Here is a 45,919-nt window from a genome sequence, read left to right on the forward strand (position 1 = left end):
CCCCCGCGCATCCCGCCCCCCCAAGGCCGAGATCGACCGCCGCGTGATGAAACTGCTGGACCTGATCCAGCTGCCCCAGATCGCCACCCGCTATCCCACCCAGCTGTCGGGCGGCCAGCGCCAGCGCGTGGCCCTGGCCCGCGCCCTAGCCATCGAGCCGCGCATGCTGCTGCTGGACGAGCCCTTCGGCGCCCTGGACGCAAAGGTCCGCAAGGAACTGCGCCAAGGCCTGCGCGACATCCATGACGAGACCGGCCTCACCTCCGTCTTCGTCACCCACGATCAGGACGAGGCGATGGAGCTGGCCGATCTGGTCGTCGTCATGTCCATGGGCCGCATCGAACAGATCGGAAAACCCGCCGACATACGCGCCAAACCCGCAACGGAATTCGTCCGGGAATTCATCGGGGCGTGACGGGGCAACCCGTTGGGGATTGGTTGGGGATTTGCGTGGCAGACTGCCCGCCGACGCATCCGGGCGAACGGGTGGCACGCCCCTTCGCCCCAAGCAAGGATGCCAGATGACGGAGCAAGGCCCATGACGATCGCAGACAGCCCCGCGCGCTATGGCGCCCTTTCGCGGTTCTTTCACTGGGCCATCGCGGCGCTGCTGGTCTGGCAATTCGGCGGCATTTGCAGCGAGGCCATTCTGGGCGAGGACCATCCCCTTGCGGCCCGTCTGTCCGCCAATCATACGCAGGTCGGCACGATCCTGTTCGTGCTGATCGTCTGCCGGGTGGTCTGGGCGATCCTGAACCGGGGCCGCCGCCCGGATCATGGGCCGGGATTGCTGGGCTATGCGGCAAGGCTGGGGCATTTCAGCCTCTACGCGCTGATGCTGGCGGTGCCGACAGCGGCCCTGCTGCGGGCCTGGGGCAATGAGCGTGCCTTTGCCCCGTTCGGATTCCCGATCTTTGCGCCGCGCAGCCCCGATCAGGTGGTTCAGACCGCCACCGCGATCGGCAGCAATTTTCATGGCGAGATGGCCTGGATCATGGGCGTGCTGATTCTGGGCCATGTTGCGATGGCGATCCTGCATCAGGTCGCATGGCGTGACGGCACCCTGAAACGGATGACCTGAACCGGGCGGGACACGGCAGAAAAAACCCCGCCATGCTGGGCATGGCGGGGCAAGGTGGTTCCGGCCCCGCGACGGGCGCAGGGGCGGAACTGGCGAAAGGAATGGGGGTCAGTTGGGCCGGGGAACCTCGCCCTCCAGCTCGGCGCGGATCTGCTGGCGCAGGATGTCCAGCGGGATCATCTTGCCCTCGCGCCGGAAATGCCAATAGGTCCAGCCGTTGCAGCTGGGCGCGCCTTCCAGTGCGGCGCCCACCTGATGGATGCTGCCCTTGACGTCATTGCCGATCAGGCTGCCATCGGCACGCACCTTGGCCTTGTGGCGGTTGCCAAGGGAAAACAGCTCTTCCCCCGGGCGCAGCATGCCGCGTTCGATCACCTGACCGAACGGGATGCGCACCTCGGCGCGCTTGGCGCGGGTGGTGGCGATGGCGTCGCTGTCAAAGCGGCGGACGCGGGACAGGCGGCGGGTGGCGACCTCGCGATAGGCCTCCTCGCGTTCGATGCCGATGTAATCGCGGCCCAGCATCTTGGCGACGGCGCCGGTCGTGCCGGTGCCAAAGAACGGATCAAGGACCACGTCGCCGGGATTGGTCGTGCCGACGATCACCCGGTGCAGCAGCGATTCGGGTTTCTGGGTCGGATGGGCCTTGTCGCCCGCCGCATCCTTCAGCCGCTCGCCGCCATTGCAGATCGGCAGCACCCAGTCGCTGCGCATCTGAATGCCCTCGTTCAGGGATTTCAGCGCCTCATAATTGAACGTGTATTTCGAGGCTTCGGATTTGGCCGCCCAGATCAGCGTCTCATGCGCATTGGTCAGCCGCTTGCCGCGGAAATTCGGCATCGGGTTCGATTTGCGCCAGATCACATCATTCATGATCCAGAAATTCTGGTTCTGCAGCTCGGCGCCGACGCGGAAGATGTTGTGATAGCTGCCGATCACCCAGATCGCCCCGCTGGGTTTCAGCAACCGCCGCGCGGCGGCCAGCCAGTCGCGGGTAAAGGCGTCATAGACGGCAAAGCTGGAAAACTGGTCCCAGTGATCGTCGACCGCATCGACCTTGGAATTGTCGGGCCGGTGCAGATCACCCTTGAGCTGCAGGTTATAGGGCGGATCGGCAAAGATCAGATCGACGCTGCCTGCGGGCAGGCTGTTCATGATCTCGATACAATCCCCGCCAAGGATCTGGTTCAGCGGTAACGGGCGCACGGAATCCGTGCGCTGGTCCTTGGTTTTCGTCATTGCTCTGCCTCTGGGGAATGCCGGCTTGTGCCGGTCTGATCTGCCCCCAAAGATGATTCAAAGTCGATTCGCCGTCAATTTCTTTTTCGAATCAGTGCCTTAACAATCAGGCTTTACACAAGATATTGTGGACGGGCTTGAAGCTGCGCCTATGATGTGGGGTGACCCCCAGATCTAGCAGGGCGCGTTTATGGGCAGGGGTGGGATATCCGGCATTCACATCCCAGCCATATCCGGGATGCTGTTGCGCCAAATCCACCATGATGCGATCGCGCAACACCTTGGCGATGACCGAAGCGGCGGCAATGGTCAGGCAGCGCGCGTCGCCCTTGACCACGGCCTGGGCGGGCAGATCCAGATCGCGGGGCAGCATGTTGCCATCGACCAGCACATGACAGGGACGCTGGCGCAGGCCATCCAAGGCGCGGCACATGGCGACGTGGCTGGCGCGCAGGATGTTCAGGCTGTCGATCTCGTCCACGCCGACATGGGCGACGGACCAGTCGCAATGGGTCATCAGCCAGTCGGCCAGCGCCTCGCGCCGCCGGGCGGTCAGCTGCTTGCTGTCGTTCAGACCGGGGGGGATGGTCGCTGGATCAAGGATCACCGCCGCCGCCGTCACCGGCCCCGCCAAAGGTCCGCGCCCGGCCTCGTCCACGCCCGCCACCAGCCGCGCGCCGCTGGCAAGGGCGGCGGCCTCGAACGCATAATCGGGGCTCATGCGGTGATCCGCACCGGGGGGATGGCGACTTCTTCAAGGTTCAGGCCGTCGCCGTCGCGGTCGACGACCAGAAAATCGGCCGCCCGGTCCAGCGGCGTCAGCACCCCATGCCAAACGCCCGCGCGCAGGTTCACGCCCGTCCCTGCGGGGACCAGAAAGGCCAAGGGCGTGCCGGGCCGTCCGTCCAGATCGGGGGCCACCACCGACAGCCACGGGTCCGGCCCAAGCGGCATGAATGCTTGCGACCCAAGCGGATGGCGTTCCAGCAGCGTGCAGTCATAGGGCAGGCTGACCGGTTCGCTGCGAAAGATCGAGACGATCGCCTCGCCCCCCGCCCGCTGAACCGTGGCCAGCGCGTGGTGGCGTTCGCACCGGCCCGCATTGATCAGGCGGTCGGGCGCGGGTTTCGGGGCCAGCACATCGCCATAGGGGGCAAAGGCGGCGGCGGTCAGCGGGGTGATGCGGATCGTTGTCATGGCCCGGGTTCTAGCGCGCCTTTGCCAACCCGTCGAGGATCAGCTGCATCATCCGCACCCGCGCCGCCGGGTCGCGCAGATGCGCCGCCTCGGCCCGCGCCGCCTGCGACATGGCGCGGCATTCATCCGGATGGGCGCGCGCCCATGCCAGCTTGTCATGAATATCCGCAGCATGGCGGGCCACGGGGATGAAATGCACCCAAGGCCGGAAGCGGCCCGAATAGAACACCTGCCAGCCATCATCCTCGGCCAGCAGCACCCCGTTCTGATCCAGCCCCGAGATGAAGTTCGACCCGTGGTCATAGCCCGTCAGGCATAGCTGATAGCGAAAGCGCCGGAACTGCGCCGGGGCCATGCGCGGCCTGCAATAGGGCGCCAGCAGCGGGTCATCGGCGAAATGGCGAAAGGCTGGGGCCATGACGATGCCGATATCGACATCGGGATGGCCCTGCAGGCGACGGATAAAATCCATGCGGTTGGTGCGGCACAGCCCCTGCCACGCCTCGGCCCGCGCCTCGGGCGTCGGGGCATCGGCCAGGCGGGCCAGCCAGGTATGGCTGGCCGCCCCCGGCTTGACGCCGGGGCGCATTTCCGACCCCGAGATCATGCCGCGCCAGACCAGCCGATCCTCTTTGTCCTCAAAGGGGATGTCGTCGGGGGCGGCACCGGGGTCGAAACCGGGCAGACCGATGGCATGCTGGTCGGGCAGCGGCCACAGGACTGCGTTCACCGCGCCCGCGCGGCGGTTGTGGCACAAAACGGGCCGGTCCAACGCCGCGCCTTGGGGGCTGCCCAGCCAGCGGCTGTCCTCCATGTCGATCCAGACCGGATCGCGGCGGTTCAGGCGCAGGATGTCGTTGATCACCCCCTCGGCCCGGATCAGCTTGAAATGCCGCCCCTCTCGCGCCAAGGCCACGGGCGGATCGCCGGGGGCCGCGACAGCCGCGAACTGACGCAGCGCGCCGTTGGCCGAGGTCACCCGTTCGCCGTCCCAATGGCAGGCATGGGGCGACAGCCCATCGCCGCTGCCGGGGGCAAGGGGGTCCAGCCCGGCCAGACAGAAACGCGCCACATCCTCGGCCCAGCCCAAAGGGGCGGGCGCCGGATCGGGGCTGTCCAGCAGCACCATCAGCCCCTTGCCCGGCGCGGTATCCCGGCCCGGCCAGCGGGCGCGGGGCACCTGCGTCATGGGCAGCAGCGCGTTCAGCCGGGCGGCCAGATCAGCGGGGCTGTCGATGGCCAGATCGGCCTCGATCAGGCGCGGATCATCCCCGAACAGCGCCCGCATCCGGTCCAGATGATCGGCAAGCTGGTCCTGCCACAGGGCGGGCAGGGCGGCGGGTGGCAGGGGATCGGGTCGATGCGCCTGATCAAAGGCGTGACAGGCCAGCGCATCGGTCCCGGCGCGGGTCAGGGACCAGTCCTCGGGCGACGGGATGGTCAGCAGGAAATGCGCATGCGGCAGCGCCTTGCGCAGGAAAGCGGCGCAGCGCCAGGCCTCAAGCGGTGGGCGCCAATGCGGCTTGTGGCGAAACAGGCCCGCGAACAGCCGCGCCTGCGGCCAGTCGCGCAGCGGACGCTTGCCCTGCCCCATCGCATACAGGATGTCGGCGGCCAGACGCCCGCCCTCGTGATGGGCGACAGGGTGGCCATTGGCCTCAAACATCCGGGCCAGCACCCGGTCGGCGGGGCCGTCGGGGCCGATATGGATGATGACGGGCGCGGCCACCCCGGATCACACCGTCCGGCGCGGCAGCAGCACCGTCAGCAGCCCCAGCACCGGCAGGACCGAGCAGATCAGGAACACCGTCTCAATCCCCCGCGCATCGGCCAGAACCCCAAGCGCCGCCGCCGCGATCCCGCCCATCCCGAAGGAAAAGCCAAAGAACAGCCCCGCGATCATGCCGGTGCGGCCCGGCACAAGCTCTTGCGCAAAGACCACGATGGCCGGAAAGGCCGAGGCGAGGATCAGTCCGATCAGCACCGCCAGAATGCCCGTCGGCACCAGCCCCACATGCGGCAGGGCCAGCGTCAGCGGCAGCACGCCCAGAATCGACACCCAGATGACTGTCAGCGGCCCCACCCGGTCGCCGATCACCCCGCCCAGCATCACGCCCCCGGCCATGCCGACAAGAAACAGAAACAGCATGATCTGCGCGCCCTGCGTGGACAGGCCGAATTTCTCGATGGTGAAAAAGGTAAAATAGCTGGTCATCGAGGCGCTGTAGATGTTCTTCGTAAAGACCAGCACCGCCAGCACGGCAATCGCCCGGATCACCGTCTTGCGCGGCAGGCGCAGGGTCCGGTCGGTGCTGGCCGCGCTGGCGCGGCGGCGTTCCTCGGCCCAGGTGCCGACCTGCCACAGGATCGCGGCGCCAAGGGCTGCGGCCACGGCGAACCATGCCACGGCGGGACGACCAAGCGGCACTACGATAAAGGCTGCCAGCAGCGGCCCCATCGCCTGCCCGCCATTGCCGCCCAACTGGAACAGCGACTGCGCCGTGCCGAACCGCCCGCCCGAGGCCAGCCGCGCCACGCGCGAGCTTTCGGGATGAAACACCGCCGAGCCGATGCCGATCAGCATCGCCCCCGCCAGCAACATCTCGTACCTGTGCGCCAAAGCCAGCAGCACCACCCCCGTCAGGGTCGACACCATGCCGAAGGGCAGCGATCGCGGCTGCGGGTGGCGGTCGGTCGCCATCCCGATAAGCGGCTGCAACAGCGAGGCCGTGACCTGAAAGGCGAATGTCATGATCCCGATCTGGGTATAGCTCAGCTGGAACTCGACCTGCAGCAGCGGATAGATCGCCGCCAGCATCGACTGCATCACATCGTTGATCATGTGGCACAGGCTGATCGCCACCAGCACGCCCCATGAGGTCAACTGGGTCGCCGCGGCGCGCGGCGCGACCGGGCCCGAGGATTTGGGAAGGGATAAGCGCATCGGCCCGCCTTGGTATTTGCAGCATATGCATTTAGCAGAGATGCGTGAAAAGAAAAGCGCCCTGCTGCAGGGGTCGCGGGGACGCGTGGCGCACAGGTTTCAGGCATGCAGGCGCAGACTGGCCGGTTGGCGATTTGGACAGCTTTCGCTCCGATCATTTGTCCTGTCAAATACTGGTCCGGTATCCTTTAATGAGTAATGTATATGTCCGACTTGCATGCGGGTTCTTCGACCTTGATACGATCTTCGGGGCCTGATGGCGATCGTCGGCGTCTGAATACATGGCAGGCGGTCCGCGCCGATGTGCTGGACCGGATCCGGTCCGGCGAATGGCCTCCGGGCAGCCTGATCCCCACCGAACATGTCCTGTCGCGCGAAATGGGCTGCGCACGGGCTACCGTCAACCGCGCCCTGCGCGAACTGGCCGATAGCGGCATCGTGCAGCGCCGCCGCAAGGTGGGCACGCGCGTCACCGCGACCTCGTCGCGCCGCGCCACCCTGTCCTTGCCGGTGATCCGCGACGAGATCGAGGCGCTTGGCGCGATTTACGGCTATCAGATGACAGATTGTCTGGCCCGTCCGCCCAGCCCCGAGGCGATGCAGGCCCTGCAGGTCGATGCGGGCGACAGCATGATTCTGGTCAAATCGCGCCATATGGCCGATGACAGCCCGCATTGCTGCGAGGCGATCTGGCTGAACCCGCGCGTTCTGAACCTGCCGGATGCCCGCGTTTTCGGCACCATCCCGCCGCAGGAATGGCTGGCGCGCAACCTGCCCGTGGCGCAGGACCGCTATTCGATCCTGGCCGAGGCCGCCAGCGGATCATGCGCGGTCAACCTGCTGGTCGCCACCGGAACCCCGGTCATGACGATCGAGCGTGTGAACACGCTGGACGGCCTGCCGGTGTCCTTTTCGCGGCAGTTCTATCCGCCCCGTCACCGACTGGTTCTGAAGGGCTGATACCGCACTGCCGGGGGGATCGGCCTGCCGGGGCCTTTCCTGCCGGAGCCTTTCCTGACGGGGCCGCCGGGGCCCAAGACAGCCAAAGGGGCCAGCCCTCGGGCCCCGGCAACCCTTACCCCTCGCGCAGGCGGCGGAAGTCGGTGGGGCGCTTGGCCAGAAAGGCGGTGACGCCCTCGGCCGCTTCCGGGGCGGCCAGCGCAAGGGCCATGGCGTCACGCTCGGCGATCATCTGCGCCTCGAAGATCGCGGCGCGGGCGCCGGTCATCAGGCGCTTGATCGCGGCCTGCGCATCGGCCGGACCGCGCGCCAGATGATCGGCCAGCGCCATCGCGGCCATGATCGCCTCGCCCGGGTCGGTCAGTTCGTTGATCAGGCCAAGCGCGTGCAGCCGTTCGGCGCCCACCGGCTGGCCGGTCAGCGCCATCTGGGCGGCCAGCTGCGGCGGCAGACCCGCCGCCAGCGCCGCCGTCAGCCCGCCATCGGGCACCAGCCCCGCTGTTACATAGGCCGCCGTGAACCGCGCATCGCGGGCCGAGATCACCATGTCGCAGGCCAGCGCCAGCGACAGGCCCGCGCCCGCAGCACCACCCTCGACCACGGCGATCACCGGGCGGGGGCAATGGACCACGGCGCGGATCAGATCGTTCAGCTCGTCGATGCGGGCGCGGCGGCTGTCCTCGTCCATCGACTGCGCGGTGATCAGCATGCTCAGATCGCCGCCCGCGCAGAAGAAATCCCCCTCGCCCATCAACAGCACCGCGCCGATGCGGGGGCTGTCGGCGGCCAGCCGCAGGGCGTGGTGCAGACCGTCATAGAACTCGGGCGTCAGGGCGTTGCGGCGCGCGGCATTGCGGTTCTCCACGACCAGACGGTCGCCAAGATCGCTGATCTCGCAATGAGGGTTGGTCAGGTCGGTCATGCGGGCCCCTTCGGCGATTTGCGGAACACGCCGGTCGCGGTGGCGATCAGCGTGCCGTCCTCATGGCGCAACTGTCCCTCGATGAACAGAGTGCTGCGCCCGCCGCCGGTGACGCGGCCTGTCGCGGTGATCCGTCCGGGGCGGCCCGGCGCCAGATAGTTCATCGTCAGCGACAGCGTGGTAAAGGGATGACGCCCCGAGGCGTCCACCGTCAGGCTGCCCGCCGCCCCCATCGCGCTGTCCAGAAGCACCGCCGACAGCCCGCCATGCAGCATGCCCTGACGGTTCAGATGCCGGTCATCCAGATCCAGCACGCAGCGCGCGCAACCATCGCCCTGCCCCACATCCAGGCGATAGCCGATCATGCGCTGCGTCCCGGTCTCGTTCAGGATGGGTCCATCGCTCATCGGATCATCCCCGGAAGGGCCAGCGACAGGACCGGAAACAGCACCAGCAGGGCCAGCACCAGAATATCGACGGCCAGAAACCGCCCGACCCCTTCGAAGATGCGCCCGATCCCGACGCTTGGGGTGACCGTGCTGACGACAAAGACGTTCAGGCCCACGGGCGGGGTGATCAGCCCGATCTCCAGCAGCTTGACGACGATGACGCCGAACCAGATCAGGTTCAGATCATAGGCCTGCACCAGCGGCGCCACAAAGGGCAGGGTCAGGACCAGAATGCCCAACGGGTCCAGAACCATCCCCAGCAGCAGATAGACCACGACGACGCCCAGCATCAGCGCCGCGAACGGGATCTGCGCATCCGCGACCCAAGCCACCAGCGCCGCCGACAGGCCGGTCAGGGCGACAAAGCCCAGAAACACCTTGGCCGCGACGGCAATCAGCAGGATCGCCCCCGATTGCATGACGCTGTCCCGGATCGCATGCCACAGCACATCCGGCGTCAGCCGCCCTTGGGCGAACCCGATGCCGATCGCCAGCACGACCGCCACGGCAGCGGCTGCGGTGGCGCTGAACAGCCCCGACAGGATGCCGCCCACGATGACCGCAAACAGCAGCAAGGGCGGCCATGCGGCCCATGCGGCCTCGGCCCGGGTGGCGCCCTTCTGCCGGGGCTCTGGCCGGGGGGCGGCCTTTGGGTCATGACCGACCCACCAGACCACCACGGCCAGCATCCCCGCCAGCGACAGAAAGCCCGGCAGGATGCCCGCCAGAAACAGCTGCGCCACCGGGGTCTGGGTAAAGACGCCATACAGGATGAACAGCACCGATGGCGGGATCAGCGACCCCAACGTGCCGCCGACCGCGACCGAGCCCGCCGCCAGCCGGGGATCATAGCCCTGCCGGACCATCTCGGGGACGCAGATCCGCCCCATGGTCGAGGCGCAGGCGATGGACGATCCCGACAGGGCCGCGAACCCTCCGCAGCCCAGCAGCGAGGCCATCGCCATGCCGCCGCGCAGGGGATGCAGCCAGACGACGGCGGCGTCATAGATCCGCGTGGCGATCCCCGAACACAGCGCGATATTGCCAAGGGCGATCACCAGCGGCACCATCCACAGATCCGGCGCGCTCAGCAATTCGCGGACATCGGCTGCCAAAGCGACACCGGTCTGACCAAAGGCCGCGCCCGAGATCAGCGATCCGCCCTGCCCGGCAAAGATCAGGACACTGCCCGCCGAGGCGACGCCGGCCAGCGCCAGGGCGATGGGCACCCGCAGCGCGGCCATCAGCAGCAGCGTGACCATCGCGGCCAACCCGACCGTCACCGGCGCCATCAGCCGCGCCCTTTTGTCAGGGGGCAGCGCGGCGCCGGGCTGAATGCCGGCGCGGCCCTGAACGGGGTCGCCCGACCGGGCTGCACATCCTCAAGGGCCATGGCTCAGCCCTGCCGCGCAAGGCGGGCTGACCTTGCGGGTGCTGCCGGGACGGGCTGCCCCGGCATCCGGATCGGTGGTCTGGTCATGGCAAGGCGCCCTCTTTTGTTCCCCGTGGCAGGCTGCGCGCGCCGGTTGCGGAAGGCAACATCGAATTGACCGGAACGTGAACCTCGGTCTATCTGGCCTTTGCTCGCCAAATCCCCGATGCTGACCCCGACCGATCGGAGCCTCCCATGATGCCCCTTCCCGTATTTCGTCCGGCCATGCCCCTCCCGGCTGCGCTGGCCTTGTGTCTGGCGCTGGCTGGCCTTGTCGCGATGCCCGCAACGGCCCAGCAGACAGACCTGCCCTTTACCGCCGACCAGATCGAGGCCGCGCAATATGACGGCAGCGACCTGCCTTCAGGGCGTTCGGCGCTGACGGCCAAGGTGCAGCTGCTGCTGGACCGGTCGGGCACCTCTCCGGGCGTCATCGACGGGTTCAAGGGCGGGATGAGCCAAAGCGCGATCAAGGCCTTCGAACGGCGCACCGGCCTGCCGCAGGACGGGGTCATGGACCCGCATGTCTGGAACCTGCTGCAATCCTATGCTACCCGGCCCGTCACCCAGACCTATGTGATCACCCCCGAGGATGCGGCCGGGCTGGTCGCCTCGATCCCCACCGATTACGCCGAAAAGGCGCTGATGCCGGAAATGGCCTATACCAGCGTCGCCGAACGCTTGGGCGAGCGGTTTCACATGGACGAGAATTTCATCGCCTTTCTGAACCCCGGCACCCCCCTTGTGCCCGGCGCGACGATCCGGGTGATGGCGCCCAACCCGCCGCTGCGCGGAACGGTGGCGCGGATCATCATCGACAAGGACAACCGCCGTGTCGCAGGTTACGACGCGCGGGGACAGATGGTGGTGGATTATCCGGCAACCATCGGCTCGACCGCCACGCCCTCGCCCGCCGGGACGCATCAGGTGCGCAATGTCGCGATGAACCCGAATTATACCTATAACCCCGACGTGAATTTCCGGCAGGAAGGGAACGACCGTCCGCTGGTCATCCCGCCGGGGCCGAACGGCCCGGTCGGTTCGGTCTGGATCGGGCTGACCAAGCCGACCTATGGCATCCACGGCACCCCGACGCCGTCGCAGCTGTTTCGCAACGCCTCCAACGGCTGCGTGCGGCTGACCAACTGGGATGCCGAGGAACTGGCCCGCATGGTGTCCATCGGCGGGACCACGGTCGAGTTTCTGAACTCGGGCGTCACCATCGCCGATGTCACCGGCGCGGGTCAGGCCACCCAGCCCCCCGTCGCCGCCATCGCCATGCCCGAGGGCACCGCCACGGTGCCGGTCACCGACCCCCAGCAGCCGCTGGCGCTGCCCGATCCGACGCCGGGTGCCCCCGTCGCCACGCCTTCGGCGCCCAACGCGGCCACGGACCCGCTGACCGGCATTCTGGATCAGGCGATCGATGGCGCCAGTCCGGGCCAGCCCGGTGCCGTGTCCGATGGCACCGCCCCGACCGCGACCCAGCCCGCCGATCCTCTCAGCGACGCGCTGAGCGGTGCCCTGCCCGAGGGGTTCATCGTGCCGCCGCTGAACGAGGCGCAGCCCTGATGCCGTTCCGGCCCCTGCTGCTGGCTTGCGCGCTGGCGACAGCCCTGCCCGCAGGCGCACAGGACCGCCCGCCCGCAGGGACGGATGCCGCCCCTGCGGTGACCGGTGACGACCGCCCGCCAGAGCGGCCCGAGCCGTCGCCCGATGACGCCGCTGCGTCAGAGGCCGCACAGCCTGCCCCGACCGGAGACGATGCGGCCGGGGATGATGCGGCCACCGATCCACGCGGGTCCGGTTCTGCCGCGTCCCAGACCGATTTGCCCCAGACCGTGCCTCCCGAAACCGCGCCATCTGAAACCGCAACCGATGACGCCACCCCCGACACGACCCCAGAGACCACCACCGGGGCCCCGGCACGCGAGCCCTTTGGCCCGCCGCCGCCTCCGGTCTGGTTCACTCTGGCCGAAAGCGATGCCGATTTCACCGCCTGCCGCCTGACCCTGCAGATGCTGGGCACGCGGTTTACGCAGGAACCCCCCGTCGCCGATCCCGACCTGCGCGATTGCGGCATCGCCCGCCCCCTGCGCGTGACCGAGATCCTGCCCGGCATCGCCCTGACCGGAGAGCCGGTGATGCGCTGCACCACGGCGCGGTCGCTGGCGCTGTGGACCCAAGGGTTCCTGCGCCCGGCGGTGGCGCTGATGCCCGACGCGCCGCGCCTGACCGCCCTGCAGACCGGCCCGGCCTATAACTGCCGCGACCGGATAGGCACGGGTAAGGCCGATCCCAAACCGTCGGAACATGGCTATGGCAATGCAGTCGACGTGATGGGGTTCGTCTTCGAGGATGCCGAGCCGATGCCCGTTCAGCCGCGTCAGGGCGACGGGGATGCCGCCGAAAGCCTGCTGAAAGCCGCGCAAGGCAGCGCCTGCCTGCTGTTCACCACAGTGCTGGGACCGGGATCGAATGCCGCCCATGACGACCACCTGCATCTGGACATGGCAGCCCGGAACGGCGGCTGGCGGCTGTGCGAATAGCAGAGCGACCCTGAGGCGCGCTGTGCCTGTCGGGATCAGCGGCTTTGGCGTTCCATATCCAGATAGGTCGGATCGAACCGTGCCAGCACCGCCAGCCCCTTCCAGTCCAGCACCGTCACATCGGCGCCCGACCAGCGGATCAGCCCGCGGTCGCGCAGATCGCGCACCGCGCGGTTCACATGGATCGGCGAATAGCCCAGGATATCGGCCAGCTCGCGCTGCAGCAGCGGCAGCGAGAATTGATGATTGGCCGCTGCACCGACGGCGTTCAGCCGGGTATAGATCTCGCACAGAAGATGGGCCAGATGCGCGCTGGATCGCAGCGAGGCCGCCGCGACCAGCCATTGGCGGTGGACCGCCGCATCGATCAGCGTCGCCATCCACAAAAGCCGCGTCAGATGGGGGAAATTCTCGGTGATCTCGGTCAGTTCGTCATGATCGACGAATTCCACCTCGGCGTGACCGACGGCGATCACCGAATGCTCCAGCCCGGCCAGTACAAAGCCGTGCAGGTCGACGAAATCGCCCGGCACATGCAGGGCGGTGATCACGCGTTCCTCGGGGCGGCCGACCAGCTTGTGCGACCGCGCGGACAGGCCGCGCAGCATCATGCAACTGCGTTGCGCCAGCCTGTCGGCAGGCACGATCACCTCTCCGGGGGCAAAGGACACATGCTGGGTTCTCAATGCCCTCAGGCGCGCAAGATCGCGGTCTGGCAGACTGTCACGCCGTTGAAGAAAGCGGATAAAATATTCGGTGATCGCCATACCGCCCTTCTTTCTCTGGCCGCCGGACACTCGCAAATCAGGATTCCCGACGCAATGCCGGCAGGTCTCCTTATAACAATCATTAACTTGGCTAACGCGCCGGACCCGCGGCTGGTTTCATCCCGATGTCACGTCCGCATCCGCAAGGGCAGGCGCAACGCCGCCTCCAGTGCGGCAAAACTGTCAGCCACGGTCTTGCAGCGACGGGCCGTGAAATCCTCCAGTTGCGGATAAATTCGAACCGCTTCGTCCAGCTTAACATCCGATCCCGGTGCATAAAGCCCCGCCCGGATCATCAGCTCTGATTCGGCATAGGCACCAAGGGCGGCGCGGGCGCGGGCGATCAGGGCGTTTTCGACCGCACTGGCCGCCTCGGGCAGCGCACGAGAGACCGACCGGACCACATCCACCGCCGGATAGCGCCCGCGTTCGGCGATCGTGCGGTCCAGCACCACATGACCGTCCAGCGTGCCGCGCATGATATCGGCCACCGGTTCGTCCATATCGGACCCCGCCACCAGCACGCTGAAGATCCCGGTGATGTCGCCCGCCCCTTCGGGGCCCGGACCGGCGCGTTCCGCCAGCGCCATGATCAGGTTCGACACCGAGGGCGGAAAGCCGCGATAGCTGGGCGGTTCGCCCGCCGCCAACGCGATTTCGCGATGCGCCTCGGCAAAGCGGGTGATCGAATCGGCCAGAAACAGCACATGACGGCCCTGATCGCGGAAATGTTCGGCCAAGGCCATCGCAGCCCAGGCACAGCGCCGCCGGATCAGCGGTGACCGGTCCGAGGTCGCGGTCACGATCACCGCCCGCGCCATCCCCTCGGGGCCAAGCGTGCGTTCGACGAATTCGCGCAGCTCGCGGCCCCGTTCACCGATCATGGCGATGACCACCACATCGGCCTGCACACCCCGGGCCATCTGCGACAGCAGCGTCGATTTCCCCACCCCCGACCCGGCGAACAGGCCGATCCGCTGCCCCTCGACCAGAGGCAGCAGTGTGTCAAAGACCGCCAGCCCGGTGGCCAGCCGCGCGCCCAACCGCTTGCGCGACGCGGCGGGCGGAGCCTCGGCCCGGAAGCTGCGCCAGACGGCCCCCTGCGGCAGCGGGCGCCCGTCCAGCGGCTGACCAAGCGGGTCGATGATCCGCCCGATCCAGCCATCCGAGGGGGCGATTCGCGGCGCGAACACCAGCTCGACCCCGGCGCCGACCGACAGCCCTTCCAGCGTCCCCTCGGGCAGGATCTGGGCGCTGCGCGGGGTCAGGCCGACGATTTCGCCGCCCAGATCGCCCGCGCCCGACGTGATCATCACCCGGTCGCCGACAGCGGCATGGGTGTTCAGCCCTTCCGCGCTGATCAGGCCCGCGCGGATCGCCTGCACCCGGCCGTGATAACGGGCCAGCCGCAGCTGCGACAGGCGGCGCGCGATCGATTCAAGTTTATCCATCCTGTGGTCCTTTTCAGCCGTCCGGGGGCCGGTGCCTGAAACGGTTTCTAAACCTATTGGGGTTAAGACCGGGTTTAACGTCAGCCGAGGAGAAGCCTCATGTTCGAAAAGATCGAAATGATGCAGATGGCCCGCGCCATGGGTCTGCATGTTCAACAGCGCCACATCGAAACGGCGCGCAATATCGCCAATGCCGACACGCCCGGATACCGGGCGCGCGACCTGCCCGACTTCGCCGAAACCTATCGGCAGGAACGGGCGGCGGGGGTGCTGCGGGTCAGCCATGCCCGGCATATGGACAGCCCGCGATGGTCCCCCGCCGGTGCGCGGGTGACCGAGGCAGAGAGCCCCGTCTCGCCCAACGGCAACTCGGTCTCGCTGGAGGAGGAGATGGTGCGCGGGGCCGAGGTCAAGCGTCAGCATGACATGTCGCTGGCCATCTATCGCTCGGGGCTGGATCTGATCCGGTCCAGTCTGGGCCGCAGATAAGGGGGTATGGGCATGACCGATCCCATCACACCGCTGCGGCTGGCAGCCTCGGGCATGCGCGCGCAGACCGAACGCCTGCGCCACACGGCTGAAAACATCGCCAATGCCGACACGCCCGGCTATCGCCGCAAGCTGGTCAGTTTCGAAGAGGCCGTGCGCCTTGGCCGCCCCACCGGAGAGGTCGCGGCAGGCCGGATGCGTCTGGACCAGACCACCCCGCCCCGCATCCACGACCCCGCGCATCCTTTGGCCGATGCGGATGGATATTACGACGGCTCGAATGTCGATCTGGTGATCGAGCTGGCCGACTCGCGCGAGGCGGGCCGCAGCTACGAGGCCAATCTGCGCATGTTCGAACAGACCCGCCAGATGGGCGCGTCGCTTCTTGATCTTCTTCGCCGTTGAAAGGGCTTGCCATGATCACCGGACTGAATGCCGCCAATGCCTATTCCGCCGCCCGCAGCGCGGTCTCGCCCGATGCCGGATCGGCGCCGCGCATGCTGGAACGCGTCGGACAGGCCGCCGAGGATTTCGCAGCGCAGATGGCCCAGGTCGACGCGGTGTCGACCAGGGCCATGACCGGACAGCTGAGCACGCAGGAACTGGTCCAGACCATCGCCGAGGCCGAACTGACGCTGAACACCGTCGTCGCGATCCGCGACAAGGTGGTCGAGGCGTATCAGGATATCCTGCGGATGCCGGTCTGATGGGCGAGACGGTCCTGTTCGACATGCTGCGTCAGGCGCTGCTGATCTCGGTCCGCATCTCGGCCCCGATGCTGGGGGTGGCGCTGGTCGCGGGGGTCGTGATCGGCCTCTTTCAGGCGCTGACCTCGGTGCAGGAGATGACACTGACCTTCGTGCCCAAGGTGGGGCTGATGCTGGTCGTCTTCTGGGTCTCGATGAGCTTCATGACCACCGCCCTGTCGGATTTCTATCTTGGCGAGATCATCCCCCGGATCGCGGGCAGCTGACATGGACAACGCCATCTATGCCAGCCTGACCCGCCAATCCGGCCTGATGGCCGAAATGCGCGTCGTCGCCAACAACATCGCCAATGCCAGCACCACCGGATTCCGCCGCGAGGGGGTGATCTTTGCGGAACATCTGACCGCGCTGGACCGGCAGGGCGACACCCTGTCCATGGCCCATGCGCGCGGCCGGATGCTGGACCTGCGGCAGGGCGCAATGACGCAGACGAACAACAATCTGGATCTGGCCATCGAAGGCGCAGGGTTCTTTCTGGTCGAGGCGCCCGACGGGCTGCGCCTGACCCGCGCCGGCGCCTTCATGCCCTCCGCCGAGGGGGAACTGATGACCGCCGCCGGCCATCGCCTGCTGGACGAAGGGCAGGCCCCGGTGATCCTGCCCGCAGGCGCCGCTTCGGTCGCGGTGGGGGCGGATGGCACCTTGTCCTCGAACGGGCTGCCCTTTGGTCGGATCGGCCTCTTCACCGCGCCGGAAGGTGTCGATCTGACCCATCAGGGTGGCACCGGCTTTACGCTGGAAGGCGCGCCGGAAACGGTCGAAAACCCCCAGATCCGTCAGGGATTTCTGGAAGATTCGAATGTCGATCCGATCTTCGAGATCACCCGCATGATCGAGGTTCAGCGCGCCTACGAGCTGGGCCAGTCCTTTCTGGATCGCGAGGATCAGCGGATCCGCGGCGCGATCACCGCCATGACCCGATAAGGAACATCCCATGAGAGCCCTGCAGATCGCCGCCACCGGCATGAGCGCCCAGCAGACCCGCGTCGAGGTGATCTCGAACAACCTCGCGAACATGTCCACCACCGGCTATAATGCCCGGCGCGCCGAATTTGCCGACCTGCACTACCAACAGGCATCCCGCCCTGGCAGCGTGACCGCCGCCGATGGCACAGTCATTCCCGCCGGCGTGCAGCTGGGTCTGGGCGTGCGCCCCACCGCCGTCAGCATCAGCCTGCAGCAGGGCGCCCTGATCCAGACCGGCGGCGATCTGGATCTGGCGATCGAAGGCGACGGCTATCTGGAGGTGACGCTGCCTTCGGGAATCTCGGGTTATACGCGCGACGGCGGACTGAAACGATCGCCCGAGGGGCTGATCGTGACCTCGGACGGCTATCCGCTGGTGCCCGAAATCGCCATTCCCGACGATGCCCGCGCCATCACGATCAATGCCGATGGCGAGGTCTATGGCTATTTCAGCGACCGGATCGAACCGGAGCTGCTGGGCCAGATCACCTTGGCGGGCTTTGCCAATGAAAAGGGGCTGGAGGCAATCGGGTCGAACCTGTTCATCGAAACCGCCGCATCCGGCGGCGCGCAGGTCGTCGATCCCGGCCAGGACGGGCTGGGCACGCTGCGACAGGGATATCTTGAGGAAAGCTCGGTCGATGCGGTGCGCGAGATCACCGAACTGATCAAGGCACAGCGCGGTTACGAGCTGAATGCCAAGGTCATCACTGCCGCCGACCAGATGCTCAGCGCCACGGTGCAGGTGCGGTGATGCGGGCACTGGTTCTGGCCCTTGTGCTGTTGCCCGGTGCGGCCCTTGCGGGTGGGCTGGGCGCCGCGCGCACTCTGCCTGCGGGCAGCGTCATCGGCCCCGCCGACCTGCGCGTCATCGAGACCGACCGTCCGGGCCTGACCGACCCGTCGCAGGTTATCGGAATGCAGACCCGCATCACCGTCTATGAGGGGCGCCCCCTTCACGCAAACATGCTGCAGGCCCCGCGCCTGGTCGGACGCAACCAGATAGTGCGCCTGTCCTTTCAACGCGGTGCGCTGCGCATCGACACCGAGGGCCGCGCCCTGTCCGACGGCGCCGCCGGCGCGCTGATCCGCGTGATGAACATGGGATCGCGCAGCACGGTGACGGCGCAGGTGATGCCCGACGGTTCGCTGGCCGTGATCAAGTGAAAGGAAACGCGATGAAACCCGCCATGCTGCTCTGCCTGGCTCTGGCCGCCTCGGGCTGCTCGCGCGCCGCCGGTCTGGGCCGCCCGCCCGAGCTGTCCTCGCCGCAAGAGACCGAGGAATTTCTGGCGATGACCAACCCGCCGCTGAACCTGCCGCTGGATTCGGGCCGCCCCGAAGCAGCAGCCTCGCTGTGGGCAGGCTCGCAATCCTCGCTGATCAGCGATCGTCGGGCGGCCATCCGGGGTGACATTCTGACCGTGGTGATCGAAATCGACGACAGCGCGAATATTTCGAACAGTTCGGGCCGCAATCGCAGTTCCGGCGAAAGCCTGTCAATTCCGCAGATGGTCGGCATTCCGCAACGCCTGTCCGACAAACTGCCCGAGGGGGCCAGTTTCGACAATCTGGCCGATGCCTCGTCGACCTCCTCCTATCGCGGCAATGGCAATATCACCCGCCGCGACCAGCTGACCCTTCGGGTGGCGGCGACAGTGGTCGACACATTGCCCAACGGCACCCTGCAGATTGAGGGCACGCAAGAAGTGCGCGTCAATTTCGAGCTGCGCGAACTGACCGTCACCGGCTTTGTCCGTCCCGCCGACATCGCCCGCAGCAACGAGATCGCCTATGATCGGATCGCCGGCGCGCGAATCTCGTATGGCGGTCGCGGTCAGATCACCGACGTGCAGCAACCACGCTATGGCCAGCAGGCCGCCGACATCATCCTGCCTTATTGAGGTGCGCCCGTGATCCGTAAACTTGTGACCCTCTCCCTGCCGGTTGCGGCGCTTGTCGGCGGCGCATTTGCCGGCGACATGTTGCGCGGCCCGGCCGATACCAGTGCAGATCCCGCCGCCCCCGATCATGCCGCCGCAGACCACGCGGCGGTCGACCCTGTCGCAGACGATCACGCTGAACCTAAGCCCCCCGTTGCGGCTGACGATCACGGCGGCGATGCCTCTGCCGCCTTTGGCGAGGAAGGCTTTTTCACCTTTCCGTCGCAATTCTTCGTGCCACTGGTCCGGCAGGGCGATATGCGCGACATGATGATCCTGACGCTGACCCTGCAGACGAATGCGGCCAGCATCGATGCGCTTGGTCGCAAGGAACATGCCCTGCGCGACGCCCTGCTGCGCGCGCTGATGATCCATGCCAATACCGGCGGGTTTGATGGCAACTATACCGCCGACCGCAATCTGGTGTTGCTGCGCAAGAGCCTTATGACCGCAACAAAGACGGTGACCAAGCTACCGGTCAGCGCGGTCCTTATCGAGGATATCGCCCTGCAGCCTGGCTGAGATCTCTTGCCCTTGCGGCCCCAAGGGGCCAGAACCTGCACGACCCGGGGGCGCAATCGCCTTCGGGTCATGTCGTCAGAGGCAAAGGGACCGCCATGCCAACCTCTCATGTCGTGATCCTGCTGGCCAGCTTTCAGGGAGCGGCGCATCTGACCACCCAGTTGGACAGCCTTGCCGATCAAACCCATGAGGACTGGTCGCTGATCGTCTCGGATGATGGATCGACTGATGGAACACAAGACAGAGTGGCTGAATTTTCCGGTCGCTACGGACAGGGCCGGGTCACCCTGATCGACGGTCCCCGGGCCGGGGCCACGATGAATTTCCTGTCGCTGATCGATCATGTCCCGCGGGGCGCGATGGCCGCTTTTTGCGATCAGGACGACCTGTGGCTTCCCCATAAACTGGCCCGAGCGGTCGAGGTGCTGAACCCTCTGCCCGGTCCCGGCCATTATGCCGCGCGCACGATCATCACCGATGCCCGCCTGAAACCCATCGCGGAATCGCGCCGCTTCCGCCGACCCTTCGGCATCCGGAACGCACTGGTTCAGGCGTGTATGGCGGGCAATACATCGGTTTTCAATTCCAGCGCCGTCAGACTTTTGCAAAACGCAGCCCCCCATGCCCGGCAGGCGGGGATCATTGCCCATGACTGGTGGGCCTATCAGCTGATGGCGGCCCATCGGGCCCGGCTGATCCACGACCCTCGCCCGGCGCTGCTGTATCGCCAGCATCCCCGCAGCGAGGTCGGTCGCAACGACACCCTTCCCGCGCTGTCGGCCCGCCTGCGCCAGCTGATGGCGGGCGATTTCGGCGGCTGGCTGCGTGCCAATCACACCAGCCTGGCCTGCCTGGACCTGCCCCCGGACAGCCGTACGGCGCTGGACCATCTGGGGACCATGCTGACACGGCCCGGGCCCCAAGCACTGATGGCAATGTTGCAGGGGCGGTTTTATCGTCAGACAAGAGCCGGCACCGCCGCACTGGCCTTGTCGGCACTGACCGGTTCGCTGCGGGCCTGACCCTATTCGACAATCAGATCGGCATGCAGGGCCCCGGCGGAATGGATCGATTTCAGAATATCGATCATGTCGCGCGGACGCACGCCAAGCGCATTCAGGCCCTCCACGAGATCGCTGAGGTTGGTTTCGCCTGCGACCTCGACAAAGCCGATGCCGGGTTCCTGCCGCAGCTCGACATCCGTGCGTGGGACGGTGACCGTTTCGCCATTGGCAAAGGGATTGGGCTGCGCGACCAGCGGGGCCTCGGCCACCCGTAATGTCAGGTTACCTTGCGACACCGCAACACGCGAGATTCTGACCCGTTCGCCGACAACGATCGTGCCGGATTTATGGTCGATGACGACCTTGGCGCGGTCCTCGGGCTCGACCATCAGGTTTTCGATCCGGCCGACGACGCGGGCGGGATTGACCTCGCCCAGGCCGCGAAAGTTGACGACGACGGTTCCGCTGTCCAATGTCACGGCCAGCTGGCGGTTGAAATCCCGGTTGATCACATCCTCGACCCGGGTCGCCGTGGTGAAATCAGCATTGCGCAACGCGATGCGGATATTGTCGATACCGGCAAAGTCGAATTCGACCTCGCGTTCGACCCGGGCGCCGACGGGGATGGTGCCGGTGGTCGGTACGCCTTCGACCACACGCGCGGCATCGCCTTGGGCCGCCACGCCTCCCGCAATGATCGAGCCTTGCGCCACGGCATAGATATTACCGTCCGCAGCCTTCATGGGCGTCATCACCAATGTGCCGCCCAACAGGCTCTTTGCATCCCCGATGGCCGAGACATTGACATCGATCCGGCTGCCCGATCTGGCAAAGGGGGGAAGAGTGCCGGTCACGATCACCGCCGCCACGTTTCTGGATCGCAGGGCATCCTCGGTGACATTGACGCCCAGCCTTTCCAGCAAACCGGCCAGCATGTCCTCGGTGAACGGTGCGTTGCGCATCCCGTCGCCGGTTCCATCAAGGCCGACCACCAGACCATAGCCCACCAGATCGTTGCCCCGGACCCCGTCGAAATCGGCAAGATCCTTGATCCGCACCGGCACAGCCAGTGCCGACATCGCCAAAGCCAGCCACAGAATGACCGCGTGCAGAACCGCTTTCACCGCAGGAAATCCACCAGCCGGAGCTTTGAAAGCCGCGCGGTCACGGCATAGATCGTGTCCAGTTGGGCCTTCACCTCGGTCAGGGCCGCGGTCGTTTCCAAAGGATCGGCCCGCAACAGGTCGTTGCGCGCAAGATCAAGCGTGTTCAGCACCGCGCCATTCGTGGCCTGAGCGCGTTCGACCGACTGTTGGGCCACGCCGACCCGCCCCATCTCGCCCAGAACGGCGCTGTCGGCGGCCGTCAGCAGATCGCCGCTCAGCTTCATCAAGCGCCCGCGTTCCGCCTGATCTGCTCCGAGGACACCGCGCTGGACAATCGCCCCGGTGGCCAGACCCTTGAGAAGGTCGCGGACGGCAGGCGAGGCGGCGGTCGTCGTCATTTCGACTGCCATGCCGTCGCCCACAGAAATCTTCTGCGCGGGCCCAAGGCCCCCGGAATAGGCCACATCCAGAAATCCTCCGCCGCCGCTTGGCGCGTCGAACCAGTTCGAAATCGCCATCGCCACGTCATCCGCCGTGCTCATCCCCGCAGTGATGGCGACAAGCTGGTCCATGATCAACGAGGCGTCGATCAGTGGCACAGTTCCGCTGGCATCGCCCGACATCAGGTGCCGGTTGCTGTTCGTGCCGTTCAGCCGACGGATGGAAATGTCGAAAGCATCCACCGCCTGAGCCAGACCGGTCCCGATCAGCAGGCTGCCGTCGATGAAGATATCCGCCGAGAGGCTGATCCCCAGATCGCTTGTGCTGGCACGAATGCCTTCGAACATGTCCTGAACCGCGCGCAGCTGAACAGCGGCTTCACTGGCATTCTGGTTCAGCTGGCGGGTCAGGACCATCCGGCCCTCTATCTCGTTCAAGGCGCGGGTATTGCCGTCCAGCCGCTGGCCCAGATCGGCCACCATGCCCGAGGCCAGTTCTTCTGTCAGGGTCGCCAGGGTCGTCTTGGTCCGGTTCGTGGCAACCGTCAGCGCATAAGCGCGCGCCTGATCACCGATACTGTTCAAGGTCACGGGCTTACATCCTCAGGATCTGGTTGATCATGTCGTCCACGGCCATCAGGACGCGGGCATTGGCGGCATAGGATTGTTCATAGTGCAGCAGGCGCTGCATTTCCGCATCGCTGTCCACGCCATCTGACATCAGGCTGGACATGACCGTCGACTGGCGGGCGTTGCGGTTGGCCAGTTCGGACTGCGCATCCACCCTGCGGGAGGCGACCCGCGATTCGATGACGCCAAAGCGGGTCGCCAGACCCTCGGTGCCGGTAAAGCCGCTGCCCGCCGGGGCAGGCTGCGAGGAATCCAGCGCCTGCGCGAAAGCCAGCAGGATATCGGACTGCCCCACCGGCCCCCCGGGCAAGGCCTCAAGGCCCGATCGCAGACGCCACAATTGCCCGCCCTGAGACGGATCGACGGCTGTGTTCAAAGTGATCCGTCCGGCCAGCCCGACCGTACCGGCCGCATCGGCGCGCGCGCCGGCATCGGTGAAAAGGCCCGTCCCGGCAGGCGTCAGGGTCGGATCGACCAAAGGATCGGCCAGTCTCTGATGCAGATCAAAGGCCAGATCGTCCAGTTCGGATTGCATCTGCGGGGCCAGCACATCCCGGATCTGAAAGTTGGCCGACAGCGACCCGCCGCTGAACAACCGCATCTGTCCAGCCGTCAGGGCCGTGCCGTTCAGGGTCAGCAGCTGCAGCGGCGCGCCGACAAGCTGGCCGGCGGCGACATGATCAGCCCCGGCAAAGTCCAGCCGTGCGGGCAGGCTGCCGTCCAGCAGCACCGCGCCCTCGATCGTGAACAGGGCGACCTTGCCCTGTTCGCGCGTTACCTCCTGAATGGGCACGATGGGGGCAATCCGGTCGATCAGGCGCTGGCGCTCATCCATCAGCGGGGTGGCGTCACGCCCGTCGGAATCGAGGATGGCGATCCGGGTGTTCAGCGTGGCGACCCGCTCTAACGAGGTGTTCAGCTCTGCCACCTCGGACTGGATGGCACGCTGAGCCGTGCTGCGGGCCGACTGGACCGCGTCCGAGGCATCGTTCAACCGCCGGCCCAGAAGGTCTGCGGCACTGACCACCTGTGCCAGACGCAATTCATCATCCGGGCGCGTGGCGGCCGCGCTGAGGGCGGTCTGAAGATTGGTCAGCGCCGAGGACAGGGACGTGGCGCCCCCGGGAAGGCCGACCACAGCCTCCATCCTTTGGTGAAAGACCGTGCGGGTCGCCCCCTCACCGATCGAGGAGGCGGCCAGCCGCACCTCGGAGACCAACGTGGCGTTCACGATGCGGGCAATCCCGTCGATGCGCACACCACCGCCCAGAGTGTTGGCGCTGAGCGTGACCTGGCGTCGGGCATAGCCGGGCGTCATGACATTGGCGATGTTGCCTGCCACCGTTTCGGTGCCCCGCGCCGTCGCGCCCAGACCCGACATTGCGTTTGAGATCGCTGCGGCAATGCTCATATCCAGCCTCCTTCAGGCAGGCCCGTCAGGGCTGGGATCAGCGTTTGATGTTGCTGGTTTCCTGCAGCATCTCGTCGACGGTCTGGATGATCTTGGCGTTCGACGAATAGGCGCGCTGCGTGGTGATCAGGTTGGTCAGCTCTTGCGCGATGTCGGTGGTGGACGCCTCGCGGGCATAGGCCGCGATCCCGCCGGTGGGGCCGCTGCCGGCATCCCACAGGAAAAAGCTGCCCGATTCGCGCGAAGGCTTGAAGGCCTGACCGGCTGCGGCCTCCAACCCGTTGGGGTTCGACACGTCGATGACCGGAATGCGGTACAGCGTCTTGATGAAGCCGGTGTCATAGGTCGCATTCACCTTGCCCGCCGCATCGATCTCGACCTTGACCAGCTGTCCGGCCGGAGAGCCGTTGCGCCCGATATTGGACGGCGAGAAGGGCGAGGCCAGCTGCGTCAGCCCCGAGGCGCCGCCCGGCACACCAATGACCAGCTCGATCTCTCCTCCGCCGACATCCAGATCGATCGTGCCCGCCGCCGCATCATAGGCATTGCCAGTCAGCGCGGTGACATTGGCGATCCTGCCGCCCAAAGCCTGACTGCCGTCGAATTCGACCCGAAAGGTCGAAATCACCGCATTCGCCGAAGCCGTATCCCGAACCTCCACCAGCCAGCTGTTCGACAGCCCGCCGGGTGTGGTCAATTCGGGGGTAAAGGTCACGTTCAGTTTTTCGGAATTGCCCAGATTGCCGTAATATTCGACCTGAACCGGGATCGCATCGCCGGTGGCCGTGTCCGCGGTTTCGGTGGCGGGCAGATTGGCCCCGATGGTGATCCGCGAGGTCGGATCGCCCACGGGCCGGTTCGATTCGATCAGGATCGGCACCAGCGCCGCCGAGGAATCGCGCGGGACCAGCGGCATGGTGCCATCCGCCGCCGTCGGCCAGCCCATCAGGACCAGCCCGCCTTCGGTGCGCAAAAGTCCGTTGGCGTCGGGCCGGAACGATCCGGTTCGCGTCATCAACAAGGTCGGATCTTCACCGCTGTTCACATCGGCCAGCGTGGTCACCGGCAGCATCCCACGCCCGGTCATCGCCAGATCCAGCGGGTGCGAGGTGGTGACCGGCGCCCCGTCCTGGGTGATCACCCGCTGTGTGGAGGTGCGGACCCCCCCCGCCGTATAAAGCCCGCTGCCCTGCCCAACCACCATCGAGGCGAATTCCGTCTCAACCCGTTTATAGCCATAGGTCGAGGCATTCGCGATATTGTCCGAGATCGTTCCAAGGCGCGACGAGTTCGCCGCCAGTCCGGACACACCGGCATTCATCGCTGAGGAGATGGACATGGACAGACACCCTTGTGTTACGCTGTTGCCCATGACCCTGCCCGACAAGGTTTAAGATCGTCCTAACCGGCGATCCTATCTCAGTAAAATCAGCTCGATCCGGTTGTTCAGCGGGTCCATCGGATTGGACCGGCGGTTCTTGCGATCGGCATAGCCGGACACGCGCTGCACCCGGCCTTCATCGAAGCCGTTCGTTTTCAGAAGGTTGCGCAGGGTATGGGCCCGCGCATCCGACAGCGGCCAGACCGGCGAGGCGACCAGCGTTTCAGGATAGGCCCGCACATGCCCCGAGATGGCGACATCATTCGTGACCCGCCCCACGACGCGGGCGATGATGCCGGCCAGTTCGTTCAGCGCGGGCTGAGGCTGTGCGGTATCCTCGACGAACAGCGGCGCATCGGTCAGATCACCCAGTTCGATCACCAGCCCCTCGTCTGTCATGCGGGTGACGACATGCTGCAGCAGGTTTGTCAGCTGCGCCGATTCGGCCCCCGTTCCGGTCAGGCTGTCCTGAACCGCGCGGGCCACCTCTTCGAAATCTCCGGCGCTGTTGCTGTCGGGCAGGGGTGCCTCGACGGCGTGGCGCACGCCTTCGTCCTGACCGTCGCCCGAACCGGTCTTTTCAGACGAGGGCGTCTGGATCACCGAGGGTGCGAAGTAATCGGCAAGCCCGGTCTTTTGTTCCTCGGTCGTGACGCTCAGCAGCCACATCAGCAGAAAGAACGCCATCATCGCGGTGACGAAATCCGCATAGGCGACCTTCCACGCGCCGCCGTGATGACCGGATTCCGCCGCGGCCTCGACGCGTTTGATGATGATCGACGGTTTGTTCAAACCCTTTGCCGCAGCCATGATGACACCCTTTGTTTCGGTCCGATGTCACTGTCGCGGCTGGCAGGGTTACAAACAAGTTAACGGGTCAAATGCCATCTATTTGGTAACGCTTCCTTAATGTCTTACCCATAGCTGCGCCGGTCCTCGATGACCTTGCCGTCATTGGGCAGGCTGCCGGGCGCCACCAGTTCGACGGTGCCGCGCAGCTTCAGCGCCTCAAGGACCGAGGCCGCGTAATCGCCCCCCGGTGCGGCGGTTTCCAGCTGGACGGTCATCACGTCCATCTGCCCCTGCCGGTCGGCGATCACCCGGGCGCGGGCGACCTCGGGGTGGCGGGCGACAAGGGCCGCGACCTGTTCGGGGCGCACGAACATGCCCTTGATCTTGGTGGTCTGATCGGCGCGGCCCATCCACCCCTTGATACGCATGTTCGTACGACCGCAAGGGCTGGTGCCGGGAAGGACCGCCGACAGATCGCCGGTGGCAAAGCGGATCAGCGGGTAATCGGGGTTCAGCGTGGTCACCAGAACCTCGCCCACCTCGCCTTCGGGGACCGGATCGCCGGTGCCGGGGCGCACGATTTCCACGATCACGCCCTCATCCACGATCATCCCGTCCACCGCATCGGATTCATAGGCGATATTGCCAAGATCGGCGGTGGCATAGCATTGCCGCGTCACGATCCCCCGATCCGCATAAAGCTGGCGCAGCGACGGAAACAGCGCGCCCCCGCCCACCACGGCCCGGGTCAGCGACAGAACGGCGTTCATCTGATCGGCACGGTCCAGGATCACCTTGAGGAAATCGGGCGTGCCCGCATAGCAGGTCGTGCCGATATCGACCGCCGCCCGCACCTGCAGGTCGGTCTGGCCGGTCCCCGCGGGCAGCACGGCGGCATCGACGGCCCGCGCGCCCGATTCGAACATCATCCCGGCAGGCGTCAGGTGATAGCCGAAACAGTTCTGCACGATATCACCGCGCCCCACCCCCGAGGCATGCAGGAACCGCCCCAATCGCCACCAGTCACCCTCGCGCCGTCCCGGTTCATAGATCGGGCCGGGGCTTTGGAACACATGGTCGAATTCGGCGGCGCGCCGGGTGGTGAAGCCGCCAAAGGGCGGATGCTTGGCCTGCGCCTCGGACAGTTCCGCCTTGCGGATCACCGGCAGGCGGGCCAGCGCCGCGCGGTCGGTCACCCCGTCGGGGTCCACATCGCGCAACAGACGCGCCAGCGCGGGCGCCGTCCGGGCGCGGGCGATCGCCAGAGGCAGGGCTGCCGCCATCGCCTGATCGCGCGCCGCCGCATCGCGGGTTTCCAGATCGTCATAAAATGCCATGATCGTCCCCTGTCACGCCAGCCAGCGTTTGCGGCGGCGATAGCTGCGCACGTCGCGGAACGATTTGCGTCCCTCGTCCGACATGCCCAGATAGAATTCCTTGACATCGGGGTTCTCGCGCAGCTGCGCGGCCGGCCCCTCCATCACCACCCGGCCATTTTCCAGAATATAGCCCTGATGGGCAAAGCGCAGGGCGACGTTGGTGTTCTGCTCGGCCAGCAGGAAGGTCACGCCCTCGCCCTCGTTCACGGCCTTGACGATCTGAAAGATCTGCTCGACCAGCTGCGGCGCCAGCCCCATCGACGGCTCGTCCAGCAGGATCATCTGGGGGCGGCTCATCAGCGCGCGGCCCATCGCGGTCATCTGCTGTTCCCCGCCCGAGGTATAGCCCGCCTGACTTTTCCGCCGCTCGCGCAGACGCGGAAAGTATTCATAGACCATCTCAAGATCGCGCCTGATCGCGGCGGACCCGTCGCGCCGGGTATAGGCGCCGGTCAGCAGGTTCTCCTCGACCGTCAGGTGCTCAAAGCAATGGCGCCCCTCCATCACCTGAATGACGCCGCGCCGCACAAGGGCCGCCGGGTCCAGCGCGGTGATGTTCTGGCCCTCATAGGTGATCGCGCCCTTGGTCACCTCGCCCCGTTCGCTGGCCAGAAGGTTCGAGATCGCCTTCAGCGTCGTCGTCTTGCCCGCCCCGTTGCCGCCCAGAAGCGCGGTGATGCCGCCCTTGGGCACGGTCAGGCTGACGCCCTTCAGCACCAGAATGACGTGGTTGTAGATCACTTCGATATTATTGACGTCCAGCAGCGTCTCTCGATTTTCGGCGTCGAACATGGGCTGTCCCTTCCGGCAGATGATCCCCGGCGGCGGACGGCGCCGCCGGGGCAGGATGTCAGCAATCGCGCGGCGTGATCCCGGCCTCGGCGGCATAGGCGGCGCTGTCCTCTTCGATCAGCGGGCCCAGCACATCCTGATCGGGCTCGGTGAACTCGGTGATCAGGTTCCATTGGCCGGCGGTCGCGTCCCATTGCTGCAGACGGGCCATGCCGCTGCCGCCATGGTTCTCGCAGCTCATCGCGATCTCGGGGCCGAAATCGGGCAGACCCAGCTCGACCAGCCGTTCGGGCGTGATCACGAGGTTCTCGAATCCCTCGCGCAGCTGTTCGGGATCGATTTCAGGCGTACCTGCGATCTCCTGCGCGGTGCGGATCGCCTCGGCGATGACCACCGCCGCATACATGCCCCGCGAATAGACTGCAGATCCGACATGCTGGCCACCCTGACTGGCCTTGCCGGGATCGATCACATGGGTCTGCAGATCGTCATACAGGGGATAATCCATCCCCACCCCGTTGAAGGTCAGCGACTTATAGCCGTCCGCTGCGGCCCCGGCAGGCTGCACGTCGATTTCCGACCCGGCCCACCAGATGCCGATGAAATTCTCCATCGGAAAGCGGATATTGGCGGCCTCCTGGATGGCGACCTGGTTCATGACGCCCCAGCCATACATGATGACGTAATCGGGCCGGTCGCGGCGGATCTGCAGCCACTGGCTTTTCTGTTCCTGCCCCGGCGCCTCGACCGGCAGTTCGGTCAGGGTGAAGCCGTGCTTTTCACCCAGCTCCTGCAGGGTGCGGATCGGCTCCTTGCCATAGGCGCTGTTGTGATAGACCAGCGCGATCGTCTTGCCATCAAGGCTGCCGTCATTCTGATCCAGCAGATACTTGACCGCGACCGAGGCCCCGTCCCAGTAATTGGCGGGCGCGTTGAAGACCCATTCAAAGACCCGCCCGTTCTTGGCCGAGGTCCGGCCATACCCCGGCGTGTACAGCACCTTCTTGTCCACCGCGACCTTGGGGATCAGCTGATAGGTAATGCCGGTGGACAGCGGGTTATAGATCAGCGCCCCGGTGTCCTTGGTCGCCTCATAGCATTCGACGCCCTTTTCGGTGTTATAGGCCGTCTCGCATTCGGGAACCTGAATGATCTGCCCGCCGATGCCGCCATCGCGTTCGTTCAGCAGGGTGAAGTAATCGTTGAACCCGTCGGCATATTGCGTGCCATTGGCCCCGTAAGGCCCGGTCCGATAGCTGAGGTTCGGCACCACCAGATCGGCAAGAACCGGACTTGCGGCCATCAGCGTCGCGGCCAGAACGGCGGGAAAGGTCAGTTTCATTGCGGGGTCTCCTCCCAGAGAGTGCGGTCCGGTCGCCCGGCCCATGCAGCGAAATCAGTGCGGAAACGGCCAGAGCCGCAGCTTTTCCTTGGTCAGGCGCCACAGGCGCGCCAGCCCATGCGGCTCGACGATCAGAAAGGTCACGATCAGCGCGCCCACGATCATCAGCTCGATATGGGCGGCCAGATCGGTGGGCCAGCCAAGGTTGCCCACCAGCACGTTCTTCAGCAGGACCGGCAGCAGGACCATGAAGGCCGCGCCCGCAAAGCTGCCGAAGATGCTGCCCAGCCCGCCGATGATGATCATGAACAGAACCAGAAAGCTTTTGTTGATGCCAAAGGCCTCGCCCACTTCGGCCGCCCCCAGATAGACGGCGAACAGCAGGGCCCCGGCGATGCCGATGAAAAAGCTGCTGACCGCAAAGGCCGACAGTTTCGCGCGCAACGGATCGACGCCGATGATCTCGGCGGCGATATCCATGTCACGGATCGCCATCCATTTGCGCCCGATCGACCCGCGCGTCAGGTTGCGCGCCAGCCAGGCCAGCAGAAAGGCCAGCACCAGACAGACCAGATATTTGGCCGGTGCGCTGGTCGTGGGCCCGGTGACGGCAAAGCCCAGAACCTCGCGCGTGGGCGCGGTGATCTGCCCCGAAGCGGAATAGTTGTAGAACCACGGCACCTTGTTGAACAGCCACACCAGAAAGAACTGCGCCGCCAATGTGGCCACCGCCAGATAGAACCCCTTGATGCGCAGGCTGGGCAGGCCGAACAGCACGCCCACCACCGCCGTGATCGCCCCGGCCAGCAGAATATGGATCAGGATGCTGACATCGGGAAAAGAGGTCATCAGCTTGTAGACCGCATAGGCGCCCACCGCCATGAACCCCCCGGTCCCCAGGCTGACCTGCCCCGCATAGCCCGTCAGGATGTTCAGCCCCAAAGCCGCGATCGCATAGATCAGGAACGGCACCAGCACCGCATTGGCCCAGTAATCGTTGATGACAAAGGGAATGATCCCGAAGGCCACCGCCAGCACGGCGTAATATCCCCACCGGTCCAGCCAGAGCGGAAAGGTCTGCCCATCCGCCCGATAGCTGGTCTTGAAGTCGCCCGCCTCACGATAGATCATCCATCCGCTCCCTGCAGTGCCGTTGCAGCGGGGGCCAGCCCCCGCACCCCCGGGATATTTGTACCAAGATGAAGCCATGCCGCTTTCATCTTGGCCAAAATATCCCCGCCGGAGGCTTCCATTCCGTCCACCCTCAGACCCTCTCGATGATGCGCTCGCCGAACAGGCCCTGGGGCCGGAACACGAGGAAGATCAGGGCGAGGACATAGGCGAACCAGGTCTCGGTCGCGCCACCGACCATCGGGCCGATGGTGAATTCGAACAGCTTTTCGCCCACGCCGATGATCAGCCCGCCGACGATGGCGCCGGGGATCGAGGTGAAGCCGCCCAGCATCAGCACCGGCAGCGCCTTGAGCGCGATCAGCGACAGGCTGAACTGGACGCCCGATTTCGTGCCCCACATGATCCCTGCGACCAGCGCCACGAAGCCCGCAATGGACCAGACCATCACCCAGATGAAGCGCAACGAGATGCCCACCGACAGCGCCGCCTGATGATCGTCGGCCACCGCCCGCATCGCCCGGCCCTGTTTGGTGTATTGCGCGAAGGCCACAAGCGACACGACCAGCAGCGCCGCGATCAGCGTCGCCCACAGATCCAGCCGGTCGATGAAGAAGCCATAGCCGAACCATTCGGCAGTCGCGGCCTCGATCCCGTCCGAGATACCCTGCGGCAGGCCCACGTCCAGCGTCTTGATGTCGGCGCCCCACATCACGTCGCCGAAGCCCTCCAGGAAATAGGCCAGGCCGATCGTCGCCATGAACAGGATGATCGGCTCTTGTCCCACCAGATGCTGCAGGACTAGCTTTTCGATCAGGAAAGCCAGCCCCACCATGACCAGCGCCGTCAGCGCGATGGCCAGGGCCGAAGGCACGGTCCAGCCGAAATGATGCAGCTGCGTGCCAAGCGCCGCATTGATCAGATGGGCAAAGGGCACCTGTCCGTTCTGGATGCCCACCAGCGTCAGCGCCGCGAACAGCGCCAGCACCCCCTGAGCATAGTTGAACACGCCCGAGGCCTTGAAGATCAGCACGAAGCCAAGCGCCACCAGCGCATACATCACGCCGGTCATCAGCCCGTTCAGCACCACCTCGGCGGCAAAGATGAATTGGTCCATCACTGGCCCTCCCTTGGATCGCGGTCAGTCATGGGCCACCCCCAGATAGGCGTCGATCACCGCCTGATTGCCACGCACCTCGGCCGGTGTGCCGTCGCCGATCTTGCGGCCGTAATCCATCACCACCACCCGGTCGCTGAGATCCATCACCACGCCCATGTCATGTTCGATCAGGCAGATCGTGGTGCCGAATTCGTCGTTCAGATCGAGGATAAAGCGGCTCATGTCCTCTTTCTCCTCGACGTTCATTCCGGCCATCGGTTCGTCCAGCAGCAACAGCTGCGGTTCGGCGGCCAGTGCGCGGGCCAGTTCGACGCGCTTTTTCAGCCCATAGGGCAGACGGCCCACGGGCGTCTTGCGGATGTTCTGGATTTCCAGAAAGTCGATGATCCGTTCGACGGCGGCGCGGTTCTGGGTCTCTTCGCGTTCGGCCTTGCCCCACCACAGGGCCTGCGCCAGAAACCCGGCCTTCATGCGGTTCAGCCGACCCGTCATGATATTGTCCAGCACCGTCATCCCCTCGAACAGGGCGATGTTCTGGAAGGTGCGCGCGATCCCAAGCCGGGCCACCTGAAAGGGCTTCATCGGGCCGCGCGGGGTGCCCTTGAAGATCACCTGCCCCTCTTGCGGATGATAGAACCCCGAGATGACGTTCAGCATCGAGGATTTGCCCGCCCCGTTCGGGCCGATGATGGCGCGGATCTCGCCCTGGCGGATGTCGAAGCTGATATCCTTGATCGCCACCACGCCGCCAAAGCGCAGGGTGATGTTCTTCAGCTCCATCACCACGGGGCCGGTCTGGCGCGCGGCGTGCGCCCTGTGATCCTGCATCATCATTCCGCCGCCGCCTTTCTTGCGCCCGCATCGCCAAAGACCGGCACATCGCAGATCTGCAGGGTCGCGCTGATATGGCCCTTGCGGCCATCCTCGTAGGTGACCTCGGTGCGGGTGTGGATGCTGGGCGATCCGTCATAAAGCGCCGTCACCAGATCGGCGTATTTCTGGGTGATCACGGCGCGGCGCACCTTGCGGGTGCGGGTCATCTCGCCATCATCGGGGTCCAGTTCCTTGTGCAGGACCAGAAAGCGGTGGATCTGGCAACCCGACAGCATCGGATCGCCGGCGACGGATTCGTTCACCGCCGCGACATGGTCGCGGATCTGGTCATAGACCTGCGCGTGACCGGCCAGTTCCTGATAGCTGCCATAGGCGATATTGTTCCGTTCCGCCCAGTTGCCCACCGCCGTCAGGTCGATATTGATCATCGCGGTGCAGAAATCGCGGCCATTGCCGATGACCACGGCCTCGAGGATGTTGGGATAGAATTTCAGCTTGTTCTCGACATATTTGGGCGCGAACATCGACCCATCGGCCATCTTTCCGACATCCTTGGCGCGGTCGATGATGCGCAGATGGCCGCTGTCCGGTTCGAAGAAGCCCGCATCGCCGGTGGCGACCCAGCCTTGCGCATCCTTGGTCGAGGCGGTGCTGTCGGCGTTCTTGTAATATTCGACGAAGGTGCCGGGGCTGCGGTAATAAACCTCGCCGTTTTCGCCGATGCGGACCTCGACGCCGGGGCTGGGCACGCCCACCGTATCGGACCGGACCTGCCCGTCGGGCTGCTGGGTGATAAAGACCGATGCCTCGGTCTGGCCATACAGCTGTTTCAGATTGATCCCAAGCGAGCGATAGAAATCAAAGATCTCGGGGCCGATCGCCTCGCCCGCCGTATAGCCGACGCGCACCCGGCTGAGGCCAAGCGTGTTCTTCAGCGGGCCAAAGACGAACAGCTTGCCAAGGCCATAGGCAAGCCGGTCGGCCATGCCCACCGGCTTGCCGTCCAGCAGCGCGGGCCCGGCGCGATGCGCCACCGCCATGCCGCGCCGGAACAGCCAGCGCTTGATCCGCCCGGCATCCTCCATCCGGATCATCACCGATGTCAGCTGCCCTTCGAAGACCCGGGGCGGGGCGAAGAAATAGGTCGGGCCGATCTCTCGCATGTCGGTCATCATCGTATGCGCGCCTTCGGGGCAGTTCACGGTAAAGCCCGACCACATCGCCTGCCCCACCGAAAAGATGAAATCGCCGACCCAGGCCATCGGCAGATAGGCGACGATCTCTTCGGCCTCGGTCAGGTGGTCGAACTGCGCGGTGTTCTTTGCCGTCTCGATGATGTTGCGGTTGGACAGCACGACGCCCTTGGGCTTGCCGGTGGTGCCGCTGGTATACAGCATCACGCAGGTGCTGTCGTAATCCAGCGCCGCGATGATCGCGTCCAGCCGCGGTCCCAGTTCGGCAGCCTGCGCCCGGCCCTGCGCCTGCACATCGGCCAGGGCGCTCATCTGCGTCGCATCGTATTTCCGCATGCCCCGGCGGTCGGTATAGATGATGCGGGCTCCGGCGCCGGTCGTTTCCTCGACCTCGCGGACCTTGTCGACCTGTTCCTGATCGCCGCAGATCACGAAGCGGGCGCCGCAATGATCCAGCACATAGGCCATCTCTTCGGCCACCGCGTCCTGATACAGGGGCACCGGGATCGCCCCGCACATCTGCGCGGCGATCATCGCCCAGTAATGGGCGGGGCGGTTGCGCCCGATGATCGCCAGATGATCGCCGGGCGCCAGTCCCTGCGCCATCAGCCCCATCGCCAGCGCCCGGATGTCATCAGCCGCCTGCGCCCAGGTCCAGCTTTGCCAGATCCCGTATTCCTTCTCGCGATAGGCGGGCCGGTCGCCGAACCGCACCGCGTTGCGCGCCAGCAACGCGGGTACGGATCGCAGATCGCCCGGGGGCGTCGTTGGCTGCATCATCTGTCCTCCCTTGCGACGCGGGCCCCGGACCGACGATCCGGGCGCGTCATCAGCCGGGACCTCCTCCGCCCCGGTGACCCTTGCACCATTGGCGCCAATCCTTGCGCCAGTTTTGCCCGAATCCAACAAAATGTTACGGCGCTTGCACCCTTCGTCCCCGATGCTACTGCTGGAAGCGGAGGAAGACCCCATGCACCAGCCCGAGGCCGACCCCGTCACACGGGCCGAGATCCGCGCCGACCTGACCCGGTCGGGCCTGAACCTGATCGGTCAGGCCCTGTCGATCTTTGACGCCGACCTGCGGCTGGCGCTGTCGAACCGGCAATATCAGGCGATGTTCGATCTGCCCGATGCGCTGACCCGGCCCGGCACCAGCTTTGACGACACGATCCGCTATCTTGTCCTGCGCGGCGAATACGGCACGCAGGACGACCCCGATGCGGCGGTCGCCTTTCGCGTGGCGCAGGCCCGCACCTTTCAGCCCCATTATTTCGAACGCGAACGCGCCGACGGCCGGTGGGTCGCGGTCGAGGGCGCGCCCCTGTCGCAAGGGGGCTGGGTCACCGTCTATACAGACATCACCGACATCAAGCGGCAAGAGGCGCTGCTGCGCGCGCGCTCGGACGCGCTGTCCGAACAGGTGCTGCTGAATGCCGAACGGCTGGCCGCCGCCAACCGCAAGCTGGCCGCCACCAATGCCGCCCTGTCCGAGGCGCAGCGCATCCTGACCCGGACCGAGGCCCGCACAAGGCAGGTGACCGAGATGGTGCCCGCCCATATCGCCCATATGGATGCCCAGTACCGCTATACCTTTTCCAACCGCCGCCTGCCGGTGATCTTTCCCGGCGCTGCGGGCGATATCGTCGGGCTGACGCTGGAACAGGCCCTGGGGGCCGCCACCGCCCGCACCTTACGCCCCTATATGGAACGCGCCCTGTCCGGCGATCCGCAGGTGTTCGAGATCACGCACCCGACCTCGGGGCGGCGCATCCGCATCGCCCTGACGCCCGATCGCGACGGGCAGGGCGTCTATATCCTGTCCACCGATGTCAGCGCCGAGGTTCAGGCGCGCGAGGCCCTGGCCCATTCGGCGCGGCGCAATCTGGCGGCCCGGCTGACCTCGGGGATGGCGCATGATTTCGGCAATCTGCTGACGATCATTCTGGGGCTGCAGGCGCGGCTGGCCACCCGGATCGACACGGTCGATCTGCCCCCCGACGCCGCCGAGGATGTGCAGGCGACGCTGGCCGCCGCGCGGCGTGGCGCCACGCTTCTGGACCGGCTGGCCCGGATCACCGGCGCGCGCGACCCGGCGCTGGAACCGGTCGATCTGCCCGCGCTGCTGGCCGATCTGGCGGCCCTGTCGCGGCCCTCTCTGACCAGCGGCACAAGGCTGGATCTGGCCGTGGCCCTGCCGCCCGGGCCGCTGCTGCTGGACCCCGGCGCGCTGCAGGATTCGCTGCTGAACCTTGTGCTGAACGCCAATGCCGCGATCACCCCGCCGGGCCGCATCACGCTGAAGGCGCGGCGCAACGGCGACTGGCTGGAGCTGACGGTCGGCGATACCGGCCCCGGTTTTACCCCCGAGGCCCTGTCCCGCGCGACCGAACCGTTCTTCACCACCAAAAAGGGCCAGGGCTCGGGGCTTGGGCTGTCGATGGTCTATGACCAGACCAAGATGGTCGGCGGCACGCTGCGCCTGTCGAACGGCCCGCGCGGCGCGCAGGTGGTGCTGCGCCTGCCCTGGCGCCCGGTGGCCCGCCGGATGGTCCTGCTGGTCGAGGATGACGATCAGGTCCGCGCGCAGGTCCGCGACCAGCTGACAGGTCTGGGCCATGCGGTGATCGAGGCCGCCAGCCTGTCCGAGGCCCGCGCCCTGACCGACCTGCCGGGTCTGGGCGTGATCCTGTCCGACATCCAGCTGGGCGACGGGCTGGGCCCCGATCTGGCCGATGCGACCAGTGCGACCCCCGTGCCGCTGATCCTGATGACGTCGCTGCCGCCGGGCCATCCGCTGCGCGCCCGCGCCCCCGGCCCGGTGCTGACCAAGCCCTTCACGCAGGCGCGGCTGGCCGCCGTTCTGGCCGCCTCGCTGACGCCTTCGCCCCACGGACAGGACAGACCATGACCGATGCGCCGCTGATCGCGATTCTGGATGACGAACCCCAGATCCGCCGCTTGCTGTCCGCCGCATTGGAACAGGCGGGCTTCCGCACCCAGTCCTTTGCCCGCGCCACGGAATTCGAGGCCGCGCTGCGCCGCATCACCCCCGATGCTTGCCTGATCGATCTGGGCCTGCCCGATCGCGACGGTCTGGCGCTGGTCCACCGGCTGGCTGCCGATTCGGGCGCGGCGATCATCATCATTTCGGGCCGCGCGCAGGTGCAGGACCGGGTGACGGGGCTGGAACTGGGCGCCGACGACTATATCACCAAGCCCTTTGAGCCCGCCGAAGTCGTGGCCCGCATCCGCGCCCGCCTGCGCCGCCCGTCCCAAGGCATGGCCAACCGCCCCCGCACCCTGCGCTTTGCCGGGTGGAGCGCCGATTTCGACCGCTATCTGCTGACTGCCCCCGACGGCACCGAAACGCCGCTGAGCCATGCCGAAGCCGAGGTGCTGCGCCTGTTCACCGACAACCCCCGCCGCCTGATCACCCGCGCCCAGATGCTGGAAACCCTGGGCGGCACGGCCGGCGACAGCTTCGACCGCGCCATGGATGTCCGCATCTCGCGCCTGCGCACCAAACTGGGCGAAGATCCGAAAAACCCGCGCCTGATCAAGACGATCTACGGCGCGGGCTATATCTTTCTGGCCGAGATCACCTGATCACCCAAGCAAGCCCTTGGGCCGGCAAAAGCGCCCACGGGCCCCCATCAAGGGGCCCCGCAGCCGCGCGGGACCGCCATCCCGCCCCGCGATCGCATCTCAGGCGCGGCACCTTTGACCCTGCATCGGTCCGGAAATATCCCACAGGGGGGTCCGGGGGACGTGACGTCCCCCCGGCTGCCGCCCGAACCCGAATGGGCGGGCAAAGCCTCAGGCCTCGCTGTCCCATCCGCTGATGGCCTTGCTGTCCATGAACTCCTCCAGCCCCATCAGCCCGCCTTCGCGCGCCCGGCCAGAGGCCTTCACCCCGCCAAAGGGCGCCCCGGCGCCGCGCGACTGGCCGTTCATCTCGACCATGCCCGCCTGCAGCTGGCGGGCCAGACGGTTGCGGCGCGCGCCATCCTGCGACTGGACATAGTTGGTCAGGCCGTAAGGCGTGTCATTGGCAATCCGCACGGCCTCGTCCTCGCTGTCAAAGGGGATGATCGACAGGACCGGGCCAAAGATCTCCTGCCGCGCGACGGTCATGTCATTCGTCACATCGGCAAAGACCGTGGGCCGCACGAAATAGCCCCGGTTCACGCCCTCGGGCAGGCCGGTGCCGCCTGCGACCAGCCGTGCCCCCTCGTCGATGCCTGCCTGGATCAACCCCTGGATCTTGTCCCACTGATCCTTGCTGACCACGGGGCCGATATGCGGGCCGGGACCATGGGCGCTGGCCACCGTGGTTTCCGAGGCGACGCGCGCAGCCACCTCGACCGCCCGGTCATAGGCCGAGCGTTCGACCAGCATCCGGGTCGGCGCGTTGCAGGATTGGCCGGTATTGTTGAAACAATGCCGCGCGCCCCGCGCGACCGCCTTGTCGTCCGCATCGGCAAAGACCAGATTGGCGCCCTTGCCGCCCAGTTCCAGCACGACTTTTTTCAGGCTGTCGGCCGCCGCCTTGCTGATCGCGATGCCCGCGCGGGTCGACCCGGTAAAGCTGATCATCGCGACATCAGGATGCACCGACAGCTGGCTGCCCACGCCCATACCGTCGCCATTCACCAGATTGAAGACCCCCGCAGGCACCCCGGCCTCGTCCAGGATCTCGGCAAAGACCATTGAGGACAAGGGCGCGATCTCGGAGGGTTTCAGCACACAGGTATCGCCCGCCAGCAGCGCCGGGATGACCTTCAGCGTGACCTGATTCATCGGCCAGTTCCACGGCGTGATCAGGCCGACGACGCCCACCGGCTCCCATGCGATCATGGTCGTGGGGGCGTGATCGCCCAAGGGGCGGATGAACTGGAAATCGCGAAAGGCGGTGATGAAATTCCGCGTGTGCCAGGCCCCGGCCTCGGCCTGATCCTCCAGCGCCATGTCCTGCGGCGCGCCCATCTCAAGGCTCATGGCGCGGGCCAGATCGGGCATCCGCCGCTCATAGATGGACAGGATCCGTTCGACCACGGCCAGCCGTTCGGCGGGCGGCGTGGCGGCCCAGCCCGGAAAGGCCCGCTTGGCCGCCGCCACCGCCGCATCCGTATCCGCCTGATCCCCGACCGAGATCACCGCCACCGGCTCCTCGGTCGAAGGGTCGATCACCTCAAGGTCGCGCGCCACGGCGGGGGCAACCCAAGCGCCGTCGATATAGAATTTCCGCTGATCCAGCAAACCGGTCATCTCGCTTTCCTCATCTGTCATTTGCGCCAAAGCCTGTCACTGCGGACTGCACTTCGCAAGGCCCCCCTGCGGGACCGGCCCGCTGCGGCACTGGCAATCCGCGCCGGGCGGCTTATGTTCCCCTGTGACGCAACCCATCCGAAAGGACCCCCATGTCCCTGCGCATCAATGACATCGCCCCCGATTTCACCGCCCCCTCGACCGAGGGGCCGATCCGGTTTCACGACTGGCTGGGCGACAGCTATGCGGTGATCTTCAGCCATCCCCGCGATTTCACCCCCGTCTGCACGACCGAGTTCAGCGCCGTGGCCCAGTTGGTCCCCGAATTCGAGGCGCGCGGCACCAAGGTTCTGGGCGTGTCCGTGGACAGCGTGGACGATCACCAGAAATGGAAGGCCGATATCGGCAAACTGGCCGGCGTTCCGGCCAATTTCGCGATCATCGACGACAGCGATCTTGCCGTGGCCAAGGCCTATGACATGCTGCCCGCCGAATATTATCTGCCGACCGAGGGGCGCACCCCTGCCCATTCGGCCACCGTCCGCACCGTCTTCATCATCGGCCCCGACAAAAAGGTCCGCCTGACGATGACCTATCCGATGTCCGTGGGTCGCAATTTTGCGGAAATCCTGCGGGCGCTGGATGCGGTGCGCAAGACCGACGGCGTCCCCATCGCCACCCCCGCCAACTGGGTGCCGGGTCAGGACGTGATCGTCGCGCTGTCGCTGGACGACAAGGCCGCCGAGGCTCGGTTCGGCCCGCTGGACATCAAGCTGCCCTATCTGCGCTTCGCCAAGGATCCGGCCTGATCGGTCAGCCCGGCCAGCGCGGCCAGCCGTAATGGTCCATCAGGGCGGCAATGGCACGGTCATTGCCGCCCATTCCTTGGGCGGGGCGGTTGACGGCCCTCAGGCTGGTTTCCTGACTGCCCTGCCATTCCAGAATGCGGTTGCGACCGCCGATCTTGACCGGGGCCGATCCCGCCATCCGCCCCATCCAGTACAGCCACAGATCATCCGCCCCCGGCGCCAGACGCATGAACAGATCGTCCCGCGTCACATCGGGATGAAAGACGCCGGGCGCATAGATCACCCCCGACACGCCGGTCGGAAAGACCAGCGGCCCGGCATCGGGCGCGTCCAGATTGTGGCGCCACTGCTCATAGGGGGCGGGGCGATCGTTGTGCAGGACCACCTGATGCGCGCGATGGCAGGCGATCCGGGCGCCTGCGCCTGCGGCGTCGGTCAGCCCTTCCAGCCAGTCGAAGGCGTAATACAGATCATCATCCGCCGTCACCACAAAGGCCCCAGGATGGGCGATCAGGGTCTGAACGATCTTCTTATAGGACCGCCACGCCGGACAGGTCCGGATCTCCAGCCCCGCCATGCTGCGGATGTCGGGCGGCAGGTGAAGGGCGTCGCCATCGTCCAGCCACAGGATCACGCGATCCGGCTGCACGCTTTGCAGCGTCAGCGCCTGCAGGGTGGGAAGAAGTGTCCCGAAGCGCGCCGGATAGCTGGTCAGCGACACGATCAGCTCTGACCCCAGCCCATGCGCCCGGCCCGGCCCGGTGGGTCGCGCCGCGATGTCGGCCATCGCGCGGGCCTGACGGCGGCGCTGCTTGAACCGGCGAAAGGCGTCGCGGATCACGGGCGTTCCCATGCGCGGCGCAGCCAGCCGATATCGCCGATGCGCCGGTACCATTTATGGCCCCGCCCGGCAAAGACATCCTCCATCTTCGGTGCCCCGGCGAACAGGACGATCTTTGCCCCCGCCGGCAATGACGGATCGCGCAGATAGCTGGCCAGATGGCGCGGAACGCAATCGTTCTTGAAGCTGACGCACCAGCCCTTGGGCCAGTAATGCAGATGGCCGTGACGGGCCAGTTGCGCCGACTGGAACTGCTGGCTGATCTCATACCCGGCGGTGGCCGCTGCCGGATCGGCCAGATAGGCGTCCAGCACATAGGCATGATCGCCCACGCGATAGCGAAAGACGCTGGAATTGCCGACGCTGTGCAGGAACCGGTCGCGGCCCGGATTGATCCGGCGCAGCGGCTTGGCGCGAAACAGATCGTCGTCGCGGATGATGAAGAAATCGCCCGGAAGGTCGAAGAACGGCCCCAGATCGTCGACCACCACAAGATCCAGATCCAGAAACAGCGCCGTCCCCGACAGGGCCGCATCAGGGCCGCCCAGATCGCGGCGGAACAACGCCAGCTTGCGCCAGCGCGTATCGGCATGTCCCGCAGGCAAGCCCAGTTCGGGCAAAGGCATCGCCTGAACCCCCGCGTCCAGCCCGGCGGCATCGTCGGTGAAACAGATGAACCGGTGCGGCCGGTCCAGATGCCGCCGCACCTGCGCCGCCAGCCGGTTCACATCGGCGCTGGAATACAGCGTGCCCCATTTCATGGTGAGGATCAGCAGGGGGGCGTCGTCATGCACGGGCTGTGGCCTTTCGGGTCGTCATTCCGGCAACCGGCTTTCGGCGGCGACGGCAAAGCGGCCATCGAAGACCGGCGGGCTGAGTCGGTTCTCCATCGTGGCGCGAGTCTCGTCGGCGAACCGGCCCGAGGCCAGCCCGTCGCGCATGAAACGCTCGAACGCCCGAGAGCGGTCCTGCCAATGGCGCATATCGCGTCTTTCCCGCGCGGTGACCAGACCAAACCGGCGCCGCATCCACGCCCGAAGACCATAGCGGCAGCGACGCAGGGCATTGACCGTGCTGGGGCGCAGATGCGCGGCCGGATCCAGACCCTCGGCCATCAACATCTGTCGATAGAGTTCCGTATAGCGCGGATCGGTCGGCGCCCGCCACCCGCTGGTATCCCCATGCCACGGCTTGTGGGTCCGGCAGAAATGCACGAAGACCGGTCCGACGGCCCCCATCAGTCCCAGTTCAAGAACGCAGGCCTGATAATTCATGCGGGGACTCAGCTCGGTCCAGCGACCATCGAACAGATGGGCCAGGAAATCCTGATCGAACCGCACCGCATCGGGAAAGCGTCGGAAATATTCCAGCAGCACCTGCGCGAAATCGTATTGCGCCCACCGGGCCGTGTCGATCAGCAGCACCCCGGAGTTCAGATAACGCCCCGAAGTGACGCCGATCGTGGCCAGCCATTCGTCGCGCGTCAGCGCCTTGATGTCATAGGGCGCCCGCTCCAGCGTGGCGATGTCGCTGACGGCCCCCAAGCCCGCAGGCAGGTCCACGTCCCAGATCGCCGGCTCGGCGCGCAGCGACAGGATGTCGACATCCAGATACAGCAGCCGGTCATAATGGGGCAGCACCGACGGCGCGAACAGCCGCAGATACACGATCTTCGGCCATTTGCGATCCTCGGGCAAACCCTCGGGCAGCAGATGCCCCAGTTCCTCGTAGTGATAGGTGATCCGGTCGTCCTGCCGGACCTCGCGCAGCGCGATGCCGGGATCGCGGCGCTCGACGAAGACATGGACATCGCAGTCCCATTGCTGCGCGATCCGCTTGGCCTGCACAGCCGCAATGTCCGACAGGCGTTCGTCGGTCACCATGAAGATCGCGTGCATCCTGTCCGTTCCCGCCCGACATCGCCTGTAAAAAGGGCGGCCCCGAAAGATCCGGGGCCGCCCCTGTCATCAGCTCACGATCAGCCTTCGGCCGATTCCTGCTGCTTTTCCTCGATCTCGGCGCCGGTCTCCTGATCGACCATCTTCATGCCAAGGCGGACCTTGCCGCGGTCGTCAAAGCCCAGCAGCTTGACCTTGACCTCTTGACCCTCTTTCAGGATCTCGTTCGGATGGGACAGGCGGCGGCCCGCGATCTGGCTGACATGGACCAGACCGTCGCGCTTGCCGAAGAAGTTCACGAAGGCGCCAAAGTCGACCAGCTTTACGACCTTGCCGACATAGACCTTGCCCTCTTCGGGTTCGGCCACGATCGAATAGATCATGTCATAGGCTTTCTTGATCGAATCGGCATTGGCCGAGGCGATCTTGATGATGCCTTCGTCGTTGATGTCGACCTTGGCACCCGAAACCTCGACGATCTCGCGGATGACCTTGCCGCCCGAGCCGATGACTTCACGGATCTTGTCGGTCGGGATCTGCATCGTCTCGATGCGCGGAGCATGCGCACTGAACTCGTTGCGACCGGCGGTCAGGGCCTTGGCCATCTCGCCCAGAATGTGCAGACGACCGTCGCGCGCCTGCGCCAGAGCCTGCTCCATGATCTCGGGCGTGATGCCCGCGACCTTGATGTCCATCTGCAGGCTGGTGATCCCGTTTTCGGTCCCCGCAACCTTGAAGTCCATGTCGCCCAGATGATCTTCGTCACCCAGAATGTCGGTCAGGACGGCGTAGCGGCCATCGTCTTCCAGGATCAGGCCCATGGCCACACCAGCGACCGGCGCCTTCAGCGGCACGCCGGCATCCATCATCGACAGCGAACCGCCGCAGATCGACGCCATCGAGGACGAGCCGTTCGATTCGGTGATCTCGGACACGACGCGGATGGTATAGGGGAAATCGGTCGGTGCGGGCAGAACCGCCTGCAGCGCGCGCCATGCCAGCTTGCCATGGCCGATCTCGCGACGGCCGGGGCTGCCGACGCGACCCACTTCGCCCACCGAATAGGGGGGGAAGTTGTAATGCAGCAGGAAGTTCGAGCGCGAATTGCCGTGCAGCGCGTCGATGATCTGTTCGTCATCGCCGGTGCCAAGCGTGGTCACGACCAGCGCCTGCGTTTCGCCGCGCGTGAACAGCGACGATCCGTGCGTGCGCGGCAGGATGCCGACTTCGGATACGATCGAGCGCACCGTCTTGGTGTCGCGACCGTCGATGCGGGCGCCACCGTTGATGATGTCACCGCGCAGAATGCCCGATTCCAGCTTTTTCAGCGCCGAACCCAGATTGGTGTCGGCCAGTTCATCCTCGGACAGGGCGGCCTTGACCGCTGCCTTGGCAGCCGCAACCGCATCCTGACGATCGGCCTTGTCGCGGATCGCATAGGCGGCGCGCATGTCGGCCTCGCCCAGGGATTTCACGCGAGCATAGAGCGCGCTGTAATCGGGGGCCTGATAGTCGAAGGGCTCTTTGGCGGCCTCTTCGGCCAGTTCGATGATCAGGTCGATGACCGGCTTGATCGCGTCATGGCCGAATTTCACGGCGCCCAGAATTTCGTCCTCGGTCAGCTCATAGGCTTCCGATTCGACCATCATCACGGCATCGCGGGTGCCCGCGACGACCAGATCCAGACGCTGTTCGGGGTTCATGCGCAGCTTGTCCATGTCCTGAACCTCGGGGTTCAGCACATATTCGCCGTTCGAGAAGCCGACGCGGGCCGCTGCGATCGGGCCCATGAAGGGCACGCCCGAGATGGTCAGCGCGGCAGAGGCTGCGATCATCGCGACCATGTCGGGATCGTTGACCAGATCATGGCTCAGCACGGTGCACATCACCAGCACTTCATGCTTGAAGCCGGGGGCGAACAGCGGGCGGATCGGACGGTCGATCAGACGCGCGGTCAGCGTCTCTTTTTCCGAAGGGCGCGCCTCGCGCTTGAAGAAACCGCCCGGAACCTTACCGGCGGCATAGTATTTTTCCTGATAATGCACGGTCAGCGGGAAGAAGTCCTGACCGGGCTTGGGTGCCTTGGCAAAGGTCACGTTGGCCATGACGCTGGTCTCGCCCAGGGTGGCGATGACGCTGCCGTCGGCCTGACGGGCAACCTTGCCCGTTTCCAGGGTCAGCGTTTCTTCGCCCCACTGGATTGATTTTTTCACTTCATCAAACATCTGATTTCCTCAAAGGGTGCACCGGCCCTCCGGCCACCCATGTCATGTATCGCGGCCCCATTGCCGCCGCCCCAATCCTTTGCATGTGCCCCGGGGCTGGGCCTCACGTCGCAGATGTCTGGGGCAATACAGGAAAACCGGTCATTTGGGAAGTGGCGTGGCAGGGGGCCGCGCGAAGGGCGGCGGTGCGGGATCAAGGCCCCGCCATCCGGGCCGCCATCTGCGCCACCGCCACGACATCGCGGCTGAGCAGGCGGTCCTTGTCCAGATCGGCCAACGCGACCCAGCCCGCCTCCAGCGCATCATCGGCAGCCTGAGGCTGACCCTGCTGCCAGTGGCACAGGACCGCGACCAGCACATGATGATGGCGCAATTCTCCGGTTTCCGCCCGGTCCAGCGCATCCAGCGCGGTCAGCACCCTATCAGCGCGGGCGGTCACGCCGGTCTCTTCCAGCAATTCGCGTTTCGCAGCGGCCAGCAGGGTCTCTCCGGCCTCGACCTTGCCGCCGGGAAAGCCCCAGAACCCGGCATCGGGCGGATTGGCACGCCGGACCAGCAGCACCTGATCGTCGCGGATGACGACAGCCAGAACGGCAACCACGGGTCGGGGCGGGGGCAAGGGTGACATGCCGCCAGCCTAACGCC

Annotated in this window: 46 protein-coding genes; 18 read left to right on the top strand and 28 right to left on the bottom strand. The window is 66.0% G+C overall.

What is annotated here, in order from left to right:
- Nucleotides 1–415 (top strand): sulfate/molybdate ABC transporter ATP-binding protein (locus EG885_RS12695; RefSeq protein ID WP_131575117.1); only part of this gene is annotated, 415 nt, incomplete at its 5' end.
- Between the two features lie 123 nt (nt 416–538).
- A complete protein-coding gene (locus tag EG885_RS12700) occupies nt 539–1,081 on the top strand; it encodes a cytochrome b (protein WP_242679638.1) in 543 nt (180 codons plus the stop codon).
- A gap of 108 nt (nt 1,082–1,189) precedes the next feature.
- On the opposite strand, the gene EG885_RS12705 is transcribed toward EG885_RS12700, so the two are convergent.
- From EG885_RS12705 to EG885_RS12725, 5 genes are all read right to left on the bottom strand, one after another.
- A complete protein-coding gene (locus EG885_RS12705; protein ID WP_131575121.1) occupies nt 1,190–2,320 on the bottom strand; it encodes a site-specific DNA-methyltransferase in 1,131 nt (376 codons plus the stop codon).
- 106 nt (nt 2,321–2,426) lie between these two features.
- Nucleotides 2,427–3,041: a ribonuclease HII gene (locus EG885_RS12710; RefSeq protein WP_131575123.1), complete on the bottom strand. Its 615-nt coding sequence runs from the start codon at nt 3,039–3,041 to the stop codon at nt 2,427–2,429.
- Nucleotides 3,038–3,517, bottom strand: coding sequence for an ureidoglycolate lyase (locus tag EG885_RS12715; RefSeq protein ID WP_131575125.1), 480 nt, complete (start codon nt 3,515–3,517; stop codon nt 3,038–3,040). Before EG885_RS12715 ends, EG885_RS12710 begins: the two co-directional genes overlap by 4 nt.
- A 10-nt stretch (nt 3,518–3,527) precedes the next feature.
- The gene (locus EG885_RS12720) at nt 3,528–5,246 is read right to left on the bottom strand and encodes a glycosyl transferase family 90 (protein ID WP_131575127.1); all 1,719 of its coding nucleotides are present in this window, start codon (nt 5,244–5,246) and stop codon (nt 3,528–3,530) included.
- Between the two features lie 6 nt (nt 5,247–5,252).
- A complete protein-coding gene (locus tag EG885_RS12725; RefSeq protein ID WP_131575129.1) occupies nt 5,253–6,461 on the bottom strand; it encodes an MFS transporter in 1,209 nt (402 codons plus the stop codon).
- A gap of 204 nt (nt 6,462–6,665) precedes the next feature.
- Between EG885_RS12725 and EG885_RS12730 the strand changes: the two genes are divergently transcribed.
- On the top strand, nt 6,666–7,421 hold the full coding sequence (locus EG885_RS12730; protein ID WP_165571130.1) for a GntR family transcriptional regulator: 756 nt from the start codon (nt 6,666–6,668) through the stop codon (nt 7,419–7,421).
- Nucleotides 7,422–7,536: 115 nt separating this feature from the next.
- Here the strand turns inward: EG885_RS12730 and EG885_RS12735 are convergent, their stop codons facing one another.
- Genes EG885_RS12735 through EG885_RS12745 form a run of 3 tightly spaced genes read right to left on the bottom strand, consistent with a single transcriptional unit; the run spans nt 7,537 to nt 10,084 of the window.
- Nucleotides 7,537–8,343, bottom strand: coding sequence for an oxepin-CoA hydrolase, alternative type (locus EG885_RS12735; protein WP_131575133.1), 807 nt, complete (start codon nt 8,341–8,343; stop codon nt 7,537–7,539).
- Nucleotides 8,340–8,750, bottom strand: a complete 411-nt coding sequence (locus EG885_RS12740) for a PaaI family thioesterase (protein ID WP_131575136.1) — start codon at nt 8,748–8,750, stop codon at nt 8,340–8,342. The genes EG885_RS12735 and EG885_RS12740 overlap by 4 nt, the downstream gene beginning before the upstream one ends.
- Nucleotides 8,747–10,084 (bottom strand): TRAP transporter large permease, encoded by a 1,338-nt coding sequence (locus EG885_RS12745; RefSeq protein ID WP_131575138.1) that lies wholly within the window; start codon nt 10,082–10,084, stop codon nt 8,747–8,749. Before EG885_RS12745 ends, EG885_RS12740 begins: the two co-directional genes overlap by 4 nt.
- 335 nt (nt 10,085–10,419) lie before the next feature.
- Between EG885_RS12745 and EG885_RS12750 the strand changes: the two genes are divergently transcribed.
- A complete protein-coding gene (locus tag EG885_RS12750) occupies nt 10,420–11,796 on the top strand; it encodes a L,D-transpeptidase family protein (protein WP_131575140.1) in 1,377 nt (458 codons plus the stop codon).
- On the top strand, nt 11,796–12,773 hold the full coding sequence (locus EG885_RS12755) for an extensin-like domain-containing protein (protein WP_131575142.1): 978 nt from the start codon (nt 11,796–11,798) through the stop codon (nt 12,771–12,773). Before EG885_RS12750 ends, EG885_RS12755 begins: the two co-directional genes overlap by 1 nt.
- A gap of 35 nt (nt 12,774–12,808) precedes the next feature.
- Here the strand turns inward: EG885_RS12755 and EG885_RS12760 are convergent, their stop codons facing one another.
- Together EG885_RS12760 and EG885_RS12765 are read right to left on the bottom strand one after the other, a co-directional pair.
- Nucleotides 12,809–13,540, bottom strand: coding sequence for a Crp/Fnr family transcriptional regulator (locus EG885_RS12760; protein WP_131575144.1), 732 nt, complete (start codon nt 13,538–13,540; stop codon nt 12,809–12,811).
- A gap of 128 nt (nt 13,541–13,668) precedes the next feature.
- The gene (locus tag EG885_RS12765; protein WP_131575147.1) at nt 13,669–14,991 is read right to left on the bottom strand and encodes a FliI/YscN family ATPase; all 1,323 of its coding nucleotides are present in this window, start codon (nt 14,989–14,991) and stop codon (nt 13,669–13,671) included.
- A 99-nt stretch (nt 14,992–15,090) separates the two neighbouring features.
- Here EG885_RS12765 and EG885_RS12770 point away from each other — a divergent pair, with 99 nt between their 5' ends.
- From EG885_RS12770 to EG885_RS12815, 10 genes are all read left to right on the top strand, one after another.
- Nucleotides 15,091–15,480 carry a FlgB family protein gene (locus EG885_RS12770; RefSeq protein ID WP_131575149.1) on the top strand — a complete coding sequence of 130 codons (390 nt, stop codon included), beginning with the start codon at nt 15,091–15,093 and terminating at the stop codon, nt 15,478–15,480.
- Between the two features lie 12 nt (nt 15,481–15,492).
- Nucleotides 15,493–15,885, top strand: coding sequence for a flagellar basal body rod protein FlgC (gene flgC / locus EG885_RS12775; protein ID WP_131575151.1), 393 nt, complete (start codon nt 15,493–15,495; stop codon nt 15,883–15,885).
- An 11-nt stretch (nt 15,886–15,896) separates the two neighbouring features.
- Complete coding sequence (fliE, locus tag EG885_RS12780; protein WP_131575153.1) at nt 15,897–16,187, top strand: flagellar hook-basal body complex protein FliE; 291 nt, start codon at nt 15,897–15,899, stop codon at nt 16,185–16,187.
- A complete protein-coding gene (locus EG885_RS12785) occupies nt 16,187–16,453 on the top strand; it encodes a flagellar biosynthetic protein FliQ (protein ID WP_131575155.1) in 267 nt (88 codons plus the stop codon). The genes fliE and EG885_RS12785 overlap by 1 nt, the downstream gene beginning before the upstream one ends.
- 1 nt (nt 16,454) lies before the next feature.
- Nucleotides 16,455–17,171 (top strand): flagellar hook-basal body complex protein, encoded by a 717-nt coding sequence (locus EG885_RS12790; protein ID WP_131575157.1) that lies wholly within the window; start codon nt 16,455–16,457, stop codon nt 17,169–17,171.
- A 10-nt stretch (nt 17,172–17,181) separates the two neighbouring features.
- Nucleotides 17,182–17,967 carry a flagellar basal-body rod protein FlgG gene (gene flgG, locus EG885_RS12795; RefSeq protein WP_131575159.1) on the top strand — a complete coding sequence of 262 codons (786 nt, stop codon included), beginning with the start codon at nt 17,182–17,184 and terminating at the stop codon, nt 17,965–17,967.
- Nucleotides 17,967–18,380 carry a flagellar basal body P-ring formation chaperone FlgA gene (flgA, locus tag EG885_RS12800; RefSeq protein ID WP_131575161.1) on the top strand — a complete coding sequence of 138 codons (414 nt, stop codon included), beginning with the start codon at nt 17,967–17,969 and terminating at the stop codon, nt 18,378–18,380. The genes flgG and flgA overlap by 1 nt, the downstream gene beginning before the upstream one ends.
- Before the next feature lie 11 nt (nt 18,381–18,391).
- A complete protein-coding gene (gene flgH / locus EG885_RS12805) occupies nt 18,392–19,117 on the top strand; it encodes a flagellar basal body L-ring protein FlgH (RefSeq protein WP_131575163.1) in 726 nt (241 codons plus the stop codon).
- Nucleotides 19,118–19,126: 9 nt separating this feature from the next.
- Complete coding sequence (locus EG885_RS12810; RefSeq protein ID WP_131575165.1) at nt 19,127–19,678, top strand: hypothetical protein; 552 nt, start codon at nt 19,127–19,129, stop codon at nt 19,676–19,678.
- A 95-nt stretch (nt 19,679–19,773) separates the two neighbouring features.
- Nucleotides 19,774–20,700: a glycosyltransferase gene (locus EG885_RS12815; RefSeq protein ID WP_131575167.1), complete on the top strand. Its 927-nt coding sequence runs from the start codon at nt 19,774–19,776 to the stop codon at nt 20,698–20,700.
- Nucleotides 20,701–20,702: 2 nt separating this feature from the next.
- On the opposite strand, the gene EG885_RS12820 is transcribed toward EG885_RS12815, so the two are convergent.
- The 12 genes from EG885_RS12820 to EG885_RS12875 form a co-directional block, all read right to left on the bottom strand.
- On the bottom strand, nt 20,703–21,761 hold the full coding sequence (locus tag EG885_RS12820) for a flagellar basal body P-ring protein FlgI (protein ID WP_242679641.1): 1,059 nt from the start codon (nt 21,759–21,761) through the stop codon (nt 20,703–20,705).
- A gap of 41 nt (nt 21,762–21,802) precedes the next feature.
- Entirely contained in the window at nt 21,803–22,819 is a 1,017-nt protein-coding gene (locus EG885_RS12825) for a hypothetical protein (RefSeq protein ID WP_131575169.1), read from the bottom strand.
- 4 nt (nt 22,820–22,823) lie between these two features.
- Nucleotides 22,824–24,269 (bottom strand): flagellar hook-associated protein FlgK, encoded by a 1,446-nt coding sequence (flgK, locus tag EG885_RS12830; RefSeq protein WP_131575171.1) that lies wholly within the window; start codon nt 24,267–24,269, stop codon nt 22,824–22,826.
- 37 nt (nt 24,270–24,306) lie between these two features.
- Complete coding sequence (locus tag EG885_RS12835; protein ID WP_131575173.1) at nt 24,307–25,608, bottom strand: flagellar hook protein FlgE; 1,302 nt, start codon at nt 25,606–25,608, stop codon at nt 24,307–24,309.
- A 75-nt stretch (nt 25,609–25,683) separates the two neighbouring features.
- Nucleotides 25,684–26,460, bottom strand: a complete 777-nt coding sequence (locus EG885_RS12840; RefSeq protein WP_131575175.1) for a flagellar motor protein MotB — start codon at nt 26,458–26,460, stop codon at nt 25,684–25,686.
- A gap of 104 nt (nt 26,461–26,564) precedes the next feature.
- Nucleotides 26,565–27,779: a phenylacetate--CoA ligase family protein gene (locus EG885_RS12845; protein ID WP_131575177.1), complete on the bottom strand. Its 1,215-nt coding sequence runs from the start codon at nt 27,777–27,779 to the stop codon at nt 26,565–26,567.
- Between the two features lie 12 nt (nt 27,780–27,791).
- On the bottom strand, nt 27,792–28,613 hold the full coding sequence (locus tag EG885_RS12850; RefSeq protein WP_131575179.1) for an ABC transporter ATP-binding protein: 822 nt from the start codon (nt 28,611–28,613) through the stop codon (nt 27,792–27,794).
- Nucleotides 28,614–28,671: 58 nt separating this feature from the next.
- Entirely contained in the window at nt 28,672–29,955 is a 1,284-nt protein-coding gene (locus EG885_RS12855) for an ABC transporter substrate-binding protein (protein WP_131575181.1), read from the bottom strand.
- Between the two features lie 54 nt (nt 29,956–30,009).
- The gene (locus EG885_RS12860) at nt 30,010–31,086 is read right to left on the bottom strand and encodes a branched-chain amino acid ABC transporter permease (protein ID WP_131575183.1); all 1,077 of its coding nucleotides are present in this window, start codon (nt 31,084–31,086) and stop codon (nt 30,010–30,012) included.
- Between the two features lie 133 nt (nt 31,087–31,219).
- Nucleotides 31,220–32,203 carry a branched-chain amino acid ABC transporter permease gene (locus tag EG885_RS12865; RefSeq protein WP_131575185.1) on the bottom strand — a complete coding sequence of 328 codons (984 nt, stop codon included), beginning with the start codon at nt 32,201–32,203 and terminating at the stop codon, nt 31,220–31,222.
- 24 nt (nt 32,204–32,227) lie between these two features.
- Entirely contained in the window at nt 32,228–33,040 is an 813-nt protein-coding gene (locus EG885_RS12870; protein ID WP_131575187.1) for an ABC transporter ATP-binding protein, read from the bottom strand.
- Nucleotides 33,037–35,013 (bottom strand): AMP-binding protein, encoded by a 1,977-nt coding sequence (locus EG885_RS12875; protein ID WP_165571133.1) that lies wholly within the window; start codon nt 35,011–35,013, stop codon nt 33,037–33,039. The genes EG885_RS12870 and EG885_RS12875 overlap by 4 nt, the downstream gene beginning before the upstream one ends.
- A gap of 190 nt (nt 35,014–35,203) precedes the next feature.
- Here EG885_RS12875 and EG885_RS12880 point away from each other — a divergent pair, with 190 nt between their 5' ends.
- Both EG885_RS12880 and EG885_RS12885 read left to right on the top strand, forming a co-directional pair.
- Nucleotides 35,204–37,141 (top strand): hybrid sensor histidine kinase/response regulator, encoded by a 1,938-nt coding sequence (locus tag EG885_RS12880; RefSeq protein WP_131575189.1) that lies wholly within the window; start codon nt 35,204–35,206, stop codon nt 37,139–37,141.
- On the top strand, nt 37,138–37,839 hold the full coding sequence (locus EG885_RS12885; protein ID WP_131575191.1) for a response regulator transcription factor: 702 nt from the start codon (nt 37,138–37,140) through the stop codon (nt 37,837–37,839). The genes EG885_RS12880 and EG885_RS12885 overlap by 4 nt, the downstream gene beginning before the upstream one ends.
- 210 nt (nt 37,840–38,049) lie before the next feature.
- On the opposite strand, the gene EG885_RS12890 is transcribed toward EG885_RS12885, so the two are convergent.
- Entirely contained in the window at nt 38,050–39,501 is a 1,452-nt protein-coding gene (locus tag EG885_RS12890) for an aldehyde dehydrogenase family protein (protein WP_131575193.1), read from the bottom strand.
- Nucleotides 39,502–39,653: 152 nt separating this feature from the next.
- On the opposite strand from EG885_RS12890, the gene EG885_RS12895 reads away from it, so the two are divergent.
- Nucleotides 39,654–40,310, top strand: coding sequence for a peroxiredoxin (locus EG885_RS12895; RefSeq protein WP_131575195.1), 657 nt, complete (start codon nt 39,654–39,656; stop codon nt 40,308–40,310).
- A 4-nt stretch (nt 40,311–40,314) separates the two neighbouring features.
- Here EG885_RS12895 and EG885_RS12900 read toward each other — a convergent pair whose 3' ends face one another.
- The 5 genes from EG885_RS12900 to EG885_RS12920 form a co-directional block, all read right to left on the bottom strand.
- Nucleotides 40,315–41,163, bottom strand: a complete 849-nt coding sequence (locus EG885_RS12900) for a glycosyltransferase family 2 protein (RefSeq protein WP_242679639.1) — start codon at nt 41,161–41,163, stop codon at nt 40,315–40,317.
- Nucleotides 41,148–41,945, bottom strand: a complete 798-nt coding sequence (locus EG885_RS12905; RefSeq protein WP_242679640.1) for a hypothetical protein — start codon at nt 41,943–41,945, stop codon at nt 41,148–41,150. The genes EG885_RS12900 and EG885_RS12905 overlap by 16 nt, the downstream gene beginning before the upstream one ends.
- Before the next feature lie 21 nt (nt 41,946–41,966).
- Nucleotides 41,967–43,049, bottom strand: coding sequence for a glycosyltransferase family 8 protein (locus EG885_RS12910; RefSeq protein ID WP_131575197.1), 1,083 nt, complete (start codon nt 43,047–43,049; stop codon nt 41,967–41,969).
- Nucleotides 43,050–43,129: 80 nt separating this feature from the next.
- Complete coding sequence (gene pnp / locus EG885_RS12915) at nt 43,130–45,274, bottom strand: polyribonucleotide nucleotidyltransferase (RefSeq protein ID WP_131575199.1); 2,145 nt, start codon at nt 45,272–45,274, stop codon at nt 43,130–43,132.
- Nucleotides 45,275–45,467: 193 nt separating this feature from the next.
- On the bottom strand, nt 45,468–45,902 hold the full coding sequence (locus tag EG885_RS12920; protein ID WP_131575201.1) for an NUDIX hydrolase: 435 nt from the start codon (nt 45,900–45,902) through the stop codon (nt 45,468–45,470).
- Nucleotides 45,903–45,919: the final 17 nt, after the last annotated feature.

Origin of the sequence: Paracoccus nototheniae (assembly GCF_004335005.1) — a bacterium.
Taxonomy (GTDB): Bacteria; Pseudomonadota; Alphaproteobacteria; order Rhodobacterales; family Rhodobacteraceae; genus Paracoccus; species Paracoccus nototheniae.

Coding starts and splice junctions, on each gene's coding strand:
- EG885_RS12700 (WP_242679638.1), top strand. CDS start 539: ATGACGATCGCAGACAGCCCCGCGCGCTATGGCGCCCTTTCGCGGTTC.
- EG885_RS12705 (WP_131575121.1), bottom strand. CDS start 2,320: ATGACGAAAACCAAGGACCAGCGCACGGATTCCGTGCGCCCGTTACCG.
- EG885_RS12710 (WP_131575123.1), bottom strand. CDS start 3,041: ATGAGCCCCGATTATGCGTTCGAGGCCGCCGCCCTTGCCAGCGGCGCG.
- EG885_RS12715 (WP_131575125.1), bottom strand. CDS start 3,517: ATGACAACGATCCGCATCACCCCGCTGACCGCCGCCGCCTTTGCCCCC.
- EG885_RS12725 (WP_131575129.1), bottom strand. CDS start 6,461: ATGCGCTTATCCCTTCCCAAATCCTCGGGCCCGGTCGCGCCGCGCGCC.
- EG885_RS12730 (WP_165571130.1), top strand. CDS start 6,666: ATGTCCGACTTGCATGCGGGTTCTTCGACCTTGATACGATCTTCGGGG.
- EG885_RS12735 (WP_131575133.1), bottom strand. CDS start 8,343: ATGACCGACCTGACCAACCCTCATTGCGAGATCAGCGATCTTGGCGAC.
- EG885_RS12740 (WP_131575136.1), bottom strand. CDS start 8,750: ATGAGCGATGGACCCATCCTGAACGAGACCGGGACGCAGCGCATGATC.
- EG885_RS12745 (WP_131575138.1), bottom strand. CDS start 10,084: ATGGCGCCGGTGACGGTCGGGTTGGCCGCGATGGTCACGCTGCTGCTG.
- EG885_RS12750 (WP_131575140.1), top strand. CDS start 10,420: ATGATGCCCCTTCCCGTATTTCGTCCGGCCATGCCCCTCCCGGCTGCG.
- EG885_RS12755 (WP_131575142.1), top strand. CDS start 11,796: ATGCCGTTCCGGCCCCTGCTGCTGGCTTGCGCGCTGGCGACAGCCCTG.
- EG885_RS12760 (WP_131575144.1), bottom strand. CDS start 13,540: ATGGCGATCACCGAATATTTTATCCGCTTTCTTCAACGGCGTGACAGT.
- EG885_RS12765 (WP_131575147.1), bottom strand. CDS start 14,991: ATGGATAAACTTGAATCGATCGCGCGCCGCCTGTCGCAGCTGCGGCTG.
- EG885_RS12770 (WP_131575149.1), top strand. CDS start 15,091: ATGTTCGAAAAGATCGAAATGATGCAGATGGCCCGCGCCATGGGTCTG.
- flgC (WP_131575151.1), top strand. CDS start 15,493: ATGACCGATCCCATCACACCGCTGCGGCTGGCAGCCTCGGGCATGCGC.
- fliE (WP_131575153.1), top strand. CDS start 15,897: ATGATCACCGGACTGAATGCCGCCAATGCCTATTCCGCCGCCCGCAGC.
- EG885_RS12785 (WP_131575155.1), top strand. CDS start 16,187: ATGGGCGAGACGGTCCTGTTCGACATGCTGCGTCAGGCGCTGCTGATC.
- EG885_RS12790 (WP_131575157.1), top strand. CDS start 16,455: ATGGACAACGCCATCTATGCCAGCCTGACCCGCCAATCCGGCCTGATG.
- flgG (WP_131575159.1), top strand. CDS start 17,182: ATGAGAGCCCTGCAGATCGCCGCCACCGGCATGAGCGCCCAGCAGACC.
- flgA (WP_131575161.1), top strand. CDS start 17,967: ATGCGGGCACTGGTTCTGGCCCTTGTGCTGTTGCCCGGTGCGGCCCTT.
- flgH (WP_131575163.1), top strand. CDS start 18,392: ATGAAACCCGCCATGCTGCTCTGCCTGGCTCTGGCCGCCTCGGGCTGC.
- EG885_RS12815 (WP_131575167.1), top strand. CDS start 19,774: ATGCCAACCTCTCATGTCGTGATCCTGCTGGCCAGCTTTCAGGGAGCG.
- EG885_RS12820 (WP_242679641.1), bottom strand. CDS start 21,761: ATGTCGGCACTGGCTGTGCCGGTGCGGATCAAGGATCTTGCCGATTTC.
- flgK (WP_131575171.1), bottom strand. CDS start 24,269: ATGAGCATTGCCGCAGCGATCTCAAACGCAATGTCGGGTCTGGGCGCG.
- EG885_RS12835 (WP_131575173.1), bottom strand. CDS start 25,608: ATGTCCATCTCCTCAGCGATGAATGCCGGTGTGTCCGGACTGGCGGCG.
- EG885_RS12840 (WP_131575175.1), bottom strand. CDS start 26,460: ATGGCTGCGGCAAAGGGTTTGAACAAACCGTCGATCATCATCAAACGC.
- EG885_RS12845 (WP_131575177.1), bottom strand. CDS start 27,779: ATGGCATTTTATGACGATCTGGAAACCCGCGATGCGGCGGCGCGCGAT.
- EG885_RS12850 (WP_131575179.1), bottom strand. CDS start 28,613: ATGTTCGACGCCGAAAATCGAGAGACGCTGCTGGACGTCAATAATATC.
- EG885_RS12855 (WP_131575181.1), bottom strand. CDS start 29,955: ATGAAACTGACCTTTCCCGCCGTTCTGGCCGCGACGCTGATGGCCGCA.
- EG885_RS12860 (WP_131575183.1), bottom strand. CDS start 31,086: ATGATCTATCGTGAGGCGGGCGACTTCAAGACCAGCTATCGGGCGGAT.
- EG885_RS12865 (WP_131575185.1), bottom strand. CDS start 32,203: ATGGACCAATTCATCTTTGCCGCCGAGGTGGTGCTGAACGGGCTGATG.
- EG885_RS12870 (WP_131575187.1), bottom strand. CDS start 33,040: ATGATGATGCAGGATCACAGGGCGCACGCCGCGCGCCAGACCGGCCCC.
- EG885_RS12875 (WP_165571133.1), bottom strand. CDS start 35,013: ATGATGCAGCCAACGACGCCCCCGGGCGATCTGCGATCCGTACCCGCG.
- EG885_RS12880 (WP_131575189.1), top strand. CDS start 35,204: ATGCACCAGCCCGAGGCCGACCCCGTCACACGGGCCGAGATCCGCGCC.
- EG885_RS12885 (WP_131575191.1), top strand. CDS start 37,138: ATGACCGATGCGCCGCTGATCGCGATTCTGGATGACGAACCCCAGATC.
- EG885_RS12890 (WP_131575193.1), bottom strand. CDS start 39,501: ATGACCGGTTTGCTGGATCAGCGGAAATTCTATATCGACGGCGCTTGG.
- EG885_RS12895 (WP_131575195.1), top strand. CDS start 39,654: ATGTCCCTGCGCATCAATGACATCGCCCCCGATTTCACCGCCCCCTCG.
- EG885_RS12900 (WP_242679639.1), bottom strand. CDS start 41,163: ATGGGAACGCCCGTGATCCGCGACGCCTTTCGCCGGTTCAAGCAGCGC.
- EG885_RS12910 (WP_131575197.1), bottom strand. CDS start 43,049: ATGCACGCGATCTTCATGGTGACCGACGAACGCCTGTCGGACATTGCG.
- pnp (WP_131575199.1), bottom strand. CDS start 45,274: ATGTTTGATGAAGTGAAAAAATCAATCCAGTGGGGCGAAGAAACGCTG.
- EG885_RS12920 (WP_131575201.1), bottom strand. CDS start 45,902: ATGTCACCCTTGCCCCCGCCCCGACCCGTGGTTGCCGTTCTGGCTGTC.